The sequence below is a fragment of the Agromyces sp. NPDC055658 genome (assembly GCF_053618155.1).
On sequence record NZ_JBSHHD010000004.1, the window covers coordinates 1 to 55,156 of the forward strand.

Genomic DNA, 55,156 nt, shown 5'->3' on the forward strand with positions numbered 1-55,156 from the left:
CCCCCTCGCGGCCGGTCGCCCGAGCCCTCCTGGCGGCGCTCCCCTAGCGCACGCTCTCCAGGAAGTCGCGCGTGCGCTGCCGCTGCGGCCGGTCGATCACGTCCTCGGGGCGGCCCGCCTCGACCACGACGCCGCCGTCCATGAACACGACCTGGTCGGCGACGCCCCGCGCGAACCCGATCTCGTGCGTGACGACGATCATCGTCATGCCGTCGTTCGCGAGCTCGCGCATGACGTCGAGCACGTCGCCGACGAGCTCGGGGTCGAGCGCCGAGGTCGGCTCGTCGAACAGCATGAGCTTCGGCCCCATCGCGAGCGCCCGGGCGATCGCGACCCGCTGCTGCTGCCCGCCCGACAGCTGCGCCGGGTAGTGCCCCGCGAAGTCGGCGAGGCCGACCCGGTCGAGCAGCTCGGTCGCCTTCGCGCGGGCCTTCGCCCGAGGCATGCCGGCGATGCCGACCGGTGCCTCGACGATGTTCTCGAGCGCCGTCATGTGCGGGAAGAGGTTGAACCGCTGGAACACCATGCCGATCTCGCGCCGCTGGCGGGCGATCTGCTTCGGCGTCATCTCGTGGATGTCGTGCCCGGCCTGGCGGTAGCCGATGAGCTCGCCGTCGACGATGATGCGGCCGCCGTCGATCGACTCGAGGTGGTTGATGCAGCGCAGCAGCGTCGACTTGCCCGAGCCCGACGGGCCGAGCAGCACGGTCACGGTGCCCTCGGGCACGGCGAGCGACACGTCGCGCAGCACTTGGTGGGCGCCGAAGCTCTTGCGCACGCGGCGGATCTCGACGAGGGGGCGGGCGTCCACTGCGGCGTCCTGCGCGGTCCGGGTGGTGGTGATGGTGCTCATACGGCGCTGACCGCCTTCGTCTCCGGCGCGGGCGCGGGGCCGGGCCGGCGCGATGCGAACGCCTGGCGCAGGCGCTGGAACGGCGTCGGCGGCAGGTTGCGGCTCGAGCCGCGTCCGAACCGCCGCTCGAGGTAGTACTGCGGAACCGAGAGGATGCTCGTCATGAGCAGGTACCAGATGCTCGCGACGATGAGCAGCTCCACCTGCTTGAGGTTCTGCGACGAGATCACCGTCGCCTGCGTGTAGATCTCGAGCACGGCGATGACCGAGAGCAGCGAGGTGTTCTTGAGCATCGAGATCGTCTCGTTGCCCATGGGCGGGATGATCACGCGCATCGCCTGCGGCAGCAGCACCCGGCGGAACGTGTAGAGCGGCGACATGCCGAGCGAGTACGCCGCCTCGCGCTGCCCCTCGTCGACCGAGATCATGCCGGCTCGCACGATCTCCGAGGAGTAGGCCGCCTGGTTGAGCGTGAGTGCGAGGATGCCGGCGACCATCGCGGTGATCAGCAGGTTGGTGTCGGCCTGCCAGAACACGATGTCGGTGAACGGGATGCCGATCGAGAGCTTCTCGTAGAGGAGGCCGAGGTAGCCCCACAGCACGATCTGCACGAGCAGCGGGGTACCGCGGAACGCCCACACGTAGAACCACGCGACGCTCGACAGCACGGGGTTCGACGAGAGCCGCATCGCCGCGATGACGACGGCGAGCACCGTCGAGACGACCATCGCGACGAGCGTGATGAGGAGCGTCAGCCAGACGCCGTCGATGATGCGGGGGTCGACGAGGAACTGGCCGATGGCCGCGAAGTCGATGTTCGGGTTCGTGAGCACCGAGTACGCGAACCCGGCGGCGAGCAGCAGCACGACGGCGGCGCTGATCCATCGCCACGGACGACGGAGCGGGATGGCCCGGACGTCATCGTCGGTGGCCTCTGGTGCGAGCGCGACGCCCCGCGCCTCCACGGCCGTCATCCCTCGCCGCCCTGGTTCACCTCGGCGGCCTCCACGCCGTAGTCGGCGAGGCTGTTGCGCTCGAGCACCTGCTGGTAGGTGCCCTCGTCGATGAGCGCCTGCAGCGCCTGGCGCACGGCCTCGACGAGCTCGGCCTCGTCCTTCAGGATGCCGATGCCGCTGTACACCGGGCTGAAGCCGGCGGGGTTCTCGGGGTCCTGCACGATGTCGAAGGCGTCACCGCCCTCGACGGTGTCGGCGACGTAGCCGGCGACGAGGGCGTCGGCGACGTACGCGTCGCTCTTTCCCGCGCGCAATGCCGTCTGGGCGTCGAGGTCGCTCGGCAGCTCGGTGACGTTGACCGGGTCGCCGTCGCAGTCCATCGACCGCAGGATCTCGCCCTGCGCCGTCGCCTTCTGGATCGACACCGTCATGCCGCACAGGTCCTGCTGGGTGCCGATGCCGTTCGGGTTGCCCTCGGGCACGACGATCGCGAAGCCGCCGTACGTGTAGTCGACGAAGCTCAGCGTCTCCTCGCGCTCGGGGGTGTCGTTCATGCCGCTCATGATGAGGTCGTTCTTGTCGGCCTGCAGCGACGGGATGACCGAGTCGAAGGCCTGCTTGTTGAGCGACACGTCGATGCCGAGCTTCTGGCCGAGGAGGCGCGCCAGTTCGGGGTCGAAGCCGATCTCGCGGTTGTCGTCGCCGTACATCGCCATCGGCGGGTAGGGGATGTCGACGGCGACGTCGATGCGGCCCTTCTCGACGATGTCGTCGGGCAGCAGGTCGGTCAGCGACTCGTCGACGGTCGTCGAGACCTCGTCGCCGGCCGGCAGGTCGGGGCCGGCTGCGGCCTCAGCCCCGGAGCCGGAGGCTCCCGAGCAGCCGGTGAGGGCGAGGGCGACGGCGACGGCCGTCGCGCCGAGCAGGAGGGTGGTGCGTGTGATCATCGGTGACTTCCTTGTCGTGGTGGGGTGATCGGTCGGGGATGCCTCAGACGAATGCGTCGGCCATGGCCGGCGCGTGCGTGGCGAGCAGGTCGTCGTAGGTCTCGCGGCGGGTGACGAGGCGGGCGTCGCCCGCGCTCGCGAACACGATCGCGGGCTTGAGGGCGCCGTTGTAGTTGTTCGACATCGTGTAGGCGTAGGCGCCGGTCGCCGCCATGACGACGAGGTCGCCCACCTGCGCGGCCGGCAGGGCGGCGCCGTCGACGAGGAGGTCGCCCGATTCGCACTGGCGTCCGACCAGCTGCGCGGACTCCGTCCAGGGCTCGAGCAGCCGGTCGGCGACGACGGCCTCGTAGCGCTGCTGGGTGAGCGCGATGTCCATCTGGTCGGCGAGCCCGCCGTCGACCGCGACGAACGTGCGGCCCGTGCGCTTGACGGTCGTCACCCGGTAGAGCGTGACGCCGGCGCGCGCCACGACCGAGCGGCCCGGCTCGATCATGAGCTTCGCGTCGGCGGGCAGGTGGGCCCGCGCTGCGGCGACGATCGCGTCGAGGTAGTCGGCGACCTCCGGCGCCTCCTCGTCGTACGTGTAGGCGATGCCGAGGCCGCCCCCGACGTCGTAGGTGCCGAACGTGCCGACGCTCGAGATCTTCTCGACCGCCTCGCCGAACTGCGCGACGTCCAGGATCTGCGAGCCGATGTGCAGGTGCACGCCCTCGAACTCCATCAGCGGGTGCGCCTGCATGCGCGCGATCGCCCGGGCGGCCTGGTCGATGGGCAGCCCGAACTTGGAGTTCAGTCCGCCCGTCGCCTGCGAGGCGTGCGTCTTCGCCTCGACGCCCGGGATGACGCGGAGCAGGAGCCGCTGTGGACGGTCGAGCAGTCGCTCGAGCCGATCGAGCTCGTCGTCGTTGTCGACGATGATCGCGCCGATGCCGGCGTCGAGGGCGAGCCGGAGCTCGGCGTCGGTCTTCGCGTTGCCGTGGAAGTAGAGGCGCTCGGGGTCGACGCCCGCGGCGAGCGCGAGCCGCAGCTCGCCGCCGCCTGCGATGTCGATCGAGAGGCCCTCCTCGTGCGCGAGCCGGTACATGCCGACGGCAGGCAGCGACTTCGAGGCGAACAGCACCTCGGAGTTCGGCCAGCGGTCTCGGAGCCCTTCGACGAAGCGGCGGATCTGGCGGCGCAACCCCTGCTCGTCGTAGACGTGCAGCGGCGTGCCGAACCGTTCCGCGAGCTCGGTGACGGCGACCCCGCCGATCTCGAGCACGCCGTCGGCGCTCGCCGTCGACTCCTCCGGCAGGATGCGCCAGAGCTCCCCGAGGCGGGTGCCCGCAGGGGCTGGACGGTTCGCGGTCATCGTTCCTCCTTCGCGCGGCGCCGTCGCCGTCGCGGTGGCCAGCCTAGGAAGATCTCGTTCACCGTTGGTTGTCGATCTCGGATAGCTTTGCGGTGTGGATGCAGGTATTTCTCCAATCGAGCGCCCACCGCACCCGCAGGTGACGCTCGCCGAGCTCGTCGACCAGCTCGGACCGCGCACCGTGACGCCCATCGGGCCGCCCGCACCCGGCATCGCCGTGACGGGCACCGAGTTCGTCGACACCGCCGAGGAGTTCGGCGAAGTCTCGTCGACCCTGCTGCTCGCGCCGTCGACCGCGTCGCTCAGCACCTCGCGCATCGCCGCGCTCGCCACCGGCGCCGCCGAGCACGGCGCCGCCGGCCTCGCCCTCAAGTGCAGCGCCGAGCGGGTGCCCGCCCTCGCGGCGATCGTCGAGGCGACGGGCCTCCCCCTCGTGCGCATCGCCGACCGCATCAGCTGGCGGCTGCTCGATGCGCAGCTCACTCGCCTGCTCGGCGAGGCCGAGACGCCGCTCGCCGCTCCGCAGCGCGGCGCCGAACCGCTCTTCGCGATCGCCAACGAGCTCGCCGAGTCCTTCGGCGGCTCGGTCGCGATCGAGGACCTCAGCCGGAACATCCTCGCCTACTCGTCGGTGCCCGGCCAGCTCATCGACACGCTCCGCACCCACGGCATCCTGGCCCGGCAGGTGCCGGCCTCCCCCTACAACGACGACCAGTACCGCACCGTGCTGCGCTCCGATCGCCCGATCAAGTACCCGCGGCTCGGCGACGAGGAGCCGCGGGTCGCGTTCGCCATTCGTGCGGGTGCACTGCCCCTCGGCAGCATCTGGGCGATCGACGCCTCGGGCGAGGGGCCGGTGAGCCCCGAGCAGGACGAGCGGATGCGGCGTGCGAGCGCCCTCGCCGGCGCTCACCTGCTCGACGACCTCCGCGCGCACGCGACCGACCAGCGACCGCGCGAGGACCGCTTGCGCACCCTGCTCACGGGCATCGACCTCACCGGCACCGAGTTCGCCGAGCTCGGCATCGACGAGGAGCGCGGCGCCGCGCTGCTCGCCTTCGAGGTGCCGAGCGCGGGCCCGACCGCGATCGCCCAGCTCCGTTCGACCGTCATCCGCCACCTCGTGCTGCACCGGCCCGACGCCGTGGCCGTCGCCCATCGCTCACGCGTCTACGCGCTGTTCGCCGCGCGCACCGTCGACGAGGCGACGGCCCTCGCCGAACCGCTGCTGCCGCTCGTCGACCGCCTCGTCGGCGAGGGCGCTCGCATCGCGGTCACGGGGCCGGCTCACCGATCCGGCGATGTCGCGGGGGTCCGCGAGCTCGCCGACCGGCTGCTCGACGTCGCGGGGCGCGACGCGGCATCCGGGCGCCGCATCGTCAGCGCGGCGAGCCTGCGGCCGCTGCTCGTCGTCGACCGCGTCGCCGAGCTGCTCGCCGACGGTGTCGAACTGCGCGATCCCGGGCTCGACGCCCTGCACGGGTCGGCGTCGACGCGGGCCGTCGCCGAGACCCTGCTCGTGTGGCTCGAGTGCTTCGGCAACGTCGCGCAGGCGGCAGAACGCCTGGGCGTGCACGAGAACACCGTGCGACATCGCCTGCGCCGGGTCGTCGAGACGCACGGCGTGCGACTCGAGAACGCCGACGAGCGGCTGGCCGCGTGGCTGCAGCTGCGCGCGCTCGCGCGCTGACCCGCGGACGCCTCGACGACGAGCGGCGCGCGCCGAGGCATCCGACCGCGGCTACCCCACCGACCGCATGAACGCGCCGAGCTCGTCGGCGACGAGCTCGGGCTCTTCGAACGCGAGGAAGTGCCCGCCGCGGCCCGGCTCGGAGTACTGCCGGAGGTCGGTCGCGGCGCGTTCGGCGATCGACCGCGGGAAGCCCCGCATGCCCGGCTCGCTGCTGAGGGTGACTGCGACGGGCACCGTGATGTTCGGGCGGGTCGCGTTGTGCGGGTAGTCGATGTACTGCCGGAACGAGGTGCCGATCGACCCGGTCGCCCAGTAGAGCGTGAGGATCGTGCAGAGCGCGTCGCGGTCGAACCGGGACTCGACGTCGCCGCCGCAGTCGCTCCAGTCGCGGTACTTGTCGACGATCCACGCGGCGAGCCCTGCCGGCGAGTCGGCGAGCGCGGCGGCGATCGTGTCGGGGCGGGTGGCCATGATCGAGCTGTAGCCCTCGTCGCCCTCGTCGTACGCCGCCTCGGCGTCGAAGAACGCCTGCTCGGCGGGCGTGATCGGCGAGGCGTCGAAGGCGGCCGGGAACGGCCCGTGGATCATATGCAGGCCGGCGACCTCGTGCGGGTACATGGTCGCGAGCCAGCTCGAGGCCGCGCCGCCGATGTCGCCGCCGAACGCGAAGTACCGCTCGTAGCCGAGCGTCTCGGTCATGAGCGCGTGGAAGGTCTCGGCGATCGCCGCCCTCGTGAGCGGGCCGTCGACGAGCTCGGAGTAGAGGAATCCCGGCAGCGACGGGATCACGACGTCGACGTCGAGCAGCTCGGCGAGCGGCAGCATCTCGATGAAGCTGCTCGGCCAGCCGTGGGCGAGGAGCACCGGCGGCCTGGTTGCGTCGCGACGGAGGTGCACGAAGTGCTGCCCGCGGTCGATGAACTGCGGGGAGCGGTTGAGGCGCGCCTCGGCGGCGCGCCAGTCGAAGTCGTTCGCCCAGTAGGCGACGAGCGACGCGAGGTAGGCGGGGTCGACCCCGGCGCCCCACGCCGACGCGCTCGGGGTCGTGAAGCGCGTGCGGGCGAGCCGTGCGCGCAGGTCGTCGAGCACGTCGTCGGGCACGGAGATCGTGAAGGGTTGCATGAGCCCGACCGTATCGGGTCGGTCCGACGGGCGGCGGACCGGCCATGCGCTTCGCGCTACTCGGCCGGCCGGCGGTCGTCGATGACGACGTAGAGCTTGCGCACGGTCTCATGCACGTCCCACACCCCACGCCAGCCGCTCGGGGTGATGAGCGTGTCGCCGGCGCCGAACGTCACCGGCTCCTCGCCGTCGACCTCGATCGTCACGCGGCCGGAGAGGAACTGGCACACCTCGGTGTAGCCCTCGCGGGTGGCGGAGAACCGGCCGGGGGTGCACTCCCAGTACCCGACGTCGACGCCCGGCACCTCCCACAGCGAGCCGGATGCCTCGAGCACGCCCTCCGTCAGGGCGGTGGGCTTCGGCGCGGCGGGGCCGAGGTCGCGGGCGAGCGCGGCGAGCCCCGCGACGGTCGACGTGGCGGCGGGCAGATCGCTCATGGTGTCCTCCTGTGGTGGTTCGTCGCGCCTCAGCGGCCGGCGACGAGGTCGGCGACCTTCGCGATCGGCGAGGTCGTGGCGCGTCCGCGCTGCTCGCCGCGGTCGGCGGCGTGGTAGGCCGCGTAGATCGCCTGCACGGCGAGCCAGCGCAGCGGCTCGACCTCCCACTTGCGCGCGCGGTGGCCGACCCACGGCAGGCGGGTGAGCTCGGTGTCGTCGCCGAGCACGAGGTCGCGCAGCGTGCGGCCGGCGAGGTTCGTCGCGGTGACGCCCGTGCCGACGTAGCCGCCGGCCCAGCCGAGCCCGGTCGCCCGGTCGTGCCCGACGGTCGCCGCCCAGTCGCGCGGCACGCCGAGCACGCCCGACCACGCGTGGTCGATGGCGGCGCCGGCCGTCTGGGGGAAGAAGCGGTTGAGCAGCGCGGTGAGGCTCTCGATCGTGCGCAGCTGGGTCTCGCCGTCCTGGTCGACGTGCGAGCCGTAGCGGTACGGCACCCCGCGCCCGCCGAAGGCGATGCGGTCGTCGGCGGTGCGCTGCGCGTACATGTAGACGTGGGCGAAGTCGCCGAGGGTCTCGCGGCCGTTCCAGCCGATCTCGTCCCAGACCGCCGGAGCGAGCGGCTCGGTCACGATGAGCGACGAGTTCATCGGCAGCCACGTGCGGTGCTCGCCGCGCAGGTCGGGCGTGAAGCCCTCGGTCGCGCGCAGCACGTGCGGCGCCCGCACGGTGCCGTGGTCGGTTCGCGCCTCGCCCGGCACGATCTCGGTGACGGTCGTGCCCTCGTAGATCGCGACGCCGAGTCGCTCGACGGCGCCGGCGAGCCCGAGCGCGAGCTTCGCGGGGTGGATGCGCGCGCAGTGCGGGTGCCAGATGCCGCCCTGCACGCCGGCGACGTTGATGCGGGCGGCGGCGGCCTTCGCGTCGAGCACCTCGACGTCGGTCGCGGGCCACGACTGCTCTTCGGCGGCGGCCGCCTTCAGTCGTGCGAGCTGCGCCGGGTTGAGCGCGACCTCGAACTCACCGCCCTTGTGGATGTCGGCGTCGATGCCCTCGGCGGCCGCGACGGCGATCACCTCGTCGACGGTCGCGTTGAGCGCGCGCTGCTGGGCGATCGCGGCGTCGCGGCCGTGCGACGAGACGTACTGGCCGCGGCCGCCCGTCACCGAGTTCGTGAGCCAGCCGCCGTTGCGCCCCGAGGCCCCGTACCCGGCGAACCGGCGTTCGAGCACCGCGACGCGGAGGTCGGGCTGGTCGCGCTTCAGGTAATACGCCGTCCAGAGCCCGGTGTAGCCGCCGCCGACGATCGCGACGTCGACGTCGAGGTCGCCGGGAAGGGCCGGCCTGGGGGTCGGCACGCCGACCTGCTGCAGCCAGAACGAGACGCCGCCGTTGACCGTCATGCGAGGTGTGCTCCATCTCTCCGTCGAGGGTGCGGCCGCGAGCGGCGGCCGGCCGAGACATCCCGTTCGAGGAGCGAGATATCGGCGTGTTGTACAACAGTGTTTTGAAACGTACCCTCGCCATGGCAGGCTGTCAAACGAGCATCGAGCCAGCGGAGGGAGGGCCCGTGCCGATCGAGGTCGACCACGACGAACGGCTCGCCGACATCGCCCGCGCGACCGTCGAGATCGCGCGGGAGCGCGGAACCCGCGCCGTGACCCTGCGCGCCGTCGCCGAACGTCTCGGCCGTTCGACCGCGTTCATCACGAACTACGTGCCGTCGCGGGCCCACCTCATGGCGAACGCCCTCGAGCAGGCGCGCGGGCAGTGGGACGAGGAGCGCGCGGCCCACCTCGGCGACCTCGTCGGCGTCGAGCGGCTCGCGGCGCTCGCCCGGTGGATGTGCACCTCCTCCCCCGAGGAGAACGTGCTGCGGAGCCTGTGGATCGAGGTCATCGCCGATGTGCGCGGTGCGAACCGCCGCGCCTACGAGGTCGTGCGGGGCGTCACGGATGCCACGTACGGCAAGTTCCTCGCGGGCGCCGAGCACATCGCGCAGGGCGGCGAGCCGGTCGATCACGACGAGGCCGCGCACATCGCCGACATCCTCTACCTGTACTGCCGCGGCTACGAGGTCAAGGCGATCGAGGACCCCGGCGCGTGGACCGATGAACGCGTGCAGGCGTCGCTCGAGGTGCTGCTCGCGACGCTCGTGCTCGACCGGCGGCCCTCCTGAGCCGCCCGCCGGACCGGCTCACCCGACGCATCGGAGGAGCCGGCCTCGGAGAGAGGTCGCTCAGCCCTCGCCCGCGCCGACGGCGCGGATGAAGCCGAGCACGTTCTGGCGCAGCGTCTCGACGCGGCGTTCGCGGGCCGCCTCGACGTCGAAGCCGACGTAGGCGGTCGGCGGGCGCTTGCGGGCGTTCGCCGAGCACTGGAAGTCGGCGCAGACGAGCGTGCCGACCGTGTCGCCCTTGCGGCCGGCCTGGCCGGCTCGACGCGCGACGAAGAAGAGCACGTCGTTCGGCAGGTGCACGTCTTCGCACCAGGCGCACTGGGGCCGGGAGCGCATGCGACCCTCGGCGCGCCTCAGCATGACGCCGACGAGTTCGCCGTCGACCTCGGCGACGACGTAGGCGACGTTCGGCAGCTTGCGGTCGCGCCAGCCGAGGAAGTCGCGGCGCTCCCAGTCGAGCTCGGCGAAATCGGCGGGCAGGGTGAGCGTGTTGCGCTCGCGGACGGTGGCGTTGACGAAGGACGCGCGGATCTGCGCGTCGGTGATGGGACGCATGGGAATCGGAACCTGTTCTGTTCGCCGCCCGCTCGGGCGGCCTGCTGACTCGAGACGACGACGGCCGCGGCGCTTCCGGGCGCGACCGTCGGCGGCCCAGGCGCCTGGCGCCATGGACCGCGGGCGGGGTCATCTCATCGCGGCGCGCACGGCGCCCGATACCCCCTCACGCCCGCGAGCGATCGCGGGCAGGTCAGCACGATTCACGGTCGCCGAGTCTACCCCCGGCCGATGGGACCGTCATCGCCGAACGTCGGCGGCCTCTGGCACAGTGGAGCCATGGCGATCGAGGTGCGACCGGCGACGGTGTTCGACGACGTGGCCGCGGTCATCGGCCCGAAGAAGCCGACGTCCAACGTGTGCTTCTGCCTCAGCTACCGGCTGCTCTCGTCGAAAGAGAACGTCGCGCTGCGCGAGCCCGACCGCTCGGCCCGCGTGCGCGAGCTGTGCGCCGAAGATCCGGCACCGGGCGTGCTCGCCTACGACGGCGACGAGCCGGTCGGCTGGGCGGCGGTGCATCCGCGTGCCGACACGAGCTTCGCGAAGAACCGGCGCATCCCCCATGTCGACGACGTCGACGTCTGGTCGGTGTGGTGCTTCCGGGTGCGCCCGGGCCACCGCAAGCAGGGGCTCGTGCACCACCTGCTCGCCGGCGCGGTCGACTTCGCCCGCGCGAACGGCGCGCCCGCGATCGAGGGCTACCCGGTCGACAACCGCGGCGAGAAGGTCGACCTCACGATGGCCTACGTGGGCACTCGCGCGGTCTTCGAAGAGGCCGGGTTCACGAAGGTCTCCGACACGACCTCGGTGCTCTCGGGCCACCCCCGCGTGATCATGCGGCTCGATCTCGGATGACCGGAACGACGGGTGCCCCGCACAGACTCGACCCCACCACGGCGCGGCGCCTCGCGGTGCGGGCGCAACGGCTCGAGGCGACCCGGCCGACCGATCTCGTCGGCCTCGTGCGCGACCTCGACCTGCTGCAGATCGACCCGACCGCGGCGATCGCGCCGAACGCCGACCTCGTCGCATGGAGCCGGCTCGGCGGCTCCTACCGGCCGAGCGACCTCGTCGAGGCGCTCGAGCACGACCGCACGCTCTTCGAGCTCGACGCCCTCATCCGGCCGATCGACGCCCTCGAACTGCTGCGGCCCGAGATGGCGTCCTTTCCCGAGTGGCCGCGCTCCCGCACCTGGCTCGAGCAGAACGACGACTTCCGTCGTGACGTCCTGAAGCTCCTCGAGGGCGCCAGGGAGCCGTTGCCGTCGCGCGACATCCCCGACACGTCGGCGGTGCCGTGGGAGTCGACCGGGTGGACCCACGATCGCAACGTCGGGCGCATGCTCGAGTTCCTCGCCCTGCGGGGCGAGGTCGCGATCGCGGGCCGGCAGGGCCGCGAGCGGCTGTGGACGCTCGCGGAGCGGGTCTACCCGACCGCCGAAGCGGCGAACGGCCGCGCGCTCACCGTCGAGGCGGCGACGGCCGAGCGCAATGCCCGGCGACTGTCGTCGCTCGGCATCGCGCGGGCCAAGAGCACGAAGATGCCGCTCGAACCGATCGACGTCGGGATCACCGGCGAGCCCGCGGTCGTCGACGGCGTTCCGGGCGAGTGGCGGGTCGACCCGGTGCTGCTGGAGGAACTCCGCGACGAGGCATCCGGCCCGCCGTTCGAGGGGCGCACCGCGCTGCTGTCGCCGTTCGACCGGCTGATCTACGATCGCAAGCGCGCTCTGCAGCTCTTCGACTTCGAGTACACCCTCGAGATGTACAAGCCGGCTGCGAAGCGGAGGTGGGGCTACTACGCGCTGCCGATCCTCGCGGGCGACCGTCTCGTCGGCAAGCTCGACGCCAAGGCCGATCGTGCGGCCGGGGTGCTCGTCGTGAACGCCGTGCACGAGGACGTGCCGTTCGATCGCGCGACGCGGCGAGCGGTCGACGACGAGATCGCATCGCTCGCCGAGTGGCTCGGCCTCGAGGTCGCGCGACGCGACGTCAGCTGACGAGCGACAGGGCGCAGTCGGCGGGCGACGCCGCGACCGCATGGCCGGTGGCGTCGGCGCCCGTCGCCCCGCGCACGACCCGCAGGGTCGCGAGGGTCGGATCGACCGCGCCGCGCACGTACCCGCCCGGCGTCGCGGCGATGCGCTGCAGGAACTCGACGACCTCGGCCGTGATGACCTCGCCCGGCAGCACGTTGGGGATGCCCGGCGGATAGGCGGCGAGCGCGTCGGTCGACACCCGCCCGATCGCGGCGGCGACCGGTACCGGCTCGCCCTGCGCCAGGAACGCCTCGCGCGGCAGCATCGCGAGCGGTCCCGGTGACGGCAGCGCGACGATGGGCCTCGCATCCCGCACCTGCGCCGGTTCGGGGGCGCCGGTCGACGCGCCGACCGCGGCCGGCCCACCCGTGGCGACGAGCGGCTCGGATGCCTCGCCTGCGGCCCGCTCGGGCACGATCGCATGCAGCGCCCCGGCGATGCGGTCGACGTCGGGCACCACGCCGGCCCCGAGCACGGCGACGACGCACGAGTCGGTCGAGATCTCGAACGAGACGCCCTCGCGCTCGAGGCGGTCGCGCACGGTGTGCCCGTGCAGGCCGCCGCGGGCGACGTCGATCGACACGCGCAGCGGGTCGGCGTCGACGATGTCGTCGAAGTCGCCGAATCCGTCGCTCACGATGCCGAACCGCCCGCGGGTCCGGATCTCGTCGCGCAGGCGGTCGGCCGCGGCGATCGAGGCGGCGATGCGCCCATGGCCCGTCTCGAGGGTCTCGCGGGCGAGGTCGAGCGAGGCGAGCAGCAGCGCGCTCGCGCTCGTCGACTGGGTGAGCATGAAGGCGCGCTCGACGAGCGGCTCGAGGTCGTCGGCGAACGGCCCGCCGCCGAGGTGCAGCATGGCCGACTGGGTGAGGCTGCCGCCGAGCTTGTGCGTGCTCGAGATGACGAGGTCGGCACCGAGCCGCAGCGGGTTCTCGGGCAGGTCGGGGTGGAAGCCGAAGTGCGCGCCCCATGCCGCGTCGACGATGAGGGGCGCGCCGGCGGCATGGGCGATGTCGGCGAGGGCGGCGACGTCGGCGACCGCGCCGAAGTAGCTCGGCGAGATGAGGTAGACGCCCTTCGGCGACTCGACGCCGGCGAGCGCGGCGCGCAGGGCGGCGGGCGACACCCCATGGTTGATGCCGAGCCGCGGGTCGATCGCGGGCGCGACGAAGCGGGGCGAGAGCCCGGCGAGGATGACGCCGTCGATGAACGACGAGTGGGCGCTCCGCTGGCCGACGACCGGGGCCGCAGCATCGCGGTAGGCGCCGAGGGCGAGTGCGGCGATGCGGTTGCCCTGCGAGGCGCCGTTCGTGAGGAACCACGTCCGACGGGCGCCCCACGCGCGTGCGGCGAGCGCCAGCGACTCGGCGAGCGGGTTGCCGGGTCCCTTGTCGATGCCGGCGAGCAGCGGCGGCACGTCGCGGCGCAGCAGCTCGGCCCCGAACCATCCGGTGAGAGCGGGAGCGGCGTCGGGGTCGGCCGCGTGGCCGGGCACGTAGACCCGGGCGCGGTCGTCTTCGGCATAGCGGGCGACGGCGTCGGCATAGGGCGTGGGCATGCTTCCATCGTTCCCGCTCGGAATTCAATACGGAATAGCGATTCTTCTGTAATCATCAATATGACATATTGATCATCGAAGATCGGAGCGAGCGTGATCGACCTGCGCCAGCTGCGCGCACTCCGTGCCATCGCCGATCAGGGCTCGGTCGCCGCCGCCGCGCGCGAGCTCGGCTGGAGCCAGCCGACCGTCGCGCACCACCTCGGCGGGCTCGAACGGGCGACCGGCGCGCCGGTCGTCGCGAGTTCGGCGGCGGGCACCCGGCTGACCGTCGCCGGCAGGCTGTGGCTGCCGCACGCCGCGGCGATCCTCGAGCGCACCGACCGGGCGCTCGACGAGGTCCGAGGCGCCCTCGACGACGCCCGGCGGACCGTGCGATTCGGCGTGTTCCCCACCGCGGCCGCACGCCTGCTGCCCGCACTCGTCGCCGCGTTCGACAGCGCGGGCCTCGTCGCCCACGTGACCGAGGCCGAGCTCGACGTGGTCGAGGCGGCGCTCGACCGGCTCGACCTCGACGCGGCGGTCGTGTACACCGCCCCCGGGGAGGCGCCTCGTGCCGCCCCCGGCCATGCCAGCACCCCGCTGTTCACCGAACGCTTCTCACTCGTGATCCCGTCGCGACATCCCCTCGCCGCCGCCGACCGCGTGCAGCTGCGCGATCTCGCGGGCGAACGCTGGGTGATCGGCACCCACGACGACGATCCGATCGACGCGGGGTTCCGCGCCGCGGCGCTGCGGGCGGGCTTCGACCCGGCCATCGGGCCGCGCAGCGACGACTACCGCGTCGTCGTCGAGTACGTCGCGGCCGGCCTCGGCGTGGCCCTCGTGCCCGAACTCGCGCTGCCGCCCGAGCGCGACGACCTGGCCGTGCTCGAGGTCACGGGCCTCGAACTCTCGCGGGTCGTCTCGCTCGCGACCGCGCCGACGCTCGACCCGGCGCTCGTCGCGCTGATGGCGCGGGCCCTCACCTGACAGCACTCGCTCGAACTCGTCGAAGAATCAGCGGCTATACATCGGATCTTTAATCGGGCAGGATGGGTCCAGTCTCACCGTTTGCGTCTGAACGTCGAGCACTACCCCACCAAACACCAGATCAATGATGCTCCGGAGGTTCCCCGATGCTCCAACGCGAGATTCCGCGCCGACGCGCCCTGCAGCTCGGCGGGCTCGTCGCACTGGCCCCGCTCGTGCCCCAGTTCCTCGCCGCCCAGCCCGCCGCCGCACTGATCGGCGGCCGAGCGGCGGCCGCCGCAGGCGGAGGCATCCCCGTTCCCGACCTCTCGCCCAAGGCGCTCTGGTACGGCACCCCCGCGACCGACTGGGAGACGCAGGCGCTGCCGATCGGCAACGGGCGCCTCGGTGCGATGCTCTTCGGCAACCCCGACGAAGAGGTCGTGCAGTTCAACGAGCAGAGCCTCTGGGGCGGGCTCAACGACTACGACAACGCCCTCGCCGGCAAGCCCGACGGCGCGTACGACACGAGCGTCACCGGCTTCGGCTCGTACCGCGACTTCGGCACCCTCACGATCGCGTTCGGCGCACGACCCAAGGTCACCGCGCCCGGCGGCCCCTACAAGATCTGGGGCGCCGAAGACGTCGACAAGAGCTACGACGGCAACCCGCAGACGAAGTGGTGCATCGACGGTCCGCCGGCGCACGTGCTCTGGCAGGCCGAACTGCCGAGCGCCGCCGTCGTCTCGTCGTACAGCTTCACGAGCGCGAACGACGTGCCCGCCCGCGACCCCCAGGAATGGCGGGTGCTCGGCTCGAACGACGGCGGCACGTGGGCGACGCTCGACAGCCGCACCGGCGCACCGTTCGAGCAGCGCTTCCAGACGAAGACCTACGAGATCCAGAACACGACCGCCTACCGCTTCTACCGCGTCGACTTCGTGCCGAAGGCGGGGGTGAGCCACTTCCAGGTGTCCGAGATCGGGCTCGGCGGCGTCGAGCTGGCGGCGGGCGGCAGCGTCTACGTGTCGTCGCCGACGGGCCACGCCGATTCCCTCGTGGGCAGCGTCGACGGCGAGGCGTCCACCGTCTGGCAGGTCGCCGACGCCGGGTCGGGTGCCGCATGGCAGCTCGAGCTCGTCGCGAAGCGAGCCCTCACGGGGTATGTGCTGACGAGCGGACCCGACGCACCCGGAGCCGATCCGCGCGACTGGGTGCTCGACGCCTCGAACGACGGGCTCGCGTGGAAGACCCTCGACACGAAGTCGGGCGTCGCGTTCGCCGCCCGCGGCGAGGCGAAGGCCTTCACGTTCGCGAACTCGACCGCCTACACCCGGTACCGCCTCACGTTCACGTCGCCCGGGGCGTTCCGCCTCGCGGGCGTCGCGTTCACGGGCAGCGGCTACTCGACGCGCGGACAGCGCAACGTGGTCGGGTACCGGCGCGCACTCGACCCCACGGTCGGCGTTCACACCGCGCACTTCGCGACCGTCGGCGGCACCGTGCTGCGCGAGGCGTTCGCGAGCCGCGACGCCGACGTGGTCGTGCTGCGCTACACGAGCGACACCGCCGGCGCGCTGACGGGCACGATCACCCTCGCCTCCGAGCAGGAGAACTCGCCGACGTCGGTCGACGCCGCGGCACGGCGCATCGGCTTCGCGGGCACGATGGCGAACGACCTCAGCCACGCGGCGACGGTGCGCATCGCCGAGACCGACGGCGAGGTGACGGCCGACGGCGGGGGCCTGCGGGTGTCGGGCGCCTCGGTCATCACGCTCCACCTCGACGCGCGCACCGACTACAAGCTCAGCGCCGCCGACGGGTGGCGCGGCGCCGCGCCCCAGCCGGGCATCGACGCCGCCCTCGAGGCGGCGGGCGGGCGCAGCTTCGACGACCTGCACGACGAGCACGTCGCCCAGGTCTCGAAGCTCATGTCGCGTGCCGCGGTCGAATGGGGCGAGACGGAGGCCTCGGTGCTGGCGCTGCCGACCACGACGCGCCTCGCACGCTACGGGGCGGGCGAGTCCGACCCGACGCTCGAGCAGTCGATGTACGACTTCGGACGCTACCTGCTGCTGAGCTCGTCGCGGCCGGGCGGCCTGCCCGCCAACCTGCAGGGCCTCTGGAACAACTCGAACCAGCCCGCGTGGGCGAGCGACTACCACACCAACATCAACGTCCAGATGAACTACTGGGGCGCCGAGACGACCGACCTGCCCGAGGCGCACGAGGCGCTCATCGCGTTCGTGCAGCAGGTCGCGGTGCCGAGCCGGGTCGCGACGCGCAACGCGTTCGGCGAGGACACCCGCGGCTGGACCGCCCGCACCTCGCAGAGCATCTTCGGCGGCAACTCGTGGGAGTGGAACACGGTCGCGAGTGCCTGGTACATGCAGCACGTGTACGAGCACTGGGCGTTCACGCAGGACAAGACGTACCTGCGCGACGTCGCCTATCCGATGATCAAGGAGATCTGCGAGTTCTGGCAGGACCGCCTCAAGGAACTGCCCGACGGCAGCCTGGTGGCGCCCGACGGCTGGTCGCCCGAGCACGGCCCGCGCGAGGACGGCGTGATGTACGACCAGCAGATCATCTGGGACCTGTTCCAGAACTACCTCGACTGCGCCGACGCCCTCGACGTCGACGCCGAGTACCGGGCGACCGTCGCCGACCTGCAGTCGCGGCTCGCGCCCAACAAGATCGGCAGCTGGGGCCAGTTGCAGGAGTGGCAGACCGACCGCGACAGCCCGACCGACATCCACCGCCACACCTCGCACCTCTTCGCGGTGTACCCGGGCCGGCAGATCACGGCGGCCTCGCCCGAGCTCGCGGCGGCGGCGCTCGTGTCGCTCAAGGCCCGCTGCGGCGAGAAGGAGGGCGTGCCGTTCACCGCGGCGACCGTGTCCGGCGACAGCCGGCGCTCGTGGACGTGGCCCTGGCGCACCGCGCTCTTCGCCCGCCTCGGCGACGCCGAGCGCGCCGGCGTCATGGTGCGCGGCCTGCTCACCTACAACACGCTGTCGAACCTGTGGTGCAACCACCCGCCGTTCCAGCTCGACGGCAACTTCGGCATCACCGGCGCGATCGCCGAGATGCTGCTGCAGAGCCACGACGGCGTCATCCGACTGCTGCCGGCGCTGCCCGCCGACTGGGCCGCGTCGGGGTCGTTCACGGGGCTGCGCGCCCGCGGCGGCTACTCGGTGAGCTGCGAGTGGAAGGACGGTGAGGTCGTCTCGTACGACGTCGTGGCCGACCGTGCGCCGAACATGTCGAACGTCACCGTCGTGGTGGGCGGCGAGCGCCGCAAGGTGAAGCCCGCGAACCCGACGGCCGGCAACCCGATGCGCGACCTCGGACCGGCCGCCTGACGCTTCGCTCCACCCGCAGCGATGGCGGATGCCTCGGGCATCGACCCGAGGCATCCGTCATCGTCAGGCCGAGGTGAACAACTTGAACCCGACGTGGGATGCCGCGAAGCCGAGCCGCTCGTAGAAGCGGTGCGCGTCGACCCGGCGGGCGTCGGAGGTGAGCTGCACGAGCGCCACGCCGCTCGCGCGCGCTTCGTCGACCGCCCAGCTGATCATCGCGCTGCCGACGCCGCGGCCGCGCAGGTCGTCGGCGACGCGAACGGCCTCGATCTGCATGCGGAAGGCGCCGCCGCGCGAGATCCCGGGGATGATCGTGAGCTGCATCGTGCCGACGAAGCGGCCGGCGGCATCGTCGACCGCGACGAGCGTGTTGGCGGGGTCGGCGTCGATCGCCTCGAAGCCCCGCTCGTAGCGCGCGAAGCGCTCGGGGTCGGAGCTGTCGTCGTCGCGACGCAGCGAATCGGCGGCGGTCATCGCGACGAGCGCCGGCAGGTCGTGACGGGTGGCGCGGCGGAGGGTGTAGCGATCCCCGCGGACATCGAGGTCGACGGGAAGCGCAGGTGCGGCAGGGAGCATGCAGCCAGTCTCGCAGCGGCGCACCCCCGCCTTCGACGATGAGCCCGCCCGCGAGGCGTCCGCAACCGCTGGCGGCTGTCGGCGGTTGCGGCCAAGATGACCGCATGGACGTCATCGACTGGCTGCTCGACGCCGACCCGGCGATCCGCTGGCAGGTGCTGCACGATCTGCAGGGCGACGCCGAGGGCGCCGCCGCCGAGCGCTCGAGGGTCGCGACCGAGGGCTGGGGCGCGCGCCTGCTGGCCCTGCAAGACGACCGCGGGTACTGGAACGACGATGAGTACGGCGAAGACGGAGACCGCCGCAGCGTCATGTGGTCGTTGCAGTCGCTGCACCGTTTCGGCGTCGAACCCGAGGCACCGCCGGTTCGTCGTGCGATCGCGCGCGTGCGCGACGGCGTCACGTGGCACTACTGGGGTGACCTGCCGTTCTTCCACGGCGAGGTCGAGGAGTGCATCAACGGCGGCGTGCTCGCCGCCGGCGCGTACTTCGGCGTGCTCGGCGCCGGCAGCGACCGCATCATCGCGCGGCTGCTCGACGAGCAGCTGCCCGACGGCGGCTGGAACTGCGAACCCCGCGAGGAGTCCGAGCGGTCGTCGTTCGACTCGACCCTCTGCGTGCTCGAGGGGCTGCTCCGGTACGAGCAGGCGGTCACGGGCGGCACGGGCACGGGGGCCGTCGCCGACGGCGCCGCGGCGCCCACCGCCGACCTCGCGGCCGTGACCGCGGCCCGCCGTCGCGGCGAGGAGTACCTGCTCGACCGCAACCTGTTCCGGCGGCGTTCGACCGGCGAGATCGTGCTCCCCCGATACCGCAACTTCTCGTTCCCGACCTACTGGTTCTACGACGTGCTGCGAGCGCTCGACCACTTCCGTTCGGCGGGCGACGCGCCCGATGCGCGTGTCGCCGACGCCGTCGACCTGCTGCTCTCGAAACGCGGCGACGACGGCCGCTGGCTCGCCGGGCAGCCGTGGCACGGCGAGGTGTACTTCGCGCTCGACGCCCCCGAGGGCGAGCCGAGCCGCTGGAACACGCTGCGCGCCCTCCGCGTGCTCCGCTGGGTCGACGAGGCGGCCGTGTAGCCGCGGCTCAGAGCATCGCCCCCACGAGCGCCTCGCCGAGCGGCGTGCGCAGGTGCATCACGCGGGCGCCGTCGCGGGCGGAGGCGATGAGCCCGCCCTCCCGCAGCACGCCGAGATGATGCGAGGCGGTCGAGACCGCGAGCCCGACGTCGGCGGCGACCTGCGAGGTCGTGCGCGCGGTGTGCGCCCCGAGCAGGATCTCTGCGCGCGCGGCCCCGATGAGCGCTCCGAGCGCCGCCGCGGTCGACGCCGGGTCGCGCGCCCACGTCTCGGTGACGCCGCGCGCCGGGTAGAACACGGTGGGCTGCGCGGGCGGCTCGGTGAGCACCATGCACCCGAACGACGACATCACCGAGGGCACGAGCACGAGCCCCGACCCCCGGCAGTCGAGCGCCTCGCGATGCAGGCGCAGCTCGACCCGCACGGCGTCGTCGCTCCAGCTCACCGAGGGATGCAGCTCGCCGGCCATCGCCCCGACCCCGGCGGTCGCGATGCGCCGCGAACGCACCGCGATGTCGGCCCGCAGCAGCCGCTCGAGCTGCGTCCACACGGGCGCGAGCACCGCCGCCCACACCTCGCTCCACGCGTCGGCGATCATCGCACGCGCCCGCTCGGGCTCGTCGATCATGCGCCGGATCGCCTGCTGCCGCGCGCCTTCCGACCGCGCGACCATCTTGTTGAGGTCGACGAGCATCGGCTCGACGGGCGCGACGCGCATCCTGGCCGCCTCCTCCTCGGGTTCGAGGTCCCAGCCCGGCTCCGAGGTGAGGAAGTCGGGCATGTACCCGTCGACGCCGATCACCACGGCGAGCAGTTCGAACGCCTCTCGGGGCACGCGGCCGCGCACCGCGCGGAGCCATCCCCACTGCAGCGGGTGGGCTTCGGGCCGCTGCAGCACGCGCACCGCGTGACTGAGCTCGTGACCGGGCGAGATCCCGAACCGGATCGCCGAGATGTCGCCCGGGGCCAGCCGGAACTCGACGAAGTTTCGATCCACATCGAAACACTACAGCGACGGGATGCCGCGGGCCGAGGCTGTTCGCAGACGAAACCGCCCGATCGGCCCGAGCACCGCCCCCGCGACTCGCGCCGCGGCATCCCAGAACCGGACCAACCGAACCGAACCGAACCGAACCGAGGAGCAGAGCATGAACGCCGCCGAGATCACCCTGACGCCCACCATGACCCCGCCCGTCACGCCCGTCGTCGTGCCGGCCGACGCACTCCGCATCGGCACCGGTCGCACGCGCCGATTCGTCGGCCTCGAGCACGGCGCCCGCATCTCGTACTTCTTCGTCGACAACGAGCCCGGCCAGGGCGCCGACCTGCACTGGCACCCCTACAGCGAGACGTGGATCGTGCTCGAGGGCACCGCGCGCATCACCGTCGGCGACACCGAGCTCATCGCCCGCGCCGGAGACACCGCCACCGCGCCCGCCGGAGTGTGGCACGGTTTCAAGAACGTCGGCGAGGGGCGCCTGCAGCTCATCGGCATCCACGCCGCCGAGACGATCGTGCAGACCTGGGCCGACGAATCGGACTGAGTCACCCCGCACGCCGACCACTCGAGAAGGAGAACCCCATGTCGTTCCAGGCCTACCTCGACAACATCGAGACGAAGACCGGCCTCACGCCGCGCCAGTTCGTCGAGCTCGCGCGCGAGCGCGGCTTCGACGAGACCACCAAGGCGACCCCCATCGTCACGTGGCTGGCCGACGACTACGGCCTCGGCCGCGGCCACGCGATGGCGCTCGTGCACGTCATCACGAAGGGCCCGCAGATCAGCACCAAGCACGTCGGCACCGACGGCGTGCATCGCGACACGACCGACACGCTCTGGCTCGACGGCAAGGCCACGAACCCCAACCCCTGAAGACAGCGCATCGAGTGTGCACTCGTCGCCCGGATTCGGGCCAGGAGTGCACACCCGGGCGGATGAGGCCGGCGCGCGGGCACGCGCGGGTCGGCTCAGCTCGAGCCGCTGCGATAGCGGTGCTCGGGTCGGCCGGCGCTGCCGTAGCGGAGCGACACCGTGACCGCGCCGCGCGCGGCGAGCTCGGCGAGATGCCGCTGGGCGGTCGCGCGGGAGACCCCCGCGCGCTCGGCGACCTCGACGCTCGACGCCTCACCGCCGTCGGCCAGGGCGTCGAGGATCAACTGCTGGGTGCCCGAGCGCGACGAGGTCGGCGCCGCACCGTGCAGCACGCCGAGCGCCCGATCGATCGTGTCCTGCGCGAGCGGCGACTCGACCGCGAGCAGGTTGCGGTACCGCAGGTACCCGTCGAGACGCTCCTGCAGGGTGCGGGCCTCGAACGGCTTCACGAGGTAGTGCAGCGCCCCCGAGCGCAGGGCACGACGCACCGTCGCCGCGTCGTTCGCGGCACTCAGCACGAACCGGTCGAGCCCGCTCTCACGGGCGAGCTCGATGCCGTCGCCGTCGGGCAGGTAGACGTCGACGAGCAGCAGCTCGGGCCGCCAGTCGCGGATCGCGGTGCGCGCCGACGCGATGTCGCGCACGGGCGGCAGCGCCTCGAACCCGGGCCTGGCCGAGACGAGGTCGTGGTGGATCCCCGCCACCCTGAAGTCGTCGTCGACCACGAGCACCCGCACGTCTGCGGTCATCACCGCACCTCTCCTTCGTCTCCGTCGCCCGTCGGGCGCCGGTGCATGACGGCCGGCAGCCGGGCCGCGAACACGGCGCCACGACCCGCCCCGCCCGCATCGACGAGCCAGAGATCGCCACCCCGCCGGCGCGCGAAGCGTCGCGCGAGCGGCAGTCCGATGCCGCGGCCGTGCACCCGATCGGAGGCCTCGTCGGTGTCCTCGGCATCGTCGGCACCGTCGTCGGCGCGGCCGGCGAAGAGCCGCTCGGGGTCGGCGACGCCCCGGCCCGAGTCGCTGATCGTCACCGCGAGCGTGTCGCCGTCGTCGAGGAGCGAGAGCTCCACCCATCTCGGCTCGTCGCCCGCGACCGCGGCGGTGACCGCGTTGTCGACGAGGTTCCCGAGCACGGCGGCCACGTCCTCGGGCTCGTCGACGATGCCGACGAGGAGGGTGTCGTCGGCGACCCGCAGCTCGACGCCGCGCTCGGCGGCCTCGACCGCCTTCGCTCCGACGAGCGCCTGCAGGAAGGGGTCGTCGATCGCCTCGACCGCCGCCTCGGGCACGGCGCCGCGGCTCGACAGCTCGGCGAGGAACTCCTGGGCGTCGACGATCCGCCCGACCGCGAGCAGCCCCGACACGGCGTGCATGCGGTTCGCGAACTCGTGCCGCTGGGCGCGCAGGGCGTTGGTGGCCGTGCGCACCGCGTCGAGTCGCTCGGCGAGCGCGACGACGTCGGTGCGGTCGCGCACGACGGCGACGACCCCGAGGTCGCGGTCGCCGCGGCGCACCCGTCGCGCCTCGACGTAGCCGACATGGTCGGCGGTGACGAGTTCGCCGAGCGCGAGCGGCTCGCCGTCGAGTCCCCGGCGGATGGCCTCGACGAGCGCGGGCGGCAGCTCGAGCTCTGCGAGCGGGCGGCCGATCGCCGCCTCGTCGAGCGCGAGCAGGTCTCGCGCCGATCGGTTCACCGCGCGAACGACGCCGTCGCCCGAGACGGCGACGACCCCGTCGTTCACGCCGTCGAGCACGGCCGCCTGGTTCTGCAGCAGCGCGCCGAGCTCCTCGGGCTGCACGCCGAGCGTGAGCCGTTCGAGCCGGCGGCGGATGAGGAAGGCGGCGAGCGCGGCCACGCCGAACGCGAGCGCGACGGCCGCGGCGATCGCGGCGACGAGCCCCGGCACCTCGGCGAGGACGCTGGCCGGGGCGAACCCCACGCTCACCTCGCCGACGATGCCGGCGCTCCCGCCGCCGAGACCGGTCGGGCCGGCGCCCGGCCGGTACACCGGCACCTTCGCCCTGGCGGACTCGCCGAGGGTGCCCCGCTCCCAGGTGACGATCTCCTCGCCGGCGAGCACCCGCTCGTACTCGGTGCTCACCCGCTCACCGAGCCGTGCGAGATCGGGGTGCGCGAGCCGCAGCCCGTCGTCGTCGGCCACGACGACGAAGAGCGCACCGGTGCGCCGGGCGATCTCCGTCGCCTGCCGCTGCACCTCGCCGTCGGCGAGCACCGCGGCGTCCAGCTCGGCGTCGCCGGCGTACTCGGCGACCGCCCGCCGCAGCTGCGGGTCGGAGGCGACGGTTCGCGCGATCGCGAGCGCGGTCGACTGCGTCTCCGTGCGCAGCTGCTGCACGCCGATCCACGCGAACGCCGCCGCGCACACCGCGATCACCGCCGCCGCGGCAGCGAGCTGGGTCACGAGCATGCGGGTGGTGAACCTCATGCGGCTCCCTCCGCGCTCGTCGGCCCGATGGTGCGCGATCCGATGATGCATCGTCGGCCGACGAAGCACGCGCCCCGAGGCATCCGGCCCGGCACGTCGTGAGCAGAATGCGCAGAACCAACGCTACGCGCAGAACGCGGCGCAATGCGAGTTATCGGCCGGCCGGCCTCCGCAGTCCGTACGCTCCTCGAGACCCACCAGCCCCGTGCGGGCGCTCACTGACAAGGACGTCACCATGCTCGTGATCCTCGGATTCGCCATGATCCTCGTGTTCATGGCCCTCATCATGACCAAGCGGCTCACGCCGATGGTCGCCCTCATCGTGGTGCCCACGATCTTCGGCCTCTTCGCGGGCGCCGGGCTCGGCATCGGCGACATGGTGATGGAGGCGATCGGCGGCATGGCCCCGACCGCGGCCCTGCTCATGTTCGCCATCATGTACTTCGGCATCATGATCGACGTCGGGCTGTTCGATCCGCTCATCCGCTTCATCACGCGCATGCTCGGCAACGACCCGGCGAAGGTCGTGCTCGGCACGGCGCTTCTCGCGGGTGCCGTCTCGCTCGACGGCGACGGCTCCACGACCTTCATCATCACGACCTCGGCGATGCTGCCGATCTACCTGCGGCTCGGCATGAGCCCGGTCGTGCTCACGTGCGTCGCCGGCCTCATGAACGGCACGCTCAACATCGTGCCGTGGGGCGGCCCGACCGTGCGCGCCGCGACCGCGCTCAAGATCTCGCCGACCGACATCTTCGTGCCGATGCTGCCGTCGCTCGCCGTGGGCCTCGCGATCGCGCTCGCCTTCGCCTGGATGCTGGGCCTTGCCGAGCGCAAGCGCCTGGGCACGCTCGCCACCTCGAACGTCATGATCGATGAATGGGCGGATGCCGCGGCCGACGGCCGCACGAGCGCGGGTCGCTTCGGCATGAAGGTGCCTCGGCTCGTGCGCGGCGCGCAGGGCTCGGTCGGCGCGCGGGCGACCCTCGCCACGACGAACATCGTCACCGTGAGCGGGTCGGGCACGCCCGCGCCCGTCGCCGTCGCCGAGGACGAGCGCGACACGGCGATGGCCGACACGATGCTGCACCCCGACCGGCCCACGCTGCGGCCGAAGCTCATCTGGTTCAACCTCGCGCTCACCGTCGCGGTGATGGTGCTGCTCGTGCTCGACGTCATGCCGCTCGCGTTCGTCTTCATGATCGGGTCGGCGCTCGCGCTCATCCTGAACTTCCCGAAGCTCAAGGACCAGTCGGCCGAGATCGTCGCGCACGCGCCGAGCATCGTCGGCGTCGTGTCGATGGTGCTCGCCGCGGGCGTGCTCGTCGGCGTGCTCGACGGCACCGGCATGGTCACGGCGATGGCCGAGTGGGTCGTCGACATCGTGCCGCCGGCGCTCGGCCCGTACCTGGCGATCATCACGGGCGTGCTGTCGATCCCGATGACGTTCTTCATGTCGAACGACGCGTTCTACTACGGCATCCTGCCGATCCTCGCCGAGAGCGCCTCGACCTACGGCATCAGCGCCGCCGAGATGGCGCGCGCCTCGGTCATCGGCCAGCCCGTGCACCTGCAGAGCCCGCTCGTGCCGGCGATCCTGCTGCTCGTGTCGCTCGCGAGCGTCAACCTCGGCGATCACCACAAGAAGGTGCTGTGGCGGGCGACGCTCGTCTCGCTCGTGATGCTCGTCGTCGGCGTGCTCGTCGGGGCGATTCCCTTCGGCTGACGCCCGCGCTGCCGCCGCTCGGCCCGGTTCGGCTCAGCCGAGCCGGGCCGAGAGGCGCGAGCGGCGGAACTGGCCCGCCGCGACGAGCACGGCGACGACGCCGGCGAAGACCGCACAGGAGATGAGCCCGAGCGGCCCGGACAGCCAGGCGGGCGGCACTGGCGACCCGGCGGCCACGAGCAGCGCGCCGAGCCCGGCCGAGGCGTTGAACGCCCCGTGGCCGAACACGGCGGGCCACACCGAGCCCGTTCGCAGGCGCGTCCAGCCGAGCAGCACGCCGAACAGGGTGCACGAGAGCACCATGAGCAGCACGCCCGTGACGTCGGTGAGGCCGAAGTTGTAGCCGAGCAGGATGAGCGGGGTGTGCCAGAACCCCCAGAACGCGCCCGAGACGATGAGCGCCGGCCAGACGCCGAGCGGGCGCAGGGCGGGCAGCAGCCAGCCGCGCCAGCCTACCTCCTCACCGAACGCGAAGGGGGCGTTGACGACGGCGCCGACCGGGATCATCGCGAGCTGCAGGGCGACGACGAGCACCACCGGGGGCATGGAGGTGCCGGGCGGCAGCTCGCCGGCGAGCGCCTCGGCGAACCCCGAGAAGCCGACCGGGTCGAGCACCGCGAGCCCCGCGATCCACGTGATTCCCAAGCCGATCGCGACGATCAGGGGCATGGCGAAGACCATGACGACGCTCATCCCGATCGTGCGCCGCGCCGGACGCAACGGCCACATGCCGAGACCCCGCAGGATGTCGCGCGCCGGGCGCCGCCCGCGGGTCCGCCGGTCCACGACGAGCGCCGCGAGCGTCGCCACGGCCGGCGTCAGCATCATGGCGGTCGCGACCAGCGGCAGCAACGGGTCGGCCATGCCCTCGCCGCGCGCCCAGAGCGGCCAGGCCACGAGCCAGGCGAGCCCGCACGAGACGACGGCGAACACCGCGACCGAAGCCCAGTGCACGTGCCGGTCGGCATCGTCGACCCGCTCGGCGCCCTCGGCTTCCTCGGCACCGACCGCCTCCGCCATGATCCTCGGCTGTTCGCTCATCTTGGCCACGCTACCGAGTCGTGCGCAGCACCGGATCCGCCGCAGGACGGAGATCGCCGGCGCATGAGCGCCGCCCCGAGGCATCCGTGCGGCCGTCGGCCGGCCGGCCGGTCAGGCGACGAGCTGCCGCCAGGCCCCCGCCCGGGCGTCGATCGGCGTGCCGTTCGAGATGCGAGCCGTGCGCGCGGCCGGGTCGAGCTGCACGGTCGCGAGCGTCGCCCAGCGCTCGCCGAACGGCAGCGTCAGGTCGGGGCGGTGGCAGAGCAGCGGCTGGCCCGGATCGGAGTAGAGGAAGGCGAGCAGCTCCTCGTCGGTGCGCGGCTCGGGGTAGTCCGCGAAGCGGGCGGCGATCAGGCCGTAACGCTCGTCGGAGTCGGGCTGGTAGATCTCGGTCTTCTCCTGTGCCTGCGCCTCGCGACTCAGGAAGTGGTTCGTGCGCACGACCGTGCCGTCGACGGGCTCGACGACGAACACCCCGATCGGAGTGATGTCGGTCGTCACGACCGTGTCGGCGTCGAGCAGCGTGAACGAGCTCGACGCGCTGCGCGGCGCGTCGCGCACGAGCTCGACCGCCTCGTCGACCGAGGCCGCCTCCTCGAGCACCGTCGCCGACAGCACGTGCACGGGCACGCCGCCCGCACCGTCGGTGCGGTGTCCGAGGATGTTGAAGTGCAGGGCGAGCCCCGCGCTGTTGACGCCGATCTTGCCGAGCATGCCGTGCTCGGTGAGGCCCGCGACGTCGTACCGGCCGCCGCGCGTCTCGTGCGTGTGCCACTCGCCGTCGAGCTGGTGGTGCCAGTCCCAGGTCTGCAGTCCGAAGGTGCGCACCGAACCGTCGGCGAACCGCACCCGCCGGCCGATCGTCGAGCACTCGCCCGGCGCGGCGCCCACGCCCTGCGAGAGGATCTCGGTGCGCGCATTGAGCGCGTACACGTGCCACGGCTCGACCCCCGCTCCGGCGGCCAGCCCGTCCATCTCGGCGAGCCGGGCGGGCCGCCATCCGCCGACCGCGTCGGCGCAGCTCAGGGCGAGGTCGCGCACGACGGCCTCGTCGAGCTCGTACTTCGCGAAGAGCTCGAGATAGGTCCGCAGCCCTGCGGGCAGGGCGTCGCGGAGTTGCGCGCCCCGTTCACGACCGCGTTCGAGCGGATCGGCGCCGTTCGCGACGACGTGCAGGCGGTCGGTGATGCTGTGCAATGGATCGTTCCTTCAGCGGTTGCGGTGGAGATGGCGCGACGGGTTCCCGGCGCGGTTCAGAGCTGGTGGGCGAGCTGCTCGATGACGCCGCGCCGCGGCACCCAGCCGGGCTGGGGCGCGCACTCGAGCAGCAGTCTCGTGTACGGATGGGTCGGGCGGTCGAGGATCTCGCCGACCGTCCCACGTTCGACGATGCGGCCCCTGCGCATGACGATGACGTCGTCGGCGACGGCGCGCACGACGGAGAGGTCGTGCGTGATGAAGAGGTAGGTGAGCCCCTTCTCGCTGCGCAGCCGGGCGAGCAGGTCGAGCACCTGCGCCTGCACCGAGACGTCGAGCGCCGAGACCGCCTCGTCGAGCACGATGATCTCGGGCTCGGCGGCGAGCGCGCGGGCGATCGCGACCCGCTGCTTCTGGCCGCCCGAGAGCGCAGAGGGCTTCGCGTCGGCGTGCCGTTCGGTGAGGCCGACCTCGGCGAAGAGCTCGAGCAGCCGCGCCCGGCGCCCGGCGCGATCGAGGTCGGGCCGATGCACGCGCAGCATCTCGTCGATGGTCGCCGAGACCGGCAGCGACCGGTTGAGCGAGCCCTGCGGATCTTGGAAGACCATCTGCACGAGCTTCGACCGCGCGCGCAGGCGCGATCGCGACGTGGTCGGTCGCACCTCGTTCCCGTCGATGCGGACCGCGCCGGCCTCGGCCGTCTCGAGCCCGACGACCACGCGGGCGAGCGTCGACTTGCCCGACCCGGACTCGCCGACGACGGCGAGGCACGTGCCGCGGCGCACCGTGCACGAGACGTCGTCGAGCGCCGTGACGCTCGACCGGCGCCCGACATGGAAGGTGCGGCGGAGTCCCACCGCCTCCAGGATGAGGTCTTCGCTCATTCGTGCGCCTCCGTTCCGTTCGCGGGCACCGGCGCACGCCCCGCCGGGTGGAGCAGGGGTCGGGCGGCCATGAGCGCACGCGTGTACTCGGTCTTCGGCCGGTCGCGGATGTCGTCGGGCGTGCCGATCTCGAGGATCGCACCGTCCTTCATGACGGCCAGCCGATCGCACACCGCCGCCGCGAGGTCGAGGTCGTGCGTCACGAAGATCATCGAGAGCCCGTGCTGGCGGCGCTTCTCGTCGAGGATCGCCACGACCTCGGCCTGCGTCGTCACGTCGAGCGCCGTGGTGGGCTCGTCGGCCAGCAGCAGCTTCGGCTCGCCCGACATCGCCCCCGCGATCACGACGCGCTGCAGCATCCCGCCCGAGAGCTGGTGCGGGTAGGAGCCCAGCACCCGCTCGGTGTCGGTGATTCCCACCTGCCGCAGCAAGTCCGCTGCGCGGGCCTTCGCCGCCGCCTTGGGGATGCCGCGGGCATCGGCCATGCCCTCGACGAGGAACCGCTCGACGCGGAGCACGGGGTTGAGCGCGCCGTGCGGGTTCTGCGCGATGAGCGCGAGGTCGTTCGCCCGGATCCGCCGGAGCTGCTCGCCGCGCGCGGCGAGCAGGTCGGTTCCGTCGAGCTCGATCGATCCGCCGACGCGGGCGCCGCCCGGCTCGATGCCGAGGAGGCACTTCAGCGTCATCGACTTGCCCGAGCCCGACTCGCCGACGAGGCCGAGGGCCTCGCCCTGGCGGAGCGAGAACGAGTTGCCGCGCAGGATCTCGGTCTCCTCGCCCGTGTCGGGGTCGGCGACCGCGAGCGTCAGGTGCTCGACGTTCAGCATCAGCGCGTCCTTCCCGCCGCCCGGCGTCCGCCGAGCTGCTCTCCCACGTAACCGAGCGCGGCCACGGTGATCACGATCGCGAGGCCCGCGAAGACGCTCTGCTCCCAGTACCCCTGCAGCAGCGAGGCCTGGCCGTTCGAGACCATGAGGCCCCAGTCGGGCGTCGGCGGCTGCACGCCGAGCCCCAGGAACGAGAGCGCGGCGAGGTCGATCATCGCGTAGCCGAAGTTGATCGTCATGCCCGTGAAGATCTGGGTGCGCACGTTCGGCAGGATGTGGCGCCCCGTGATGACGAGTCCCGAGATGCCCTGCAGTTGCGCAGACGACACGTACGGCAGGTTGCGCTCGCGCAGCGCCACCGACCGGATGACGCGGGCCGAGTACGGCGTGAAGCCGATGGCGAGCGCGATCGAGGCGGTGAGCAGCGACGGCCCGAAGATCGCGACCGCGAGGATGGCGAGCAGCATGTTCGGGAACGCGAACAGCACGTCGAGGACGCGACCGATGAACGCGTCGACCCGGCCGCCGAACCACACCGCGGTCAGCGCGAGGAGCGAGGCCGAGACGGCGGCCACGAGCACGACGACCGTGGGGCCGATGAGGCTCGTGCGCGCTCCCCACACGATGCGCGAGAAGATGTCGCGACCCGACTGGTCGGTGCCGAACCAGTGCTCGAGGCTCGGCGGGAGGTGCCGGTCGACGATCGATCCGACGTACGGGTCGTACGGTGCGATGTACGGCGCGAAGACGGCCGTGAGCACGACGACGGCGAGGATGCCGGCGCAGACGAGCCCGAGGGTGCCGAGCCGCAGGCGCAGCCGCCGCCAGCCCGTGACCGGGCCGTCGAGTCGTTGCCGGCGGATCGCCTGCACCGCGACGGTGTCCTGGCCGACGGTGTTCGCCGGCGGCTCCGTGGTGGTCTGCCGACTCGTCATGCCGACACCTCCCTGGCGAGTCGTACCCGCGGATCGATGACGGCATAGAGCAGGTCGACGATGAGGTTGATGAGGCCGAACGCGAGCACCATGATGAGTGCGATCGCCTGCACGACGGCGAAGTCCTTCTTCTGCACGGAGTTGACGAGCAGCGATCCGATGCCGTCGAGCGTGAACGCGTACTCGATCACGAATGCACTCGCGAGCAGGCCCGCGATGTTCGTGCCGATGACCGTGGTCACGGGCAGCATCGAGTTGCGGATCGTGTGCCGACCGAGCACGATGCGCTTCGGCACGCCGCGCGCGACCGCCATCACGACGTGCTCGGAGCCCTGCTCCTCACGCACCGCCGTGCGGGTGATCCGGGCGACGACCGCGATCGCCGGGAACGCGAGGGCGATCGCCGGCAGCGTCAGGTGCCAGACGCGGTCGGCGAACCCCTCCCCCGATCCCGACACCGGGAACCAGCCGAGGTTCGCACCGAACAGCGCCATCAGCACGAGCGCGGCGAAGAAGGTCGGCACGGCGAACCCGAGGTTCGAGCCGAACACGACGACCTTCTCGAAGGCACCCGAGCGCGTGGCCGCGAGGATGCCCAGCCCGACGCCGAGGAGCACGATCAGGATCGCCGCGTATGCCGCGAGGAAGAGCGTGGTGGGCAGGCGCGACTCGATGAGGGTCGAGACATCCTGCTGCGTCAGCAGGGACCGGCCGAAGTCGCCGTGGAGCACGTCGATGAGCCAGTTCCAGTAGCGCACGAGGAAGGGATCATCCAGCCCGTACTGCGCCCGGATCGCGTCGAGCACCTCGGGGCTGACCGTGCGCCCCTGCACGAGGAACTGCTCGGGACTTCCCGGAGCGAGGTACATCCCGCTGAACACGATGAAGCTGGAGACGAGCAGCACCAGCGCCAGTGCGACGAGGCGTTTCAGCACGTAGAGCATGGACGATCCCTTCCCGCGCGCACCCGGCTACTCGGCCGAGCCGAGGTCGGCGGCCCAGGGGTAGTACAGGTAGATGAAGGAGGCGGGAACCCCGGTCACCGACTGGTCGAGGTAGAGCCGGACCGCGAGGTCGTTGATCGGCACCCAGGGCTGCTGCTGCATGACGAGCGCCTCCGCGTCGACCGTGAGCTCTGCCCGCTTGGCGGGGTCGCTCTCCGCGTAGGCGGCGTCGATCGCCGCGTCGATCTCGGGGTCGGAGAAGCCCGCGTAGTTCTGCTGGCTGCCCGTGTAGGCGACGTTGTCGAGGTGCGCGAGCGGCGACGGGCTCGAGAGGTAGTTCGTGGTGACGAAGCCGTCGTAGCCCTTGCGCGCCTCGGGGTCGGAGAAGAACGCTCCGAACTGGGCGCTCGGCACGCCGGTCGGCTCGAGGGTGAGGCCGAGCTCCTTGGCACCGTTCGCCATCTCGTTGAGGATGTCGGCGTAGAACGAGCGCTCGCTCGGATAGGCGATCTTGATCGGCTGCGAGAGGTCGACGGTCGCGGCCTCGAGCTCCTGCTTCGCGGCGTCCAGGTCGTAGCTCAGGTCGGGCAGCTCGGCGTCGCGCTGCTCGGCGACGTCGGGGTAGTGGTTCCACGGTCCCTGCGGCACGATCGAGCGCGACGGCGTGCCCGTGCCCTCGTAGACGGTGTCGGCGATGGCCTGGCGGTCGGTCGCCCGGGTGAGGGCGCGCCGCACTGCAGGGTCGCCGAAGGTGCCGTTGCCGGTCGAGATGATCGCCATGATCTGCATGCCCTCGCCGTACGAGAGTGCGCCCGTGCTGCTCGTCGAGAGCTGTCCGAGTGCCGGCAGCGGAACGTCGTAGGAGCCCTGGATCTCACCGGTCGAGAGCCCCGTCGCGATGGCGGTGGGGTCGACGACGAAGCCGATCTCGACCTCCTTCGCCTTGGCGCGCTTCTCGGCGTTCCAATAGTCGTCGTAGCGGTCGAGCGAGATCGACTGGCCCTGCTTCCATTCGCCCATCTGGAACGGCCCGGTGCACATGACGCCGGCCTCGGGGTTGCCGTAGTCCTCTCCCGCGGCCTCGCGCTGCTGCTGCTGCACGACCGCGCCGAGGTTCGTGGCCAGTTCCTCGTCGAGGATGGTGTTCGGCTCCGAAAGGGTGAGCGTGACCTCCCACTCGCCGGTCTTCTCGATGCCCGTGACATCGGCGAAGCTCGATGCGAGGTAGCTGCCCTCGGAGGGGTCGAGGTGGCGGTTCAGGCTGAACACCACGTCATCGGCGGTCATCGGCGTGCCGTCCCAGAAGGTGACGTCGTCACGGATCTGGAAGACGTAGGTCTGTGCGTCGTCGGAGACCTCGAAGCTCGAGGCGAGGTTCGGCTCGACCGAGAAGTCCGGCTGCATCTGGAACAGGGACTCGCAGAGGTTGGAGAGGATCGTGTTCTCCGGGTAGTTGAACGCCTTGACCGGGTCGAGCGTCGCGAGTTCGCCGTAGGTCGAGTTCCACGTGACCTTGTCGACCTCGCCGGTCGCGGCCGGCGTGAGCTGCAGGAGCTCGCCCTCGTCGAGCGTCGAGCCGGAATCGCCGCCTCGATCCGCCGTGCATCCCGCGAGCCCCAGGCTCGCGACCGCGAGGAGCGCGATCGATGCTCTTGTCATTGCGGTTTTCACTGTGTCCTCCTGAGCTTCTCCGTCGAATCTCACGCCGTCGAGTGCGATGAGCTACGGCGAAGCTACTAGAAGAATCGATTCTTGTAAATCGATTCCGTAAATCGATTCTCTTGTGAGGATCCCTGCTGCGATCAGCGCAGTCCGCTTGCTACGCTGGCCGGGTGTCCATCGATGCGGCGAGACCGACGATCAACGACGTCGCCGAGCGCGCCGGCGTCTCGCGAACGACGGTCTCGAACGCGCTGAACGGCAAGGGCACGATCGGCGCCGAGACCATCGAGCGGGTCAAGCGCGTCGCAGACGAACTCGGCTACGAGCCCAACGCCATGGCCCGCGGACTCCGGCAGTCGAAGCTCGGGGTCATCTCGCTGCTGATCCGGCCGCTCGAGTCGCTCGACACCGCGATGCCCGAGGGGGTCGACTACTTCCTGCGGTTCGCCGGCTCCGCCGCCCTGGCCGCGATGGACCACGGGTACTCGCTCATGCTCATCTCCGACCCGACGAAGCCCGGCGCGCCGCCCTCGTCGCTCGCCGCCGACGGCTGCCTCGTCGAAGCGCCGATCCGCAACGATCCCGCGCTCACCCTGCTCGACCGCAAGCGCATCCCGTTCGTCGCGGTCGGCGTCGACCCCGCGCGCCCCGACGCCTTCCCTGCGATCGCGCAGCAGACCGAGCGCGACACGCGGCTCGCCCTCGACCACCTCCTCGACGCCGGGGCGCGACGGGTCGCGCTCGTGACCGGCACCGACGAGAACTCGTGGAACGCGCACGCACGGCGCGGCTACGAGCAGTGGGCCGCCGAGCACGGCATCGAGCCGATGATTCGCGCACGCGACGAGACGAGCGGAGTCGACGGCGGTCGCACGGTCGCGCATGAACTCCTCACGGGCGACGCCCCGCCCGACGGCGTGTACTGCCTGACCGGTCGTCACGCGGCGGGATTCGTCGCAGGGGCCCGCGAACTCGGCGTCGGCGTCCCCGACGACCTGCTCGTCGTCGCCGGCTCGGACGCGGTCATGAACCGCACCTCGACCCCCACCATCACCGCGCTCGACCTCCGCCCCGTCGAGACCGCGCGGCTCGCCGTCGACGCGTTGATCCGCCTGCTCGACGGAGAGCCCGTCGACTGGTCGAGCCTCGATCCGGCCAGTGAGCTCGTCGTCCGCGACTCGACGTCGCGGCGCAACGGCGACGCCGCCGTGACGGCCTGATCCCCGGGCAGACCCCCCGGGCGGCCGCTCGCAGCCGACTCACCGTTCGAGGCCGTAGGCTCGATGCACCGCAAAACCCTGATCTGCAGAGGAGTCCGCCTGCCATGAGCGACGCCGCGAACCTTGACGTCTTCAACCGCCGCGAGTCCGAGGTGCGCGGCTACGTGCGCTCGTTCCCGACGGTGTTCGACCGGGCGACCGGTTCGACCCTCGTCGACGCCGACGGCCGCGAGTACCTCGACTTCTTCGCCGGGGCCGGCGTCTTGAACTACGGGCACAACAACCCGGCGTTCACCCGCGCGATCATCGAGTACCTCGAGCGCGACGGCATCATCCACGGGCTCGACATGGCGACCTCGGCCAAGCGCGCGTTCATCGAGGCGTTCGAGCGCCTCATCCTCGAGCCGCGCGGGCTCGACCACAAGCTGCAGTTCACGGGTCCGACCGGTGCGAACGCCGTCGAGGCCGCACTCAAGGTCGCCCGCCAGGCGACCGGCCGCCCGACCGTCGTCGCGTTCACGAACGCGTTCCACGGCCTGAGCATGGGCGCCCTCGCGGCCACCGGCAACAGCCACTACCGCGAGGCTGCTGGCGTCACCCTCGACGACGTCGTGCGCCTGCCCTACGACGGCTACCTCGGCGAGAACGTCGACACCCTCGACCTCTTCGAGAAGATGCTCGACGACCCGGGATCGGGCCTCGACCTGCCTGCGGCGGTCATCGTCGAGGCGGTGCAGGGCGAGGGCGGCATCAACGTCGCGAGCGTGCCGTGGCTGCAGCGCCTGCGCGCGATCACCGCCGAGCGCGGCATCCTGCTCATCCTCGACGAGATCCAGGCGGGGGTCGGCCGCACCGGTGCCTTCTTCGCCTTCGAGGCCGCGGGCATCGTGCCCGACCTCGTGACGGTGTCGAAGTCGATCTCGGGCTCCGGCCTGCCGATGTCGCTCGTGCTGCTGCGCCCCGAGGTCGACGTGTGGAAGCCGGGCGCCCACACGGGCACCTTCCGCGGCAACAACCTCGCGTTCGTCTCCGCCCGTGTCGCCCTCGAGGCGTACTGGGCCGACACGGCGTTCGTCGACGAGGTCGCCCGCAAGTCGGCGCTCCTCGCCGGCGAGCTCGAGCTGATCGCCGCCGAGAACCCGTCGCTCGGACTCACCGTGCGCGGGCGCGGCCTCATGTACGGCCTCGTCTCCGACGGCGACCGCGGCCTCGCGGGGCGCACCTCGAAGGAGGCCTTCACGCGCGGGCTCGTCATCGAGACCTCTGGCGCGTTCGACGAGGTGCTGAAGTTCCTGCCGGCGCTCACGATCACCGACGACGAGCTGCTGCGCGGCCTCGCGATCGTGCGCGAGAGCCTCGCCGCGGTGACGGCGACCGCGGTCGCGGCGAGCTGACCGGCCGGCTCGAGCGGCCCCTCGGCCCGCGGGAACACCCCGACTCATGACCGACGACGCGGCACGGCCGCCCCGCCGCGGGGCCGGCCGGCCGCGCGTCGCGGTGCTGAACCGCGAGCGCATCACCGACGAGGCGCTGCGCCTCGTCGACCGCAAGGGCGCCGGCGCACTCACGATCCAAGCGCTCGCCGACCGTCTGGGCGTCGTCCCGAGCGCCATCTACAACCACGCCGCATCGCGAGCCGTCATCCTCGGGTGGATCCAGGAGCGCCTCGTGCGCGAGGTGGATGTCTCGGGCTTCGGCCCGCTTCCCTGGCGAGCGGCGACCGAACGCTGGGCGTGGAGCTACCTTCGCGTGCTGCGCGCGCACCGGGAGTGCGTCGCGATCTACGCGCACCTGCCGATCCGCGACACCCCCGAGGCGACGCAGATGTACCAGCGCGTCATCGTCGGGTTCCAGGCTGCCGGTTTCCCGCCGCCCGAGGTGTTCGCGTCGATCTCGGCGATCGAGCAGCTCGTGTTCGGCGGCGCCATCGACTCGCTCGGCCCCGAGGACGTCTACGCCCCCGAGGCGCCCGGGATCGTCGCCCAGGCGTACGCACTGCACCGCCGGCGACTCGTCGAGGAGCGCGTGCTGGTCGCCGACCGCGCGTTCGAGCTCGCACTCGGACTGCTGCTCGACGGGCTCACGGCGCGATACCGCATCGCGCCCGCACGCTGACGGCGATGCAGCACACTGCGCGCCCGCGCCCGCGCCGGCGCGCGGGCGCGGATGCATCGCGCGAGTTCGGCACGCGGCCGAGCCATCCGCGCCGTCGCCGCCCTACCCCGCGGCCAAGATGCGCTTCGCCGTGTCGGCGCCGATGCGGATCGCGCCGTCGACGTGCAGGTAGCCGACGCCCTGGATGTCGCTCGACGCGAAGAAGATCGGGCCGACCGGCTCGTTCTGCAGGTGACCCCAGCGGCTGAGCCCGCCCAGGTCGTAGCTGCACGCATAGGCGCCGCGCGTCCACTCCTCGTCACCCCAGTCCGACATCGCGACCGCGACCGGGTTCCGCGCCTCGTCGCCGAAGTACGCGGCGAACGAGTCGAGCACCGCGGCCCTGCGCTCGGCCTCGGGCATCGCCCAGAGCCGCTCGGCCTCGACATCGACGACGAACCCGACGAGCATGCCCTGCGACGAGTCGTGCGTCGAGTTGTCGTAGACCTCGCAGACGAACTCATCGCGCCCGAAGCCCGTACCCGCGAGGCCCCGCTCGCGCCAGAACGGCGTGTCGTACGCGGCCTGCACCTTGACGACGAGGCCCATCGACTGGTGCTGCTGCGCGACCATGCGCTCGCGCGGCAGGTGCGGCTCGTAGCGGATGAGCGAGTACAGGTTCGGGGGCACGGCGACGACCGCGAAGCGCGCGCTGACCCGCAGCTCGTCGCTCTCGGCGACGACGGATGCCGCGCGGCCCGGCCCCTCGTCGGTCCAGTCGAGCCTCCGCACGGGCGACGACAGGAACACGACGTCGTCGCCGAGCTCGTCGGCGAGCTGGGTCGACACCGACTGCATGCCGCCCACGACGCGCCGGTCGAGCAGCAGGCCGTCGTCGACGAGCTCGTGCAGCGAGCCCGCCGACGCGGCCATGAGCATCGCCTGCAGCACCGAGAAGGTGTGCGCCGGCTTCGTCAGCATGCCGCCGGCGATGAAGTGGTCGAACGAGCGGATCGCCTCCTCGTCGTCGCTGAGGGTGCGCAGCCACGCGCTGAAGCTGATCGCGTCGAGCTCGGCGGCGCGCGGGTGCTCCCACGGCGCGGCGGGGTCGAGCTCGGCGGCGAGCGCATCGAGCGCGGCGATGAGGGTGTTCATCGCCGCGACCGTCTCGGACGCGGTCGGGAAGTCGTCGCCCTCGAACTCGGTGCGGCGCCCGTCGGGCGCGAGGTAGACCGAGCGGCCCTCGCGGTAGCGCGGATGGCTCTCCTTGCCGAGCTCGCCGAGCAAGGACTCGAGGGCGTCCTGGCCGGCCGAGATCCACTGGCCTCCGAGCTCGAACCACTCGCCGTCGACCGTGTCCGACCAGGTGCGGCCGCCGACGCGGTCGCGGGCCTCGAGCAGCGCGACCGATGCGCCTCCCTCGACCAGTCGGCGGGCGGTCACCAGACCGCTGACGCCGCCGCCGATCACGACGACGTCCCGGGTGATCTCTCTCACGTTCATGCTCCTCATCGAGTCCTCGAACCGCTCGGTCGTCGAGCCGTCGACGGCGGCATCGATGCGGCCGTCGCGAGGGAGCCTACGAGCATGGGGCGCCCGCGGGTGAGCCGCCGGCGCGGCGGATTCATTTACGCACGCCCCCGCACGCCGCCCGGGCGGGGCGCGAGGATGCGGCCGTTCATTTTCGCGCCCCCGTGCGAGGGTCGGGACGTCCATCCCGAGGCCGTCGCGGGGCGGGTCGGAATCTGGCAGGGTGAACGCTCGAAACCGAGAAGTTCGAGGCCCGCGTGTGACCTTCGAGTGTTTCCGCGACATTCCTGCAGTGAGGAGGTACTCCGTGGAGGACGATGAACCCGGGGACGCCGAACTGCTCCGCAGCATCGGCGCCGGCGACCAGCGAGCCCTGTCGAAGGCGTTCGACCGGCATTCGAACACGGTCGCCCGCTATGCGTGGGCGCTCGCGCCGAGCCGCATGGATGTCGAGGAGATCGTCCAGGACACGTTCCTGGCACTGTGGCGACGAGGCCCGGAGATCGCGCTGCTCGATCGGTCGCTGCTGCCCTGGTTGCTCGTGACCTGCCGCAACATCGCCGCGAACGCAGCCCGCAAGCGTGCACGCGCCGCCACCGACGCGTTGCCCGACGAATGGATGCCGGCGCACTTGTCGATCGTCAGGGCGGACCAGGCGCGCGAGTCCGCCCGCGAGGAGTTGCGATGGGTGCTCGACGCGATCGAGCGGCTCGAGCCGGTCGACCGCCGCGTCTGCGAACTGTGTCTCCTCGACGGCCTGCCGTACGCGCAGGCCGCCACCGAGCTCGGCCTCAGCGTCGGCGCGGTCAAGCAGCGGGTCTCCCGCAGTCGGATTCGCTTGAGGAAGGCGGTGACCGTCGATGAGAACTGAACCACCGAACGGTGACGAGATGGCTCGCCTGCTGGCGTCCGCCAAGGGCGGACTCATGGCCGAGGCCCGACGAACGCCCCGACGGCGTCCCCGCACCGAACTGCTCGTCGGCAGCCTCGTTGCGGCGGTGCTGCTCATCGTGCTCGTGACGGGCGGCGCGCTCGTGGCCTTCACCGGAGGCCCGGCGCCGTTCGCGGGCCCGGGGCCCACCCCGGCGACCTCCGCACCGCCGACCGACGCGACTCCCGCACCCGACGAGTCCGGGCCGACGTCGACCGAGTCGGCCACCGAGCCGGCGGATCGGCTCGCCGCCGTGACGACGATCGTCGTGCGCGCCGAAGGCCTCGACTTCGAAGACGCCGCCGGCGAGGTCGTGACCTCGACGTCGTACGACGACGACACCGGCCTGATCGTCGGGACGCTCACCGCGGTGCTCGGCGAGGTGCCGACCGTCGAGGAGGAGGGCGCGGAAGAGTACCTCGCCTATGTCTGGCCGGGCATCCGCGTCAGCGACGATCTCGGCGAAGGACCGGGTCGCATGCCGACGAACGTCGCGGTGAAGTTCACCCTTCCGGTCGTCGGTGACGGCGTCGCCGTGACCACGCAGCGCGGGGTCGCGCCCGGCGACGACCTCGCCGCCTCCCTCGCCGACGAACCGATCTACCCGGGGTACCCCGAGACCATCGGCATCGTCGCGCTCGAGACGGGACCCGAGCTCGGGCCGCCGTCATCTGAAGGGGTGCCGAACGCGTACGCGGTCGTGGCGTCCGACTCCGTGGAGGAGGACGGCATCCCCTCGGTGGTGAGCGCTCCCGTCAATCTCGGGATCGCCCAGCAGTTCGGTTTCTGAGCGGCGATCTTCGGGCACCGATGCGGGCCGTGCGCACGACGCTCGTGCCCGCATCGCGGCCGCGCGGATGCCCGGTGCCGATCAGTCGAGCCCGGTGCTCGCGAGGTGCCGCGCCCCGTGGCTCAGCACCTTGACGACGACCCCGCGCCGACGAAGCTCGGCGAGCGTGCGCAACTCTTCTTCGACGTCGCGGCCGAGCGCGTGCACGTTCGCGACGACGAGCACGTCGCCGCCGTGCAGGGTGCCGAAGAACCGGGCGAGTCGTTGCTCCCACGACTCGCCGACGTTCTCGGGCGCCGGGTAGCGGAAGTCGAGGATCGCGACCCCGAACGCGAGCAGGTCTTCGCGCTGCTCGAGGATGGGGGGCATGTCGGCCCTGGCCACGACCAGGCCCACCAGACGCGACCCCTCGGGCCGCGCCATCCACCAGTCGCCGTCGCGTCGCAACTCGACAAAGCACTCGGGGCACTCGGTGGCGGCGTGGGCGTGCGTCGCCGACGACCCGCCCACCGTGGGGTGCTCGTCAGTCATCCGGTCGCCTCGCTCCTACCCGTTCCGTCCGGCATTCATCGTACGCGCTCGCGCCGACACCGGGGGTGGGGCCGGTACGGGGCCGGATGCCCCGGCGTGCGCTCAGCGCGGACCCGACGCGGCGCGCCGATCGCGAGACCGGCCGAGCGCGTACGCGCCGGCGCCGGCCAGCAGCAGCGCGATCGCGGCGAGCATCGGCTGCAGCGCCTCGAAACCCGAGGCGGGCAGTGCCCCGGCGTGCGGCGGCTCGGGGGCGGGCGGCGCGGGCGGCTCGGGGGGTTCGGGCGGCTCGGGCGGCAGCACCTGCGAGTTCGCGAACGTGCACACGACCGTCTCGCCGAGCCCGAGCGCGATCACTGCGTTCGCGCCGTCGATCGTCGGCTCCGACGCCCCGCCGGTGCACGTGACCCCGTCGAGCGCCCACCCGGCGGTCTCGAGCTCGGTCACCCGATAGTCGCCGGGCGCGAGCGGCGCGGTGGTGAACGGCTCCGAGGCATCCGACAGAGCGAAGCCCGCTTCGTCGCCGCCGTCCGGCCCCCATTCGAAGCCGAACTCCTGCGACGAGCCGGGCGGTGTCGTCGACTTGTCGACGACGATGACGCCCCATTCGGTGTTCGTGAACGTGCAGGTGACGGTCTCGCCGGGGTCGAGCCCGATCGAGCCGACGAGGTCTGCCGTCGTCGACGGGGTGCCGTCGGCGGCGCCGTCGACGCAGGCGAGCCCGGTCGTCTCGTAGCCGTCGCGCGAGAGCTCCTCGACGGTGTAGCTGCCGGGAACGACCCCGTCGAACGCTGCCGCCCCCGTGCCGTCGCTCGTCGTGATCGTGAACTCGGACGGTGACCGCCAGTCGCCGGTGAAGCCGAACTCGCCGTCGGCCCCGTCGACGGCCTTCACCACGACGATGCGGCCGTAGGCGGAGTTCACCGCACTGCAGGCGCCCACGTCGCCGGGGTTCACCGAGAAGTCGCTGAGATCGTCGAGCACGAACGGGGGGCCGCCGTCGCCCGGCGTGATCGTGCAGGTGAGCGCGCCCTCGATCCAGTCGGGGCGGTCGACCTCGACGAACGAATAGCGCACGCCCGGGATGATCTGCGGCAGCTCGACCTCCGCGCCGCCGCCCGCGGTCGTGACGCCCACGGTGATCGGGTCGATCGCGTGGTCGAGGTCGGTGAGCACGAACTCGAACTCGCCGTCGCCGCCGAGCGAGGTCTTGGTGAGCGCGCCCGTGCCGGCCGTCGCCCGGTTCGTCATCGTGCACTCGAGGTCCAGACCGACGGGCGCCGTGAACTGCAGCCCGGGCGCCTCGAGGTCCTCGTCCGCGAGCCCTGTGCAGGCGACGTCGCTCGACCAGCCCGACGCACCCGACTCGGTGATCGAGTAGCTGCGGCCGGGCATCAGCGCACCCCAGGTCACGATCTCGCCCGACTGCCCGACACCGCTGACGACCTTCGGGCTCGACTCGCCCGTCGGCACCGGATCGATGCCGAGGTCGAACGACCACGCGAAGTCGTCGCCGATGCCCGCGGCCACCTTCGCGACGCTGATCGAGGATGCCTCGGCGGCGTTCTCGACCGTGCACTCGACGGCCTGTCCCGGCGTCGGTGAGAACTGCAGTCCCGCCGTCGCGGGATCGAGGTCCTCGAGGCCGCAGACGGGTGCACCGCGGGACCACCCCGCCTGGGCGGCGCCCGATTCGCGCAGAGTGTACGTCGCACCCGGCACGAGCTCGTCCCATTGCACGGTCGGCGCTGCCTCGGTCGCGGTCCGACCGATGGTGGTGCCGTCGGGTCCGACGAGGTCGAACGCGAACGACCACGCGAGATCCGCATCGGCGCCCGCGACCGTCTTCGTCAGGGTGAGCGAGGCCGTGTCGGCACGGTTGGTGAAGAAGCAGACCGCCGCGTCGGTGTCGGCGAGGTCGACGACGACGCCGCGGCCGTCCGCGCTCGGCTGCCATTCGGCGCCGTTGCAGTCGAGTCCTTCGAGCGTCCAGCCGTCGACGTCCGCAGGCTCCGTGACGGTGTACGACCCGGGCTCGAGCGACCCGAACGACCGGAGCGCGACGTTCGGCGGAGTCGAGTCGCCGTTGAGCTGGAATCCCGTCGGCGCCGCGTCGGGCGGCGTGAACACGAAGTCGAACAGCTGGTCGTACTCGACCGGCACGGTGCGCTTGATGACGGCGATCGAGCCCGCAAGGCTGTTCGTGAAGAAGCAGCGCACGGTCTCGCCCGGCAGCACGGTGAAGTCGATGCTGCGCGCAGCGGTGTCGCCCGTGTGATCGGTGCCGCCGTAGGTGCACGAGAGGTCGGCGAGCCGGGTCGGCGGATCGGCCGCGTCCGAGTCCTCGCTGAGCGTGTACTCGCCGGGCGGCACGCCCGTGAACGTCTCCTCGTAGAGTGTCCCGTCGCCGTTCGGCACCTCGATGTCGAAGGCCTCGCCACCGGGCAGGTCGCTGGCGAACGAGAACGTCCGCCCGTCGACCCCGTGCGCCTCCTTCGACACGATGACCGTGCCGAGCTGCGTGTTCGTGAACGTGCACGTGATGTTCTCGCCCGCCGCCGGCGTCACGGTCGCCGAGCGACCGTCGACCTCGGCGCCGCCGCTGTCGCACGCGATGTCGGGCGCGAGCCAGCCGTCTGCCGCCGCCTCGGTGATGGTCACGTCCTCGCCGACGGGCACGGCGAACGAGCGGCGATCGCCGTCGCCGAGCGTGACGTCGTCCTGGCCGGTCACCTCGAACCCGAAGGCACCGGCCGCCCCGTCGGGCAGCGTCTGCTTCTCGACCGTGACGACGGCCGCGGCATTCGTGATGACGCAGTCGGTCGTGTTCTCGGGTGAGACGAGGAACGCGTCGGACGGGTCGTCGATGACGAACTCCTGCGGCGGACCGCCGCCGAGCGGGATCGCCGTGCAGACGATCGACTGGAGCGACCACGGCGGTGGGATCGACGTCTCGGTGAGGTGGTACTGCGAGCTCACGAGCACGTCCTCGTACGTCTTCGTCTCGCCGGCCGCGAGCGTGTCGACGATCGAGTCGACGGGCGGCGGCCCCGGGATCACCGGTCCGCCCTCGCGGGTGATGGTGAACCCGAAGTCGTCGGTCGGCTCCACGTCGTCGGGCACGGTCGCCTTCGTGACCGTGAGCGCGCCGCAGTTCGAGAGGCTCATGGCGTCGGGTGCGTGGTCGGCGAAGTCCTGGATGTTCGCCTGGGCGGAGTTGCCCGTGCGGGTGAACATCTCCGACACCTCGAAGGTGCGGCACTCGGTCGGGGCGAAGATGCCGGAGGTGTTGAGGTCGATCGCGAACTCGCCGAACGTGTCGAGCGGCTGGTTCGTGAGCGGCGGCCCCTCCTGCCGGATGCCCGTCGCCCAGGTGAAGTCGGCCGTGCCGGGCTGTGCCACCCACGTGCCGGCGCCGAGTGGGTTCGCACAGGCGTCTCCCGCGGTCGGCGCCCAGCGCAGCACTCGCGCCGTGGTGCCCGACGACTCGTAGTCGAACTCGATCAGCACGTCGTTGCAGCGCCCGTTGCCGGGCCCTTCGAGGTGCTGGAAGATGCTGACCTCGCCGTTGCCGACGTAGCGGGTCCAGTACCCGTAGAGGATGGTGTGGCGGGTGCCCGCCGCATCGGTGACCACCTCGAGCCCGTACGCCGTCGAGCAGAGATCGCCCTTCTCGTTCGGCTTCGCCGTGCCCGGCAGCCACGGGTTGGTGTTCGGGCTCTGGCTCGGCGGGGCGCCGGTCGGCTCGGCGCCCGCGGCGCAGGCAGCGGCCAGCGAGCTGTTGTCCCAGTCGAACGCACCCTCGATGATGCCGGTCGACGCCAGGCCCTGGGTCGTCGTGTACGGGCCGGTCGGGGTGAACGTGAAGCTGCTGTCGGGCTGCACGCCGGTGATGAAGTCGCCCCAGTTGAAGGTGTTCGGCGGAGTGCCGGGGTCGACGGTGCCGTCGACGATCATGCCCGTCGCGAGGCCCGACGGCTGGAGGGTCGCGGCCGTCGCCGAGGTGGCCGCCCCGAACGGGGCGAACAGCGCGGCGATCAGCGCGCCGACGGCAACGGCCGCCCGCGCTCGCCCACCGCCGGATCGCCGCCGCGAGCGACTCGCCGCCACGTTCGACCTGCCCGTTCCCCCCGGACTGCGCACGCACTCACCGTATCGAAGTCGACCCTGCGACGGCACCCCTCCGACGATCGCGCGGCGCGGGGATCGGATCGGCGCCGCTCCCGGCCGCGATCAGCCGACCGCGAGGAACTCCGCCGCCGCCTGCCGGAACACCCGCGATCCGGGCGTGTTGAAGTGGTGCCGCCGCGGCACTTCGACGAAGGTGCCGTTCGGCGTCGCCGCCGCCAGGCTGCGCGACTGCTCGACGATGGCGTCCTCCGTGCCGGTCGCGAAGAGCACCGGCTGGCGCGGCGGGTCGGCCGGGTCGGGGTCGGCGTCGCCGAGTCGCATGCCCTCGGCGAGCGCGATGAGCGCGCGCAGGTCGTTGCCGGGCACGCGCTCGGCGAGGGTCACGTAGTTGCGGGTGACCTGGTCGTCGACGGGCGCGCCCTCGTCGACGTAGGCGCGCGCCTGGTCGATCTGCAGGCGGGCGAGCGGCCGCCCGTCGGGGATGCCGCCGAGCACCGCGCGTGACACGTGCTCGGGCGCCTGCACCGCGAGCTGCCAGCCCACGCGCCCGCCGAGCGAGTACCCGAGAAAGCGCACCCCCTCGACCAGCAGGTACGTGTCGAGCACGGTCACGAGGTCGTCGACGAACGCCGACATGCGGTAGGCGGATGCCTCGTGCGGCGTGCCGCTCGCACCGTGGCCGCGCTGATCGACGCCGATCACCCTGAAGCCGGCCGCCGTGAGGTCGCGCACCATGCCGGTGTCGACCCAGTTGTCCTTGCAGCTCGAGGCGAACCCGTGCACGCACAGCACGGTCGGCGCGTCGTCGTCGCCCCAGGTGTAGGTCGCGATGCGGGTGCCGTCGGCGGCCATCACGTACTGCGGCTTCGGCATCACGGTTCGCGCCGGCAACGAGGCATCCATGCCTGCCATTCTGCCGCGCCGTCGCGCGCATCGCGCGGCGCGGCGCTCAGCCCTCGAAGTCCTCGGGGTCGACGTCGTCGAGGAACCGCTTGAACTCCTCGAGCTTCGACTCGTCGATCGGCATGGCGGCTCCGCCCGAGGCATCCCCGTGGTGCGACGACCCGGAGGGCTCGGACGCCGCCTCGCCGGCGAGCTCCGCCGGGATTCCGGCGTCCTCGAGCACCTGCTCGGCGATCCAGATCGACGCCTCGGACCGCACGGCGAGCGCGATCGCGTCGGACGGCCTGGCATCGACGATGCGCGGCCCCTGCCGGGTGACGAGCGTGAGCTCGGCGTAGAACGTGCCCTCGTCGAGCTTCGTCACCTCGACCCGCTCGAGGCGGGCGCCCAGGGTGCCGAGCAGCGTCGTCATGAGGTCGTGCGTGAGCGGGCGCGGGGTCGACTCGCTGCTGAGTGCGATGAGGATCGAGTTCGCCTCGTTCCGGCCGATCCAGATGGGCACGACGACCGGCCCGTCCGGGTCGTCGGCGAGCGGGCGCAGCAGCACGAGATGCTGCCCCGACTGGTCGAGCGCGATGCCGAGCACCCGCACCTGGATCATGCCGTCCTCCGTCCCGCGACCTCCTTCGAGCGTAGGCTCGTTCACCTGCCGGCACATCATCCGAGACCGAAGGAGCCGCCGATGACCGACTGGACCGCCGACGAGCTCGACCGCGTCGGCGCCGCCGAAGAGCTGCAGCTCGCGTCTCGGCGCGCCGACGGGTCGCTGCGCCCGTACGTCACCATGTGGGTCGCCCGCGTCGGCGACGACCTCTTCGTGCGCTCGGCGTACGGCCCCGAGGCCGGCTGGTACCGCCGCGCCGTCGCGAGCGGCACGGGCCGTGTCAGGGCCGGCGGTGTCGAACGCGACGTGAGCTTCGCGGGCGCCTCGGCCGAGGTGCAGCGCGACCTCGACGCTGCGTACCGCGCCAAGTACGCCCACCATGCCGAGCGCATCGTCGCCACGGTGGTGGGCGAGCGCCGCTACGACGTCACGATCCGGCTCGTCCCCGAGGCCGACGCCGGCTGATGCCCGATCTCGAGATGGTGCGCCTGCCCGCGGGCATGGTGGGCCTCCACGACGCGCGCCGGAAGGTGCGGTGGACGGTCGAGCTCGAATCGTTCGAGATCGGCCGCTTCGCCGTCACCCAGGAGCAGCTCGCCGAGGCGATCGGCGAGACCGCGAGCCATCCGCTTCGCCCGGCGGCCGATGTGAGCTGGCTGCGGGCGATCCGCTTCTGCAACGCCGCTTCCGAGTGGGAGGGGCTCGACCCGGCGTACGCGTTCGACGGGCTCGACGTCCACTGGGACGCGACGAGCGACGGCTATCGCCTGCCGACCGAGGCCGAGTGGGAGTACGCGTGCCGTGCCGGGTCGACGGGGCCCCACTACGGCCCGCTCGCCGAGGTCGCGTGGACGGCGGCCGACGGCGTCTCCGCGCCGCAGCGGGTCGGGCTCAAGCTGCCGAACCTCAACGGGCTGTTCGACACGCTCGGCAACACGTGGGAGTGGTGCTGGGACCTGCTCGACCCGGCGCGCTACGACGACTACCGCGTGTTCCGCGGCGGCGGCTTCGCCGACGACGCGTGGAGCGTGCGCGCGTCGACCCGGCGCGGCGGTGCGCCCGGCATGCACCACGAGGACGTCGGCTTCCGCGTCGCTCGGGGTGGCTTCGACGAAGCGGATGCCGCGCAGGGGTGGTCGCTCGCGGCCGACCTCGAGCGGGCGACGATCGACGAGCCGCTGCCGCCGGGGTGGACGCCTCGGCGCTGAACGGCGCCGCGCCGCGTCGGCTCGGCGCGGCGCCGCACGTGTCGGCGGCGCATGGCAGACTCGCGGCATGGCGCAGCAGATCGGCACCCCGGGCGGCACGCCCGAACGCCCCGCAGTGTTCTTCTCCGGGCCCGACGAGTTCCGTGCGTGGCTCGAGGCGAACCACGACACCGAGACCGAGCTGTGGATGGGCCTCTACAAGAAGCACGTCGCCGATCGCCCGCTGACGTGGGAGCAGGCGGTGCCGGTCGCCCTCTGCTACGGCTGGATCGACTCGGTCGCCCAGCGCATCGACGACGATGCGACGCGCCAGCGCTGGTCGCCGCGAAAGCCCTCCAGCATCTGGTCGAAGGTCAACATCGCACTCGTCGAAGAGCTCACCGCGCAGGGCCTCATGACCGAAGCCGGCCTCGCCGCATACGCCCGCCGGCGCGAAGATCGCACGGGCGTGTACTCGCACGAGAACCCCGACCAAGAGCTGCCGCCCGAGTGGGCCGCCCGAGTCGAGGCGAACCCCGCGGCATCCGCCTTCCTCGAGGCGGCGACGCCGACGTACCGCCGGCAGGTGACGCACTGGGTGCTGCAGGCGAAGCAGCAGGCGACCCGCGAACGCCGGCTCGCCCAGCTCATCGACGACAGCGCGGCGGGCGAGCTCGTGCCGTTCCAGCGCTACGGCGAGACGCCGAAGTGGGTCCTGCGCGCCGCCGAGGCGGCGCCCGCGGCCGGCGGGTCGAGCTGACGTGACGAAGGGGTGGATGCCTGGGCCCAGGCATCCGCCCCTTCGTCGCTCGGTCGTCGCGGCACGATGAGCCGCTCGCCGGCGTCAGGCCCGCGCGAGTCCGTAGATCGGGCTCTTCTCCTGCTCGGCCTCGTGGTCGGGGCCGAGCGGAATGCCCGAGCGGTCGCGCAGCAGCAGGGTCGCCACGAGGCCGATCAGCGTCATGCCCGCCAGGTACCACGTGACGGCGTCGGTGGAACCGGTCGTCTGCACGAGCCACTGGGCGATGGTCGGGGCGAACGCGCCGCCGAGGATGGCACCGATCGCGTACGAGATCGAGACGCCTGAGAAGCGGATCGAGGCCGGGAACAGCTCGGAGTACAGCGCCGCCTGGGGCCCGTACGTGAAACCGAGGCCGATCGTGAGGGTCACGAGCCCGAGCGTCAGCAGTGCGAGGTTCGCGGTGTTCACGAGCGGGAACAGCAGGAAGACGCCGACGAGCTGCAGGATCCAGCCGATGATGTACGTCGTGCGACGGCCGATGCGGTCGCTGAGCCAGCCCGCCACCCAGGTGAAGACGAGCCACGAGACGGCCGAGACCGTCACGGCGCCGAGCACGTCGGCGGTGGCGAGCCCGATCGGGCCCTTCTCGTCGGTCGCGTAGCGCTGGATGTACCCGCCCGTCGTCATGTAGCCGACGGCGTTGTTGCCGGCGAAGACGAGCGCGGCGATGAGCACGAGCAGCGCGTGCCTGCGGAAGAGCTGCACGATCGGCATGCGCGTCTGCTCCTTGCGCTCGGCGATCTCGGTGAAGACCGGGCTCTCCTCGACCTTTCGACGCACGTAGTAGCCGATGAGGATGAGCACGACGCTCAACAGGAACGGCACGCGCCAGCCCCACGCGAGGAAGGCGTCGCCGGGGGCGATGACCGCCATGAGCGCCATGGTTCCCGAGGCGAGCAGGAGCCCGAGCGGCACGCCGATCTGCGGCGAGGCCCCGAACATGCCGCGTTTCTGCTTCGGCGCGTGCTCGACGGCCATGAGCACCGCGCCGCCCCACTCGCCGCCCGCCGAGATGCCCTGCAGGATGCGCAGGAGGATCAGCAGGATCGGGGCCGCGATGCCGATCGCCTCGTAGGTCGGCAGCACGCCGACGAGCGTCGTCGCCGCACCCATCAGGATGAGGGTCAGCATCAGCACGAGCCGGCGGCCGTACTTGTCGCCGAGGTGACCGGCCAGGAACGCGCCGAGGGGGCGGAACAGGAAGCTGATTCCGACGGTGATGAACGCCAGGATCTGCGCGAACTGCTCGCCGGCCGGAGCGAAGAACAGCTGTGCGAAGACCGTGCCGGCCGCTGTCGCGTAGATGAAGAAGTCGTACCACTCGACGGTCGTGCCGACGACCGTCGCGAAGACGACCCGTCTTCGGTCGCCCACCGCTGAGATCGTGCCGGTGGGGGTGAATCCGGGCTGGTCGGGTGCGCTCATCGTGCGACTCCTTCGTCTGGTGAGGGGCCCGGTGACGCGCGCGGCGCCCCACCGAGGAGGCCGCCGTGAAGGGTCGACGACGACCTGCGCTCGATCATATACGATTTCAGATCTGATTGGGAGATCCACGTGCAGGCCAATATCCGTCCACTCGCAGCAGGCACGGGCAGCGCCCGGCAGCCCCGTATCCTTGCCGAGTGACGACGACGGCTTCCCGGTTCTCAGCGGTGCTCTTCGACTGCGACGGCGTGCTCGTCGACTCGGAGCGGATCACGCTTCGGGTACTGCGCGAGATGCTGGGCGAACTCGGCTGGCGGGCGACCGAGGCCGACGTCGTGCGACACTTCCTCGGGCGCTCGCTGCGTGACGAGTGGCGCGTCATCCTCGAGCACACCGGCTTCCGCATCGACGACGCCTGGGTGCTCGGGTTCCGGGCCCGGCGCGACGCCGCCCTCGCGGCGGAGGTCGCACCGATCCCGCGGGTCGCCGACGCCCTGTCGGCGATCGCGGGCCTCGTCGGCGAGCGCATGGCGTGCGTCTCGGGGGCCGACCGCGGCAAGGTCGAGCTGCAGCTCGACACGACCGGGCTGCGCCCGTTCTTCGGCGAGCGCATCTTCAGCGGCATGGAGCAGGCGCGCACGAAGCCCGCGCCCGACGTCTACCTCGCCGCCGCCCGCTCGCTCGAGGTCGACCCGACCACGGCGCTCGTCATCGAGGACTCCGTCGCCGGCGTCGCCGCGGGCGTCGCCGCAGGCGCGACGGTCTACGGCTTCGCCCCGCTCGGGCCGACGCGCACCGACCCCGCGGCCCTGTCGGCCGCCGGCGCCGGGCTCGTGTTCACCGACATGGGAGAGCTCGCGGCGCTCGTCGCCGCCTGAATCAGCTCGAGCCGGCGAGTGAGCCGCAGCACGATCAGGAGCGGCACGATGCCGATCACGCCGAACGAGATGTCGATCAGCTGCCAGCCGAGCGGGATGCCTCGGATCGAGCCCGCGATCAGCGCGAGCGGCACGACGCCGAGGCAGGCGAGCATCCCCCACTGGGTGACCCAGACGTTGCGCACCGGATCGCGGTAGGGACCGATGAATGCCGCCGCGATGACGAGGTGCGCGAACGCGAGCCAGTCGGTGCCGTACGCGAGGAAGGGGTGCGCACGGTAGCTCTCGCGCAACGCCTCGTCGACGCGCTGCACCCACTCGACGACGCCCGGCGCCCAGTCCGCGGCACCGAGGCGTTGCAGCACCTCGGCACCGAACGCGAGCTCGACGTCGAGCGGGAAGGCGGTGACCCCGCTCACCACGAGCCCCGCGATCATGACGACCAGCCAGATCCGGATCCACCGCAGGAGGTGCCGCGATCCGGTCGGCGGAGCGAGGCGGCCATCGGTGAGGGCGGGCTGTTCCATGGGCGCGAGCCTAGTGCCGCCGGGGTCAGACCCGGGCGGCCGGCGCGAGTTCGTCGATCGCGGCCAGGAGCGCCCGTCGGTCGTAACCGGCGGTCGGCAGCGTCGACCCGTGCGCGTGTCGCACGAGCCCCGCGGCGTCGACGAGCACGGTGCCCGACTGCTGCATCGACCCGAAGACGCGCTTCGTGAGGCCGACCGCCTCGTGGGCCGTGCCGTCGGCGCCCGTGACGACGGGGAACGGCACGCGGCGGCGATCCTTCCAGGCCGCCGCCTCTTCGCGATCCTCGGGCACGGCGATCAGCACCGAGATGCCGCGCGCCGAGAGCTCGCCGGCCCGGCCGACCAGGTCGCGCACGTGCGCGTTGCAGACCGGGCACGTCGTCGTTCGCATGAAGAACGCGACCATCCCGCGCTCGCCCAGGTGATCGAGCAGTCGAACGGGCTCGCCGGTGCTGCTCTGCAGTTCGAGGTTCGGCATCCGAGTACCTGCCGTGATCATGTCGTCTCCTCCGCTATTTATTCAGGTTGCCTGATCAACAGGCTACTTGAAGATTTACGTCTCGGCTACCGTTGAGCCATGGCCCACTCGCCGGCGTTGCCCCTCGGGATGCTCGCCGCCCGCCTGGCGAAGGAGTTCGAGGGCGAGGTCTTCGAGCAGCTCACGCGGGCCGGCTACCCCGATCTGCGCGTGCGCCACTCGGTGCTGCTCGGCGCGCTCGACAGCACCGGCCTGCGCCTGACCCAGCTCGCCGCCCAGGCGGGCATGACCCCGCAGGCGATGGGCGAACTGGTCGACGACCTCGAGCAGGGCGGTTACCTCTCGCGGCGCGCCGACCCTGCCGACCGGCGGGCGCGACTCATCGTCGCGACCCCGAAAGGCGAACGCGCGCTGGCCGACTGCCTGCGCATCGTCGCGTCGATCGAAGCGTCCTACGCGCGCAGGCTGGGCGCGGAACGCTTCGAGGCCGTGCAGGGGGCGCTCGCCGAGCTCCTCGAGCCCTGATCGGTCAGTCGCCGGCCTTCCCGTCGCCGAGCCGGGCGGTGAGCCGGTCGACCTTCGCGTTGAGCTCCTGCACGGCGGCGAACAGCTCGGCCCGCGTCGGGCCGTCGTGCTCGACGACGTGGACGAGCAACTGCCCGTTGGGCTCGAGCCGCGCTCGCTTCACGTCCTTCAGGCGTGGCACGCCGGCATCCTGCAGCGCGATCTTCAGGTCGGAATGCGTGAAGCGCTGCCGGCGGAGGGCCGCTTCGTCGGGCTTGCCGTCGCGCACCACGACCACGGCATCGCCGGCGACGAGCTTCTGCGCGCGCGGACTGCGGAACATGACGTAGGCGAGCGCGGCGTTCAGTGCGAAGAGCGCGACGGCCCCGATGATGGCGCCGCTCACGGTGTTGTCGTCGCCGATCAGCCCGTTCTGCACGGTGTTCGAGACGAGCAGCAGCAGGATGAAGTCGAAGGTCGTCAGCTGCGCCATGAGCCGCTTGCCGCTGAGCCTGAGGGCGACGATCAGGAACGCGTACAGCAGGGCCGTGCGGATGAGCTTCTCCCAGACCGACACGTCCAGTTCGAACATCGAGCTCCACATGCGACCATCATCGCCCCGACCGGGCGCTGCGGCTCGCAGCCCCGCCCGGCAGCGTGGACCGGCGGCCTCGCGGGCCACGAGGCGTCCGTCGCCCCGTTCGGCCTACTCGACGGCCGCCGCCGCGTACTCGTTGGCGACGGTCGCGACCTTGTCGACGTAGTCGTTGTCGTGGTTGTACGAGTACACCGCGGCGCGCCAGCCCTCGGGGTCGGTCATCGCCCCCGAGGCGCAGAGGTACCGCGCGGTCGTCAACGCGGCGTCGTCGATCTGGTGCGGGTCGGCGACGTCGTCGCCGTTGCCGTCGCTCGCCCATTTCGACCAGGTCGTGGGGATGAACTGCATCGGGCCGACCGCGCGGTCCCAGGTGGTGTCGCCGTCGAGCCGGCCGCCGTCGGTGTCGGCGATGGCGGCCACGCCCTTGCCGTCGAGCGCAGGACCGATGATCGGCGGGTCGGCGTACCCGCTCGCGTCGAGCGAGCTCGCGCCGTGTCTGCCGTGATCCGATTCGATGTCGCCGATCGCGGCGAGCGTCGCCCAGTCGACTCCGCAGTCGGGCGCCTCCTCGGCGAGCACGATGTGCGCGGCCGCGTAGGCCGCGAGCGCCCGCTCGGGGATGCCGGCGTTGGCAGCGATGCGGGAGATCCACTCGGTGTCGACCGTCGGAAGCGGCACGACCTCGGATTCCGAGAGCACGGTGGGCCCCTCGGGGGTCTCGCCGTCGGTCGCCTCGGGCGTCCCGGGCTCGGAGTCGGGCTCGGAGGCGACCGGGGGCAGCGCCACCCTCGCGCCGTACGCGGCCGGTGCGGCGAACCCGCCCGGATTGGCCGCCGTGCCCATCACGTTGACCGCGAACACGACGCCGACCACCAGCGCGACGGCACCGACGACGCCCCCGACGGCGAACCCGGCGATGACGGCGACGCGACGGACGAGCCGCCATCCGGTCGCCCGCTCGCGCGGCGGCCGGTACTCGCTGCGGTCGTCGACGTCGGACTCGTCGCTCCAGGACATCAGGTGGTTCGCTCCGTTCGGGCGCTGGTTCAGAGGTGCCCGCCGGATCGGTCGTCGTTGCCTCGAGGCTCGGCGATCACGACCCGTCCTCCCACGGTACGCGCCTCAGCCGGCTCCCGCACGAATTCATCCACAGGAGGCACCGCCGCGAGCGGTGCCGGCGGTCCCGAGCCGCGTCGACGCGCGGGTGACCGATCAGTAGCCGACCGTGAACCGCTCGCGCCGGTGGTCGCCGTTCTCGACCTCGTCGACGACGGCGATCGCGAAGTCGGCGCCCGAGATGAACGACGAGCCGTCCTCGGCGACGACGACGACCTCGCCGCCGGTGCGGTAGGCGCCCGTGCGCTCGCCGGGCTGCCACGAGCCGAAGACCTTCGGAGGGTGCACGAGGAACCAGTCGAGCCCGGGCTCGCTCGCCTCGAGCAGGTCGAGCGACTCGATGCCGACGGTGGCCTCGTGCAGGTACTGCTCGGGCACGCCGAGGTCGTAGAGGCGCGGTCCGCCCGGGGCGGAGAGGCTGCCCATCGCTCCCCCGACGACGCCGAGGCGGGTGGGCGTGCCGGTGAGCCGGTCGGCGAGGGCGCGCAGCGCACCGGGCACCTCGTCGGTCATGTCGCCGCGCGGGGCGACCGCCGAGATCACGGCATCGGCACCGTCGAACTGCGCCGCGAGTCCGTCGAGGTCGAGGATCGACCCGCGCACGTACTCGACGCCGGCGACCTTCTCGCTCGGCTCGTTGCGCGACACCGACACGACCTCGTGTCCTCGTGACGCGGCTTCGGTCGCGATGTGTCCGCCGGCGTAGCCGGTGCCTCCGATGACGACGATGCGTGCCATGCTGCTCTCCTCCTGCCGCCCCGATGGCGGCACACGATGAAATGCAACGCTCTGGTGCACCGGGCATTCCGGACTAGGCTCGGCCTCGGCACGTGGAAGGGCTGAGATGGCCGGGTCGAACGCATTCTCCGAAGATCAGCTGGCGATCGTCGACGCCGTGCGCGAGTTCACGGCGACCGAGCTCGCGCCCTTCGCGAACGAGCGCGACCGCACGAAGCACTTCCCGCTCGACACGCTCGAGCGGGCGGGCCTGCTGGGCCTGGGCGGCATCTACGTCGGCGAGGATGTCGGGGGCTCGGCGCTCGATCGATTGACCGCGACGCTCGTCTTCGAAGAGCTCGCCAAGGGCGACACGACGATCGCCGCGTACCTGTCGATCCACAACATGGTGGCGTGGATGATCGATCGGTACGGCGACGACGCGCAGCGGGAGCGCTGGCTGCCCGGGCTGACGTCGCTCGTCGACCGCGCCAGCTACTGCCTCACCGAGCCGTCGGCGGGCTCCGACGCCGCGGCGATCACCACGACGGCACGGCGCGAGGGTGACGAGTACGTGCTGAACGGGGTGAAGCAGTTCATCTCGGGCGCCGGCGTCTCGGCCGTCTACCTCGTCTTCGCCCGCACCGGCGAGCCGGGTGCACGCGGAATCAGCGCGATCGTCGTTCCGGCCGAGGCTTCCGGCCTGTCCTTCGGTCCCGACGAGCAGAAGATGGGCTGGCGCGCCCAGCCCACCCGGCAGGTCGTGCTCGACGGCGTCCGGGTGCCGGTCGGCCACCGCCTGGGCGATGAGGGCGACGGGTTCCCGATCGCCCTGTCGGGACTCGACGGCGGACGGGTGAACATCGCGGCGTGCTCGCTCGGCGGCGCGCAGTGGGCGCTCGATCGTGCCCTGCGGCACGTGCGGGAGCGCGAGACGTTCGGGCGCCCCCTCGCCGAGCACCAGACGGTGCGCTTCACGCTCGCC

The 55,156-nt window shown here is 72.0% G+C and carries 52 protein-coding genes (1 of these 52 cut by a window edge); 21 read left to right on the forward strand and 31 right to left on the reverse strand.

All coding sequences use genetic code 11. The annotated features are described in order from the left end of the window. Positions 1-43: 43 nt before the first annotated feature. Genes ACWGPE_RS03075 through lysA form a run of 4 tightly spaced genes read right to left on the reverse strand, consistent with a single transcriptional unit; the run spans position 44 to position 4,110 of the window. Positions 44-853, reverse strand: a complete 810-nt coding sequence (locus ACWGPE_RS03075; RefSeq protein ID WP_231431962.1) for an amino acid ABC transporter ATP-binding protein — start codon at positions 851-853, stop codon at positions 44-46. Further along, positions 850-1,827: an amino acid ABC transporter permease gene (locus tag ACWGPE_RS03080; protein ID WP_231431963.1), complete on the reverse strand. Its 978-nt coding sequence runs from the start codon at positions 1,825-1,827 to the stop codon at positions 850-852. Before ACWGPE_RS03080 ends, ACWGPE_RS03075 begins: the two co-directional genes overlap by 4 nt. After that, positions 1,824-2,756: an ABC transporter substrate-binding protein gene (locus ACWGPE_RS03085; RefSeq protein ID WP_452048131.1), complete on the reverse strand. Its 933-nt coding sequence runs from the start codon at positions 2,754-2,756 to the stop codon at positions 1,824-1,826. The genes ACWGPE_RS03080 and ACWGPE_RS03085 overlap by 4 nt, the downstream gene beginning before the upstream one ends. A gap of 43 nt (positions 2,757-2,799) precedes the next feature. Then, on the reverse strand, positions 2,800-4,110 hold the full coding sequence (gene lysA / locus ACWGPE_RS03090) for a diaminopimelate decarboxylase (RefSeq protein ID WP_231431965.1): 1,311 nt from the start codon (positions 4,108-4,110) through the stop codon (positions 2,800-2,802). A gap of 94 nt (positions 4,111-4,204) precedes the next feature. Between lysA and ACWGPE_RS03095 the strand changes: the two genes are divergently transcribed. Then, the gene (locus tag ACWGPE_RS03095) at positions 4,205-5,800 is read left to right on the forward strand and encodes a PucR family transcriptional regulator (protein WP_452048132.1); all 1,596 of its coding nucleotides are present in this window, start codon (positions 4,205-4,207) and stop codon (positions 5,798-5,800) included. Between the two features lie 51 nt (positions 5,801-5,851). On the opposite strand, the gene ACWGPE_RS03100 is transcribed toward ACWGPE_RS03095, so the two are convergent. Genes ACWGPE_RS03100 through ACWGPE_RS03110 form a run of 3 tightly spaced genes read right to left on the reverse strand, consistent with a single transcriptional unit; the run spans position 5,852 to position 8,762 of the window. Then, entirely contained in the window at positions 5,852-6,925 is a 1,074-nt protein-coding gene (locus ACWGPE_RS03100; RefSeq protein WP_452048133.1) for an epoxide hydrolase family protein, read from the reverse strand. A gap of 56 nt (positions 6,926-6,981) precedes the next feature. Next, on the reverse strand, positions 6,982-7,362 hold the full coding sequence (locus ACWGPE_RS03105; protein WP_452048134.1) for a cupin domain-containing protein: 381 nt from the start codon (positions 7,360-7,362) through the stop codon (positions 6,982-6,984). A gap of 29 nt (positions 7,363-7,391) precedes the next feature. Further along, on the reverse strand, positions 7,392-8,762 hold the full coding sequence (locus ACWGPE_RS03110; RefSeq protein ID WP_452048135.1) for an NAD(P)/FAD-dependent oxidoreductase: 1,371 nt from the start codon (positions 8,760-8,762) through the stop codon (positions 7,392-7,394). Positions 8,763-8,929: 167 nt separating this feature from the next. On the opposite strand from ACWGPE_RS03110, the gene ACWGPE_RS03115 reads away from it, so the two are divergent. After that, positions 8,930-9,538, forward strand: coding sequence for a TetR/AcrR family transcriptional regulator (locus tag ACWGPE_RS03115; RefSeq protein WP_231431970.1), 609 nt, complete (start codon positions 8,930-8,932; stop codon positions 9,536-9,538). A gap of 60 nt (positions 9,539-9,598) precedes the next feature. Here the strand turns inward: ACWGPE_RS03115 and ACWGPE_RS03120 are convergent, their stop codons facing one another. Beyond that, complete coding sequence (locus tag ACWGPE_RS03120) at positions 9,599-10,093, reverse strand: FBP domain-containing protein (protein ID WP_231431971.1); 495 nt, start codon at positions 10,091-10,093, stop codon at positions 9,599-9,601. A 279-nt stretch (positions 10,094-10,372) separates the two neighbouring features. Between ACWGPE_RS03120 and ACWGPE_RS03125 the strand changes: the two genes are divergently transcribed. Together ACWGPE_RS03125 and ACWGPE_RS03130 are read left to right on the forward strand one after the other, a co-directional pair. Next, positions 10,373-10,948, forward strand: a complete 576-nt coding sequence (locus ACWGPE_RS03125; RefSeq protein WP_275506331.1) for a GNAT family N-acetyltransferase — start codon at positions 10,373-10,375, stop codon at positions 10,946-10,948. Then, positions 10,945-12,093, forward strand: coding sequence for a DNA glycosylase AlkZ-like family protein (locus ACWGPE_RS03130; protein ID WP_452048136.1), 1,149 nt, complete (start codon positions 10,945-10,947; stop codon positions 12,091-12,093). The genes ACWGPE_RS03125 and ACWGPE_RS03130 overlap by 4 nt, the downstream gene beginning before the upstream one ends. On the opposite strand, the gene ACWGPE_RS03135 is transcribed toward ACWGPE_RS03130, so the two are convergent. Then, positions 12,086-13,690, reverse strand: a complete 1,605-nt coding sequence (locus ACWGPE_RS03135) for an aminotransferase class I/II-fold pyridoxal phosphate-dependent enzyme (RefSeq protein ID WP_452048137.1) — start codon at positions 13,688-13,690, stop codon at positions 12,086-12,088. The two genes, ACWGPE_RS03130 and ACWGPE_RS03135, sit on opposite strands and share 8 nt — an antisense overlap. A gap of 93 nt (positions 13,691-13,783) precedes the next feature. On the opposite strand from ACWGPE_RS03135, the gene ACWGPE_RS03140 reads away from it, so the two are divergent. Further along, complete coding sequence (locus ACWGPE_RS03140) at positions 13,784-14,662, forward strand: LysR family transcriptional regulator (protein ID WP_452048138.1); 879 nt, start codon at positions 13,784-13,786, stop codon at positions 14,660-14,662. A 146-nt stretch (positions 14,663-14,808) separates the two neighbouring features. After that, the gene (locus ACWGPE_RS03145; RefSeq protein ID WP_452048139.1) at positions 14,809-18,006 is read left to right on the forward strand and encodes a glycosyl hydrolase family 95 catalytic domain-containing protein; all 3,198 of its coding nucleotides are present in this window, start codon (positions 14,809-14,811) and stop codon (positions 18,004-18,006) included. Between the two features lie 63 nt (positions 18,007-18,069). Here the strand turns inward: ACWGPE_RS03145 and ACWGPE_RS03150 are convergent, their stop codons facing one another. Further along, entirely contained in the window at positions 18,070-18,582 is a 513-nt protein-coding gene (locus tag ACWGPE_RS03150) for a GNAT family N-acetyltransferase (protein WP_452048140.1), read from the reverse strand. A 104-nt stretch (positions 18,583-18,686) separates the two neighbouring features. Between ACWGPE_RS03150 and ACWGPE_RS03155 the strand changes: the two genes are divergently transcribed. Next, positions 18,687-19,664 carry a hypothetical protein gene (locus ACWGPE_RS03155; protein ID WP_376930982.1) on the forward strand — a complete coding sequence of 326 codons (978 nt, stop codon included), beginning with the start codon at positions 18,687-18,689 and terminating at the stop codon, positions 19,662-19,664. 7 nt (positions 19,665-19,671) lie between these two features. Here ACWGPE_RS03155 and ACWGPE_RS03160 read toward each other — a convergent pair whose 3' ends face one another. After that, positions 19,672-20,661: an ArsR/SmtB family transcription factor gene (locus ACWGPE_RS03160; RefSeq protein ID WP_231431978.1), complete on the reverse strand. Its 990-nt coding sequence runs from the start codon at positions 20,659-20,661 to the stop codon at positions 19,672-19,674. 151 nt (positions 20,662-20,812) lie between these two features. On the opposite strand from ACWGPE_RS03160, the gene ACWGPE_RS03165 reads away from it, so the two are divergent. Further along, the gene (locus tag ACWGPE_RS03165; RefSeq protein ID WP_231431979.1) at positions 20,813-21,208 is read left to right on the forward strand and encodes a cupin domain-containing protein; all 396 of its coding nucleotides are present in this window, start codon (positions 20,813-20,815) and stop codon (positions 21,206-21,208) included. Between the two features lie 38 nt (positions 21,209-21,246). Next, entirely contained in the window at positions 21,247-21,537 is a 291-nt protein-coding gene (locus tag ACWGPE_RS03170) for a DUF4287 domain-containing protein (RefSeq protein WP_231431980.1), read from the forward strand. 95 nt (positions 21,538-21,632) lie between these two features. Here the strand turns inward: ACWGPE_RS03170 and ACWGPE_RS03175 are convergent, their stop codons facing one another. After that, a complete protein-coding gene (locus ACWGPE_RS03175) occupies positions 21,633-22,286 on the reverse strand; it encodes a response regulator (RefSeq protein ID WP_231432390.1) in 654 nt (217 codons plus the stop codon). After that, positions 22,286-23,989, reverse strand: a complete 1,704-nt coding sequence (locus ACWGPE_RS03180) for an ATP-binding protein (protein WP_452048141.1) — start codon at positions 23,987-23,989, stop codon at positions 22,286-22,288. The genes ACWGPE_RS03175 and ACWGPE_RS03180 overlap by 1 nt, the downstream gene beginning before the upstream one ends. 235 nt (positions 23,990-24,224) lie before the next feature. Between ACWGPE_RS03180 and ACWGPE_RS03185 the strand changes: the two genes are divergently transcribed. Continuing rightward, positions 24,225-25,715 carry a CitMHS family transporter gene (locus ACWGPE_RS03185; protein ID WP_275506324.1) on the forward strand — a complete coding sequence of 497 codons (1,491 nt, stop codon included), beginning with the start codon at positions 24,225-24,227 and terminating at the stop codon, positions 25,713-25,715. Between the two features lie 33 nt (positions 25,716-25,748). Here ACWGPE_RS03185 and ACWGPE_RS03190 read toward each other — a convergent pair whose 3' ends face one another. The 7 genes from ACWGPE_RS03190 to ACWGPE_RS03220 form a co-directional block, all read right to left on the reverse strand. After that, on the reverse strand, positions 25,749-26,756 hold the full coding sequence (locus tag ACWGPE_RS03190) for a CPBP family intramembrane glutamic endopeptidase (RefSeq protein ID WP_452048142.1): 1,008 nt from the start codon (positions 26,754-26,756) through the stop codon (positions 25,749-25,751). Between the two features lie 111 nt (positions 26,757-26,867). After that, the gene (locus ACWGPE_RS03195) at positions 26,868-27,953 is read right to left on the reverse strand and encodes a C45 family autoproteolytic acyltransferase/hydolase (RefSeq protein WP_231431984.1); all 1,086 of its coding nucleotides are present in this window, start codon (positions 27,951-27,953) and stop codon (positions 26,868-26,870) included. A gap of 56 nt (positions 27,954-28,009) precedes the next feature. Next, positions 28,010-28,837: an ABC transporter ATP-binding protein gene (locus ACWGPE_RS03200; RefSeq protein ID WP_452048143.1), complete on the reverse strand. Its 828-nt coding sequence runs from the start codon at positions 28,835-28,837 to the stop codon at positions 28,010-28,012. Further along, complete coding sequence (locus ACWGPE_RS03205; RefSeq protein ID WP_231431986.1) at positions 28,834-29,664, reverse strand: ABC transporter ATP-binding protein; 831 nt, start codon at positions 29,662-29,664, stop codon at positions 28,834-28,836. The genes ACWGPE_RS03200 and ACWGPE_RS03205 overlap by 4 nt, the downstream gene beginning before the upstream one ends. After that, a complete protein-coding gene (locus tag ACWGPE_RS03210; protein ID WP_376930977.1) occupies positions 29,664-30,599 on the reverse strand; it encodes an ABC transporter permease in 936 nt (311 codons plus the stop codon). Before ACWGPE_RS03210 ends, ACWGPE_RS03205 begins: the two co-directional genes overlap by 1 nt. Then, on the reverse strand, positions 30,596-31,543 hold the full coding sequence (locus tag ACWGPE_RS03215; protein WP_231431988.1) for an ABC transporter permease: 948 nt from the start codon (positions 31,541-31,543) through the stop codon (positions 30,596-30,598). Before ACWGPE_RS03215 ends, ACWGPE_RS03210 begins: the two co-directional genes overlap by 4 nt. Positions 31,544-31,570: 27 nt before the next feature. Then, entirely contained in the window at positions 31,571-33,202 is a 1,632-nt protein-coding gene (locus tag ACWGPE_RS03220) for an ABC transporter substrate-binding protein (RefSeq protein ID WP_452048144.1), read from the reverse strand. Positions 33,203-33,375: 173 nt separating this feature from the next. On the opposite strand from ACWGPE_RS03220, the gene ACWGPE_RS03225 reads away from it, so the two are divergent. The 3 genes from ACWGPE_RS03225 (at position 33,376) to ACWGPE_RS03235 (ending at position 36,540) form a co-directional block, all read left to right on the forward strand. Further along, a complete protein-coding gene (locus ACWGPE_RS03225; RefSeq protein ID WP_275506319.1) occupies positions 33,376-34,425 on the forward strand; it encodes a LacI family DNA-binding transcriptional regulator in 1,050 nt (349 codons plus the stop codon). 104 nt (positions 34,426-34,529) lie between these two features. After that, on the forward strand, positions 34,530-35,819 hold the full coding sequence (gene ectB, locus ACWGPE_RS03230) for a diaminobutyrate--2-oxoglutarate transaminase (RefSeq protein ID WP_452048145.1): 1,290 nt from the start codon (positions 34,530-34,532) through the stop codon (positions 35,817-35,819). 46 nt (positions 35,820-35,865) lie between these two features. Then, positions 35,866-36,540: a TetR/AcrR family transcriptional regulator gene (locus tag ACWGPE_RS03235; RefSeq protein ID WP_231431992.1), complete on the forward strand. Its 675-nt coding sequence runs from the start codon at positions 35,866-35,868 to the stop codon at positions 36,538-36,540. Between the two features lie 102 nt (positions 36,541-36,642). Here ACWGPE_RS03235 and ACWGPE_RS03240 read toward each other — a convergent pair whose 3' ends face one another. Then, positions 36,643-38,016 carry a flavin monoamine oxidase family protein gene (locus tag ACWGPE_RS03240; protein WP_231431993.1) on the reverse strand — a complete coding sequence of 458 codons (1,374 nt, stop codon included), beginning with the start codon at positions 38,014-38,016 and terminating at the stop codon, positions 36,643-36,645. Positions 38,017-38,356: 340 nt separating this feature from the next. Between ACWGPE_RS03240 and ACWGPE_RS03245 the strand changes: the two genes are divergently transcribed. Further along, positions 38,357-38,920: an RNA polymerase sigma factor gene (locus tag ACWGPE_RS03245; RefSeq protein WP_231431994.1), complete on the forward strand. Its 564-nt coding sequence runs from the start codon at positions 38,357-38,359 to the stop codon at positions 38,918-38,920. Between the two features lie 19 nt (positions 38,921-38,939). Then, entirely contained in the window at positions 38,940-39,770 is an 831-nt protein-coding gene (locus ACWGPE_RS03250; protein WP_452048146.1) for a hypothetical protein, read from the forward strand. An 81-nt stretch (positions 39,771-39,851) separates the two neighbouring features. Here ACWGPE_RS03250 and ACWGPE_RS03255 read toward each other — a convergent pair whose 3' ends face one another. The 4 genes from ACWGPE_RS03255 to ACWGPE_RS03270 all read right to left on the reverse strand — a co-directional run bounded on the left by ACWGPE_RS03255 (position 39,852) and on the right by ACWGPE_RS03270 (position 45,936). Then, the gene (locus tag ACWGPE_RS03255) at positions 39,852-40,301 is read right to left on the reverse strand and encodes a recombinase family protein (protein WP_231431996.1); all 450 of its coding nucleotides are present in this window, start codon (positions 40,299-40,301) and stop codon (positions 39,852-39,854) included. A gap of 102 nt (positions 40,302-40,403) precedes the next feature. Next, entirely contained in the window at positions 40,404-44,411 is a 4,008-nt protein-coding gene (locus ACWGPE_RS03260) for a prealbumin-like fold domain-containing protein (RefSeq protein WP_452048147.1), read from the reverse strand. Between the two features lie 123 nt (positions 44,412-44,534). Continuing rightward, positions 44,535-45,335, reverse strand: a complete 801-nt coding sequence (locus ACWGPE_RS03265) for an alpha/beta fold hydrolase (protein WP_452048148.1) — start codon at positions 45,333-45,335, stop codon at positions 44,535-44,537. A 46-nt stretch (positions 45,336-45,381) separates the two neighbouring features. Beyond that, positions 45,382-45,936 (reverse strand): bifunctional nuclease family protein, encoded by a 555-nt coding sequence (locus ACWGPE_RS03270; protein WP_231431999.1) that lies wholly within the window; start codon positions 45,934-45,936, stop codon positions 45,382-45,384. Positions 45,937-46,017: 81 nt separating this feature from the next. Here ACWGPE_RS03270 and ACWGPE_RS03275 point away from each other — a divergent pair, with 81 nt between their 5' ends. The 3 genes from ACWGPE_RS03275 to ACWGPE_RS03285 all read left to right on the forward strand — a co-directional run bounded on the left by ACWGPE_RS03275 (position 46,018) and on the right by ACWGPE_RS03285 (position 47,886). Next, a complete protein-coding gene (locus tag ACWGPE_RS03275; protein ID WP_231432000.1) occupies positions 46,018-46,404 on the forward strand; it encodes a DUF2255 family protein in 387 nt (128 codons plus the stop codon). Continuing rightward, entirely contained in the window at positions 46,404-47,147 is a 744-nt protein-coding gene (locus ACWGPE_RS03280) for a formylglycine-generating enzyme family protein (RefSeq protein ID WP_231432001.1), read from the forward strand. The genes ACWGPE_RS03275 and ACWGPE_RS03280 overlap by 1 nt, the downstream gene beginning before the upstream one ends. A gap of 67 nt (positions 47,148-47,214) precedes the next feature. Continuing rightward, on the forward strand, positions 47,215-47,886 hold the full coding sequence (locus tag ACWGPE_RS03285) for a YdeI/OmpD-associated family protein (RefSeq protein ID WP_452048149.1): 672 nt from the start codon (positions 47,215-47,217) through the stop codon (positions 47,884-47,886). A gap of 84 nt (positions 47,887-47,970) precedes the next feature. Here the strand turns inward: ACWGPE_RS03285 and ACWGPE_RS03290 are convergent, their stop codons facing one another. Further along, on the reverse strand, positions 47,971-49,353 hold the full coding sequence (locus ACWGPE_RS03290) for an MFS transporter (RefSeq protein ID WP_231432003.1): 1,383 nt from the start codon (positions 49,351-49,353) through the stop codon (positions 47,971-47,973). Positions 49,354-49,550: 197 nt separating this feature from the next. Here ACWGPE_RS03290 and ACWGPE_RS03295 point away from each other — a divergent pair, with 197 nt between their 5' ends. Next, positions 49,551-50,231, forward strand: a complete 681-nt coding sequence (locus ACWGPE_RS03295) for an HAD family hydrolase (RefSeq protein ID WP_376930968.1) — start codon at positions 49,551-49,553, stop codon at positions 50,229-50,231. Here ACWGPE_RS03295 and ACWGPE_RS03300 read toward each other — a convergent pair. Together ACWGPE_RS03300 and ACWGPE_RS03305 are read right to left on the reverse strand one after the other, a co-directional pair. Continuing rightward, the gene (locus ACWGPE_RS03300) at positions 50,117-50,758 is read right to left on the reverse strand and encodes a hypothetical protein (protein ID WP_231432005.1); all 642 of its coding nucleotides are present in this window, start codon (positions 50,756-50,758) and stop codon (positions 50,117-50,119) included. The two genes, ACWGPE_RS03295 and ACWGPE_RS03300, sit on opposite strands and share 115 nt — an antisense overlap. A gap of 25 nt (positions 50,759-50,783) precedes the next feature. Then, positions 50,784-51,257, reverse strand: a complete 474-nt coding sequence (locus ACWGPE_RS03305; RefSeq protein WP_452048150.1) for a peroxiredoxin family protein — start codon at positions 51,255-51,257, stop codon at positions 50,784-50,786. Between the two features lie 78 nt (positions 51,258-51,335). Between ACWGPE_RS03305 and ACWGPE_RS03310 the strand changes: the two genes are divergently transcribed. Then, the gene (locus ACWGPE_RS03310; RefSeq protein ID WP_376930965.1) at positions 51,336-51,761 is read left to right on the forward strand and encodes a MarR family winged helix-turn-helix transcriptional regulator; all 426 of its coding nucleotides are present in this window, start codon (positions 51,336-51,338) and stop codon (positions 51,759-51,761) included. 4 nt (positions 51,762-51,765) lie between these two features. Here the strand turns inward: ACWGPE_RS03310 and ACWGPE_RS03315 are convergent, their stop codons facing one another. The 3 genes from ACWGPE_RS03315 to ACWGPE_RS03325 form a co-directional block, all read right to left on the reverse strand. Further along, positions 51,766-52,344, reverse strand: a complete 579-nt coding sequence (locus ACWGPE_RS03315) for a DUF421 domain-containing protein (protein ID WP_231432008.1) — start codon at positions 52,342-52,344, stop codon at positions 51,766-51,768. A gap of 102 nt (positions 52,345-52,446) precedes the next feature. Next, the gene (locus tag ACWGPE_RS03320) at positions 52,447-53,355 is read right to left on the reverse strand and encodes a lytic transglycosylase domain-containing protein (RefSeq protein WP_231432009.1); all 909 of its coding nucleotides are present in this window, start codon (positions 53,353-53,355) and stop codon (positions 52,447-52,449) included. A gap of 195 nt (positions 53,356-53,550) precedes the next feature. Next, positions 53,551-54,192: an NAD(P)-dependent oxidoreductase gene (locus ACWGPE_RS03325; RefSeq protein WP_231432010.1), complete on the reverse strand. Its 642-nt coding sequence runs from the start codon at positions 54,190-54,192 to the stop codon at positions 53,551-53,553. Between the two features lie 106 nt (positions 54,193-54,298). Between ACWGPE_RS03325 and ACWGPE_RS03330 the strand changes: the two genes are divergently transcribed. Next, a protein-coding gene (locus tag ACWGPE_RS03330; RefSeq protein ID WP_452048151.1) for an acyl-CoA dehydrogenase family protein crosses the window boundary here: on the forward strand, positions 54,299-55,156 show its 5' portion. Its footprint extends 291 nt past the window's final position; the window shows 858 of its 1,149 coding nt (coding positions 1-858); its start codon is at positions 54,299-54,301; its stop codon lies off the right edge, out of view.

Excerpts from the sequence above, each read along its gene's own strand:
- ACWGPE_RS03075 (WP_231431962.1), bottom strand. The coding sequence starts at position 853 with ATGAGCACCATCACCACCACCCGGACCGCGCAGGACGCCGCAGTGGAC.
- ACWGPE_RS03080 (WP_231431963.1), bottom strand. The coding sequence starts at position 1,827 with ATGACGGCCGTGGAGGCGCGGGGCGTCGCGCTCGCACCAGAGGCCACC.
- ACWGPE_RS03085 (WP_452048131.1), bottom strand. The coding sequence starts at position 2,756 with ATGATCACACGCACCACCCTCCTGCTCGGCGCGACGGCCGTCGCCGTC.
- lysA (WP_231431965.1), bottom strand. The coding sequence starts at position 4,110 with ATGACCGCGAACCGTCCAGCCCCTGCGGGCACCCGCCTCGGGGAGCTC.
- ACWGPE_RS03100 (WP_452048133.1), bottom strand. The coding sequence starts at position 6,925 with ATGCAACCCTTCACGATCTCCGTGCCCGACGACGTGCTCGACGACCTG.
- ACWGPE_RS03105 (WP_452048134.1), bottom strand. The coding sequence starts at position 7,362 with ATGAGCGATCTGCCCGCCGCCACGTCGACCGTCGCGGGGCTCGCCGCG.
- ACWGPE_RS03110 (WP_452048135.1), bottom strand. The coding sequence starts at position 8,762 with ATGACGGTCAACGGCGGCGTCTCGTTCTGGCTGCAGCAGGTCGGCGTG.
- ACWGPE_RS03120 (WP_231431971.1), bottom strand. The coding sequence starts at position 10,093 with ATGCGTCCCATCACCGACGCGCAGATCCGCGCGTCCTTCGTCAACGCC.
- ACWGPE_RS03125 (WP_275506331.1), top strand. The coding sequence starts at position 10,373 with ATGGCGATCGAGGTGCGACCGGCGACGGTGTTCGACGACGTGGCCGCG.
- ACWGPE_RS03130 (WP_452048136.1), top strand. The coding sequence starts at position 10,945 with ATGACCGGAACGACGGGTGCCCCGCACAGACTCGACCCCACCACGGCG.
- ACWGPE_RS03135 (WP_452048137.1), bottom strand. The coding sequence starts at position 13,690 with ATGCCCACGCCCTATGCCGACGCCGTCGCCCGCTATGCCGAAGACGAC.
- ACWGPE_RS03145 (WP_452048139.1), top strand. The coding sequence starts at position 14,809 with ATGCTCCAACGCGAGATTCCGCGCCGACGCGCCCTGCAGCTCGGCGGG.
- ACWGPE_RS03150 (WP_452048140.1), bottom strand. The coding sequence starts at position 18,582 with ATGCTCCCTGCCGCACCTGCGCTTCCCGTCGACCTCGATGTCCGCGGG.
- ACWGPE_RS03155 (WP_376930982.1), top strand. The coding sequence starts at position 18,687 with ATGGACGTCATCGACTGGCTGCTCGACGCCGACCCGGCGATCCGCTGG.
- ACWGPE_RS03165 (WP_231431979.1), top strand. The coding sequence starts at position 20,813 with ATGAACGCCGCCGAGATCACCCTGACGCCCACCATGACCCCGCCCGTC.
- ACWGPE_RS03170 (WP_231431980.1), top strand. The coding sequence starts at position 21,247 with ATGTCGTTCCAGGCCTACCTCGACAACATCGAGACGAAGACCGGCCTC.
- ACWGPE_RS03175 (WP_231432390.1), bottom strand. The coding sequence starts at position 22,286 with ATGACCGCAGACGTGCGGGTGCTCGTGGTCGACGACGACTTCAGGGTG.
- ACWGPE_RS03180 (WP_452048141.1), bottom strand. The coding sequence starts at position 23,989 with ATGAGGTTCACCACCCGCATGCTCGTGACCCAGCTCGCTGCCGCGGCG.
- ACWGPE_RS03185 (WP_275506324.1), top strand. The coding sequence starts at position 24,225 with ATGCTCGTGATCCTCGGATTCGCCATGATCCTCGTGTTCATGGCCCTC.
- ACWGPE_RS03190 (WP_452048142.1), bottom strand. The coding sequence starts at position 26,756 with ATGAGCGAACAGCCGAGGATCATGGCGGAGGCGGTCGGTGCCGAGGAA.
- ACWGPE_RS03200 (WP_452048143.1), bottom strand. The coding sequence starts at position 28,837 with ATGAGCGAAGACCTCATCCTGGAGGCGGTGGGACTCCGCCGCACCTTC.
- ACWGPE_RS03205 (WP_231431986.1), bottom strand. The coding sequence starts at position 29,664 with ATGCTGAACGTCGAGCACCTGACGCTCGCGGTCGCCGACCCCGACACG.
- ACWGPE_RS03210 (WP_376930977.1), bottom strand. The coding sequence starts at position 30,599 with ATGACGAGTCGGCAGACCACCACGGAGCCGCCGGCGAACACCGTCGGC.
- ACWGPE_RS03215 (WP_231431988.1), bottom strand. The coding sequence starts at position 31,543 with ATGCTCTACGTGCTGAAACGCCTCGTCGCACTGGCGCTGGTGCTGCTC.
- ACWGPE_RS03220 (WP_452048144.1), bottom strand. The coding sequence starts at position 33,202 with ATGACAAGAGCATCGATCGCGCTCCTCGCGGTCGCGAGCCTGGGGCTC.
- ectB (WP_452048145.1), top strand. The coding sequence starts at position 34,530 with ATGAGCGACGCCGCGAACCTTGACGTCTTCAACCGCCGCGAGTCCGAG.
- ACWGPE_RS03235 (WP_231431992.1), top strand. The coding sequence starts at position 35,866 with ATGACCGACGACGCGGCACGGCCGCCCCGCCGCGGGGCCGGCCGGCCG.
- ACWGPE_RS03250 (WP_452048146.1), top strand. The coding sequence starts at position 38,940 with ATGGCTCGCCTGCTGGCGTCCGCCAAGGGCGGACTCATGGCCGAGGCC.
- ACWGPE_RS03255 (WP_231431996.1), bottom strand. The coding sequence starts at position 40,301 with ATGACTGACGAGCACCCCACGGTGGGCGGGTCGTCGGCGACGCACGCC.
- ACWGPE_RS03265 (WP_452048148.1), bottom strand. The coding sequence starts at position 45,335 with ATGGATGCCTCGTTGCCGGCGCGAACCGTGATGCCGAAGCCGCAGTAC.
- ACWGPE_RS03270 (WP_231431999.1), bottom strand. The coding sequence starts at position 45,936 with ATGATCCAGGTGCGGGTGCTCGGCATCGCGCTCGACCAGTCGGGGCAG.
- ACWGPE_RS03275 (WP_231432000.1), top strand. The coding sequence starts at position 46,018 with ATGACCGACTGGACCGCCGACGAGCTCGACCGCGTCGGCGCCGCCGAA.
- ACWGPE_RS03280 (WP_231432001.1), top strand. The coding sequence starts at position 46,404 with ATGCCCGATCTCGAGATGGTGCGCCTGCCCGCGGGCATGGTGGGCCTC.
- ACWGPE_RS03285 (WP_452048149.1), top strand. The coding sequence starts at position 47,215 with ATGGCGCAGCAGATCGGCACCCCGGGCGGCACGCCCGAACGCCCCGCA.
- ACWGPE_RS03290 (WP_231432003.1), bottom strand. The coding sequence starts at position 49,353 with ATGAGCGCACCCGACCAGCCCGGATTCACCCCCACCGGCACGATCTCA.
- ACWGPE_RS03300 (WP_231432005.1), bottom strand. The coding sequence starts at position 50,758 with ATGGAACAGCCCGCCCTCACCGATGGCCGCCTCGCTCCGCCGACCGGA.
- ACWGPE_RS03305 (WP_452048150.1), bottom strand. The coding sequence starts at position 51,257 with ATGATCACGGCAGGTACTCGGATGCCGAACCTCGAACTGCAGAGCAGC.
- ACWGPE_RS03310 (WP_376930965.1), top strand. The coding sequence starts at position 51,336 with ATGGCCCACTCGCCGGCGTTGCCCCTCGGGATGCTCGCCGCCCGCCTG.
- ACWGPE_RS03315 (WP_231432008.1), bottom strand. The coding sequence starts at position 52,344 with ATGTGGAGCTCGATGTTCGAACTGGACGTGTCGGTCTGGGAGAAGCTC.
- ACWGPE_RS03320 (WP_231432009.1), bottom strand. The coding sequence starts at position 53,355 with ATGTCCTGGAGCGACGAGTCCGACGTCGACGACCGCAGCGAGTACCGG.
- ACWGPE_RS03325 (WP_231432010.1), bottom strand. The coding sequence starts at position 54,192 with ATGGCACGCATCGTCGTCATCGGAGGCACCGGCTACGCCGGCGGACAC.